Source organism: Ruegeria halocynthiae, assembly GCF_900106805.1.
In the GTDB taxonomy this organism is placed as follows: domain Bacteria; phylum Pseudomonadota; class Alphaproteobacteria; order Rhodobacterales; family Rhodobacteraceae; genus Ruegeria; species Ruegeria halocynthiae.
Map to the genome: position 1 here is coordinate 1 of NZ_FNNP01000005.1, position 57671 is coordinate 57671.

Genomic DNA, 57671 nt, shown 5'->3' on the forward strand with positions numbered 1-57671 from the left:
GCCCACCGTCTCTCCGATGCGTCCAACCGTCTCTCCGGCCCGTCTCCACCGCCTCTCCGGTGCGTCACAAGCGCCTCAGCAGCGCCGGTGAAGGGGTATTTACGGATTAGACCAAAAACCTGCAACCCCCATTTTCAAAAAACTTCACATTTCCCGATGGAAACTTACTAAACTTAATGAAAACAACATATTAGATTTAGAAATACCGCTGCGAACACGTCAGCCAGCTGTGTGAGGCAAGAGTTTGGATGGCCTTTCAGCGGAATCGTACCCAATGCTTGGTAGGCGCTCCGGAGTCGGGTGAATGAAAACGCCGCCCAAGTCCTCTCGGGCGGCGCAATTCGCTGGGATGGTCGCGAGGTTACTTCAAATCAAATCGATCCGCGTTCATCACCTTGTTCCAGGCCGAGACAAAGTCACAGACAAATTTGCCTCCCGCATCGTCCTGGCCATAGACCTCGGCCAGCGCCCGCAGTTGCGAATTCGACCCAAAGACCAGATCCGCGCGGGTACCTGTCCACTTCACACCGCCGCTGGCACGATCACGACCCTCGTAGACGCCATCATCGGAGGGCTTCCACTCGGTTCCCATATCCAGCAGATTCACAAAGAAGTCGGTGCTGAGCGTACCAACCCGGTCGGTGAACACACCATGAGAGGTGCCACCGAAGTTTGTACCCAGCACACGCATCCCGCCAACAAGCGCCGTCATTTCCGGTGCGGACAATGACAGCAGTTGCGCTTTGTCCACCAACATGGCCTCGGCCGGAACCGAGTATTCCTTGCGCAGGTAGTTACGGAAACCGTCGGCGATGGGCTCCATCACGGCTATGGACTCGATATCCGTTTGTTCTTGTGAGGCATCGGTGCGGCCTGGTGTGAAGGGTACATCGACATCATGACCCGCAGCCTTTGCAGCCTGTTCAATGGCCGCGGCGCCGCCCAGAACAATGACATCGGCCAGCGAAACCTTTTTGCGGTCGGACTGCGCGTCATTGAATGATGCCTGAACACCTTCCAACGCGCCCAGCGCCTTGGACAGTTTCAGAGGTTCGTTGACGTCCCAGTCTTTTTGCGGGGCCAGACGCACACGCGCACCATTGGCACCGCCGCGCATGTCCGATCCTCGAAACGTCGAGGCAGAGGCCCATGCGGTTGAAACGAGTTCGGATACCGACAGACCAGTCCCGAGAATCTTGACCTTCAGATCCGCCACGTCCGCGTCGTCAATCAATTCGTGATCAACGGCTGGTACGTTATCCTGCCACAACAACTCTTCCGTAGGGACGTCAGCGCCCAGATAGCGCGCGCGTGGACCCATGTCGCGGTGGGTCAGCTTGAACCATGCGCGGGCGAAGGCATCGGCGAACTCCGCCGGGTTTTCGTGGAAACGCTTGGAGATTGGGCCATAGATCGGGTCCATGCGCATCGCCATGTCGGCGGTGGTCATCATGGTCTTGACCTTCTTGGACGGATCATGCGCCGCGGGGGCCATGTCTTCGTCTTTCACGCCGACCGGCTCCCAAATCCATGCGCCCGAGGGGCTTTTGGTCAGGTTCCAGTCATACCCGAACAGAAGGTCGAAATAACCGTTGTCCCATTTGATTGGGTTCGCTGTCCACGCGCCCTCGATTCCCGAGGTCGTGGTGTCATCACCCTTGCCCGAGCCGAACTTGTTGATCCAGCCAAAGCCCAACTCCTCGATCGGAGCGGCTTCTGGCTCAGGTCCAACCAGATCGGGATCACCTGCACCATGGGCCTTACCAAACGTGTGACCGCCAGCGACCAAGGCTACGGTTTCTTCATCGTTCATTGCCATCCGGCCAAAGGTGTCGCGGATATCCCGGCCAGAGGCCAAAATATCGGGCTGACCGTCGGGGCCTTCGGGATTCACATAGATCAGGCCCATCTGAACGGCCGCCAACGGGTTCTCAAGATCACGCTCGCCCGAATAGCGGCTGTGCGGATTCTCAGTCGGGGCCAGCCAGTCGGTTTCGGCGCCCCAATAAATGTCTTCTTCAGGCGCCCAGATATCTTCGCGGCCACCAGAGAACCCGAACGTCTTACCGCCCATGGATTCAATGGCGCAATTGCCTGCCAGAATGTAAAGGTCAGCCCACGAGATCTGATTACCGTATTTCTGTTTAATCGGCCACAGCAGGCGGCGTGCCTTGTCCAGGTTGCCATTGTCCGGCCAGCTGTTCAGAGGCGCGAAGCGCTGATTGCCGGTCGAAGCGCCACCGCGACCATCTGCTGTCCTGTAAGTACCAGATGAGTGCCACGCCATACGGATGAACAAACCGCCATAGTGGCCGTAGTCTGCAGGCCACCAATCCTGCGAGTCAGTCATCAGCGCATATAGGTCATCTTTCAACGCCTTAAGGTCGAGCTTTTGGAATTCTTCGGCGTAGTTGAATGTCTCTCCCATCGGGTTAGAGGCCGGCCCATGCTGGTGCAGGATCGACAGATTCAGCCGGTTCGGCCACCAATCGCGGTTGGTCCGCGGCTCAGCGCCATGCATTACCGGGCATTTGCCCGTATTGGGGGTGTCACTTCCATCCATTTTTATCTCCGATCCTGGCTATAGTTTTGTGTCGCGCGGTTAAGTTTGATCCGAAAAACAGACCCCCAGAGTGTCACTGCGCCCAGCATGACACCGGACGCCGCAATTTGATGCGCAGCTGCGTCCGGGCCTCATGGTGGAAATTTGCACTAACGACTCATTCTTTCTGTCTGACCATAGATTTAGCAAATCGAAGTCATTTATATAAGTTTTGTTTTTTGATTAAACTGATAACTATAAACTATCACAATGTGTGCTGGATGCGGTTCGTCGGTTGGGTCCCTATCGATATAGCCGCAGCGTCATGATTGCGTTTTCACCGCCGGCGCACAGACTGGCACGCGGATACGACAGGAGGGGACGGCAGTGAAGTTCGACTATGTGATCGTAGGCGGTGGTTCGGCTGGCGCGGTTCTGGCCAATCGGCTTAGCACAAATCCTGCAACCAAAGTATGCCTTCTGGAAGCAGGCGGGCGCGGCAACAGTTTGCTTGTCCGTATGCCAGCCGCAGTTGTCGCCATGTTGCCAGGGCGGCCTCGGATCAACAACTGGGCCTTTGATACCGTCCCACAACCCGGTTTGAACGGGCGCAAGGGCTACCAGCCGCGCGGCAAAGCGCTTGGCGGATCAAGTGCGATAAATGCAATGCTGTACGTCCGGGGGCAGCGTCAGGACTATGATGGCTGGGCCGACCTTGGATGTGAGGGGTGGGATTGGGACAGCGTGCTGCCCTATTTCAAACGTTCGGAAAACAATGAACGCGGAGCCGATGATCTGCATGGCGATTCCGGCCCGCTTCAGGTGTCCAATCAGAAAGAAGAGCGCCCAATCACCCGCGCATTCGTCGAGGCCGCCACCCAGATGCAGCACCGCTGGACCGAGGATTTCAACCGCGGGGACAATGAGGGGGCTGGCCTCTATCAGGTCACACAATTCCACGACCCGGCCCGCAATGGGGAACGGTGTTCGGCAGCGGCGGCATATCTGTTTCCGGTCATGGGCAGGCCAAACCTTACGGTTATCACCGGCGCCCATGTTCAACACCTGACCTTTAATGGATTGCGCGCAACCGGTGTGATCTATCGCAAGGGCAATGAATCCGGCATCACCATCTCAGCCGACCGCGAGGTTCTGCTGTGCGCCGGGGCGCTGAAATCTCCGCATCTTCTGATGCTGTCTGGCATCGGCGATGGCGCGGTTTTGGCAAAACATGGCATCAAGGTTCGGCATGACCTGCCGGGAGTGGGGCAAAATCTTCAGGACCACCTGGATTTCACGCTCGCCTATAAAACCAAAAACACCGACACTTTCGGGATCGGTGCGATTGGGACGGCCAAACTGATGCATCATTTGTGGCGCTGGAGAAAATCAGGCGCGTCGATGGCGGCAACTCCTTTTGCTGAAGGGGCGGCCTTTCTGAAAACCGCGCCAGACCTTGAAAGGCCGGATATCCAACTGCACTTTGCCATCGCATTGGTCGATGATCACGCGCGCAAGCTGCATATGGGATACGGCTATAGCTGCCATATCTGCAAACTGCGCCCGGACAGCCGGGGATCGGTTTCGCTGAACAGCGCCGACCCGATGGCCTCGCCCGCGATCGATCCTGGATTTCTGTCTGACCCGCGCGATCTGGACACGATGATTAAAGGCGCCCGGATGACGCGGGACATCATGCAGGCTCCGGCATTGAGCAAATACAAGAGTAAAGAGCTGTTTGGCACTGACTCCGCCCAAAGCGATGCGGATTGGGAGGGCCATATCCGCGCCCGCGCGGACACGATCTATCACCCCGTGGGCACCTGCAGGATGGGTAACGATCCCATGTCGGTTGTCGGCCCGGACTTGCGCGTTCGGGGAATCGACGGGCTGCGCGTGGTCGATGCCTCGATCATGCCGACACTGATATCGGGAAATACCAATGCGCCAACCATGATGATTGCCGAAAAAGCATCAGATCTGATACGCGCATCTGTCTGATCCGTTGGCGCAGGTTCAGTGACCGCTGACTTTCTTGTAAAGCGCCGACTTATACCCAAAGGGGATGCCCAGAACCCCTACCAGCCATCCGGCGGTGCGGGCGATTTGAATCAATCGACGATCCGGTTGAAACGGGAACAACAGGATTGCCCCCAGCAGCCCCAGCAGGCGCAACGGGGTGCTCAGAAAACCCAAGACAGCCTTGGTCGGCTTTTGATCCAGCTTGCGGCGCATATGGGTGTTTGACTGATCCCGCCCTCTTGCGGCCTGATACCAGAAAGACAAGCGCTCGGGCGGAATAGTCTCGTACACGAAGGCGTCAGGCACCCAACCCACAGGCAGCCCGGCGGCAACGGTCTCGGCGTAGAATTTCGCATCCGTCCCGCCAGTCATCCGCATCGCTTCATCAAACCAGAGGCCAGATTCACTGAACAGGCGTGTTTCACCCAGCCAGTTGTTGGTCACGATGGTCACGCCGCCCGTATTGTTCAGCGTGGCCCTCTTCGCAGCCGCGTTTTCTTTGTCGAGATAACGGTTGCTGATGTTGCGCAGCATCAGCCGCTGCAGCACGGTTTCCGAACCCGTTGGCGCCGCCGCGCGGAGCGGAGCCCCCAGCAACACTGCCGAACTATTGCGATAGCCAGCAACCAACCGCTCGAGCCAGTCGACCGCCACCACTTCGTCATCATCTACAAAGCACAGCAGATCGGAACCATCCTGCACCGCTTCGCGCGCTGCACGGTTGCGCCCGAAGGGGATACCAAGCTCGGTCTCAAGGGCATAATCCAAACCGGCGCCGTTGGGCAGAACCTCACCCGCTGCGCGAACCGTATCTTCACTGAGCGCCGCGTTGTCGTTTTCCACCACCAGACAACGTACCGAGCAACCAGGCGGCAGCTTCATCTCGCCCCAGCTGTGGATCAACGCAGCCAGCATTTCGGGGCGTTGCCGGGTCAGGGTCGAAACGGTGATCTTCAACGGGACAGAGCGATCCTTCATCGAACCCCCATACAACCCGCATCGGTTTCTTGACAAGGCACAGCCGTCACAAGGTGCTGTTCTGATGCTGCATCAGCGCCTCAAGCCCAACGCGGTAATTCGGATAAAGCAAGGAGACACCCAGCTCATCCTTGATCCGGTCATTTCGAACCCGCTTGTTTTCGTTGTAAAAACTGCGCGCCATCGGGGTCAGGTCGGCTTCATCGAATTGAACCGCAGGAGGCAGCGGCAGGCCCTGCAACTCGGCCGCATAGCCGATCACATCCTGTGGCGGCACAGGCTCGTCATCGCAGACATTGTATATTGCGCCCGGATTGGGACTGGCCATCGAAGCCGTCAGCACCTGTGCAATGTCATCGACATGAATGCGTGAAAACACCTGCCCCGGCTTGATGATCCGCCGCAAACCACCGCGTTTGAGCTTCGAGAACGGCCCGCGCCCCGGCCCGTAAATACCCGCCAAACGGAATATATGCAGGGGCAGGCCCGTAATCCCGCCCCATTGGTTTTCGGCGCGAACGCGCCACCGACCTCGTTCGGCGGTCGGTGCGGGCGGCGTGGTCTCATCCACCCAGCCTCCCTGGTGATCGCCATAAACTGCCGTGGTCGACAGATACCCAACCCATTTGAACTGCCCGGCACGCGCAGCAATCTCGTCCTTCATCGCTGCTAGCACAGGATCACCCTCGGCCGTGGGCGCGATCGAGATCAGAAGATGTGTAATTCCATCCAGATCCGGTCGCTCTCCCGGCCAGACACAGGGTTCAGCGCCCGAGGCGCGAATGGTCTTAAGCTGTTTGGGGTCGCGGGTGGTTCCGATGATCCGCCAGGCCGCAGGATCAAGTCGCTTCGCTGTTGCTCGGGCGGAGTAGCCGTGGCCGAAGGAAAAGAGTGTCTGTGTCATAACTCCTTTGATGATCCGCCCGGTCCGGGGATGCAAGCGCCGGATGGACGCACTTGATTCGAATCCCCTGATACGCATTCATTGATACATGAATAAAAAAACACCCGACTTGCACGCCGCCTATTCCCTGAAATCGCCCGAGGAGAACAAGCGTCTCTATGGAGAATGGGCTGGGGATTATGACGACAATTTTGCTGCGCTGGAGGATTATCAACTCCACATCCATACGGCACGCGCCTTCGTGGGTGCCGGCGGGCAAGGCCCGGTGTTGGATGTAGGCGCGGGCACAGGATTATGCGGAGCGATTCTGGCCGGGCTGGGCATGGGCCCGATCGACGCCACTGATATCAGCGCCGAAATGCTGGATCAGGCGATGCGCAAGGACATCTACCGCGACGCGATCGAGGCCGATCTGAATCAGGGTCTGCCTGTCCCGCGCGACTGCTATGCTGGCGTCGTTTCATCAGGAACCTTCACCCATGGCCATCTGGGGCCTGAAGTTATACCAGCACTTTTGCGCGTTGCGCGGCCCGGCGCGCAATTCGCCCTGTCGATTAACGCAAAGCACTTTGAGGCATTGGGATTCTCCGACGCTTTCCTCCACCTCGAAACGGCGCAGATTTGCAATCTTTCATTTGCTGAGGTCCTGATATATGGCGAATTGGCCGCTGGCCCCAACAAAGATGATGTCGCATTGATCGCGCTGTTCGAAAAGAGATAACTAAGGCCCTAATTAGGATGGGTCTGAATAATTTGGGAACTAAGCCGTACCAAACACCTAGGTATACATCTGTTTTTTGTAGGCCCGCGTCCGCGTTGTCGCCTCAGCTGAACCATCGTGATAGGTGCCGAACCACTTGTCGAAGGGGATTTCGGAAGTTCCGTAGTTGCACTCGAAGTACCGGTGATGCAGCTGATGAAAGAAATCTCCTGCCCGTGCGGCGTCTGTCTCGCCAGCCTTCAACTTTTCGAATCCCGAATGGGACAGCACCGGGCTGATCTGTTGGAAGTAGGCGTGAAACAGCAGATGCAGGGGATGCGAGGGCACGATCAGGTGGATGAAGTAGGTTGTGAAATAGAGTGTGTTTTCATACCAGTGGTTCGATATTCCCGACCACGGCCCGATATTGACGTTGCGGTGATGCACGGCATGGACGTGCTTATAGAGCTTCGGGTGATGCTCCAACCGGTGCACCCAGTAGAAATGAAACCCTGACCACATCGGGATAAGCATCAACCAGATCACGAACCAGACCGGTGCAGCGGCCCAGGTAATCACGGGTGCGTAGCCGTTCGCCATCGCCCAATAGATCAACCATTGATAAATGGTTGCCACGGTCATTGCACTGCCCAGCGTCCACCAGATGTTGTCCAGAACCTGGTTTCGAAAAGTAAACGTACCGTTGCCGCGTGTCAGATCGCGACGGTCGAACTTTTTGTACATGCCTTGACCCTTGCGCATGTAAAGCCACCAGTGCAGACCGCCCGCCACCAAGATCTGAGGCACCATGTTCAACAACCAGATGCGGAACATCCAACCGGGCGCAAAGGTCTGCATAGTCTCTAATGCAGGAAAAAACGTCATATAAGCGACCACGGCCAGCACCATGCAGAGTGTCAGCGACGTGAGAGGCAACCAGGCGCCTTTGTACCAGTGCAAGACTGCAGCAGGGCGAGGCGGCCAGTTGAACAGCGGGTTCAGACCAACAGGGCCTTTTGGGCGATAGTTCCAGCGGGCGGCCTCTGCGTCATGAACATCGGTCATGGCTGACACTCCTTAGCAGACAATCAGGTTGCGTAGTCCGAACCGTCGGCATCCAGCACAGTTTTGATCTCACGTAGATGCGCGTCGGCCTGACCAGGGTAATCATCCAATTCCTGCGCGGTTTTCTCGGCAATTTCGTCAGATAGAACGCGCAAAGGTTGTCCGGTTTGAAGCGCACGAATGTAAGTTTCTGCGGCGCGTTCAAAATAATAGAGTCTATTAAAGGCATCTGCAGGGCTGCTACCGATCACCAGGACCCCGTGATTGCCCATGATCATAACCTTTTTCTTCGGGTCCGAGAGCATTGAGGCACACCGTTCGCCTTCGCTTTCAAACGCCAGACCACCGAATTCCTCGTCGATCACATAACGGTTAAAAAAGGTTGCGGTGTTCTGATCGATCGGAGGCAGGTTACTGTCCGCAAGGGACGCCAGAACCGTGGCAAAGATCGAATGTACATGCATAACACAGCGCGCATGTCGGCAATGACGGTGGATTGAGCCATGCAACCCCCAAGCCGTGGGGTCAGGTGCGCCGGGCAGGTCCATGACTTCTGCATCATTAGCATCCAGCAACAGCAGATTGGACGCGGTGACACGTGAGAAATGCATCTGGTTGGCATTCATCAGGAATTGCGTGCCGTCCTGATTGACAGCGAGGCTGAAGTGGTTCGCCACCCCTTCATGCATGTTCAGCCGCTCGGTCCAACGGAAGGCCGCAGCCATATCCACACGCTCGGACCAGTGATCGATATTGGGGCGCAGGTCGGTAACACTCATGCCGGCTCCTTCGTTGGGGGATCGAGTCTTTGAGTGAAATCGTGCCCGCGCCGTAAAAATTTGACCAACGAAAAAAACAGGCATAATTCATTAGTCAAACTAATGGTAGAGTTATGCATAATCAGAAACCACTTCCACCGCTGGGTTGGCTGCGCACCTTCGAGGCCGCAGCCCGCCACCTGTCGTTCACAGGCGCAGCGCGTGATCTGAATATGACCCAAAGCGCCGTCAGCCAGCAGGTTAAATCGCTGGAAGGCTATCTGGGCCAACCTCTGTTCCTGCGTCGTCCGCGTGCGCTGGAACTGACCGAAGCGGGCATTACCTATCTGCCAGTCGTGCGCGAGGCGTTCCGGACACTGGTCCGGGGCACTCAGGCCGTCACGGGTGCGCAGCAAAACGCGGTTCAGGTGCAGTGCAACATCACTTTTGCCGTCAATTGGCTGGCGCCGCGTTTGCCACGGTTTCGTGAGCTTTACCCGAATGTGCATCTGAACATCTTCACCGAACTATGGGAGCCTCGCGAAATGGCCGAGGGTGCGGCCGTCGAAGTTCGGTATTCTCTGCGCCCGGCCGATACTGTGCGCACTGAGTTATTGCGAACGGATCACTACTATCCGGTCTGCACGCCCGGCTTCCAGGTGACCCTGGAGACGCTGCAACAGCAGCCCCTATTCGATTGTTCGAATTTGCTATCGAATTGGCAAAACTGGATCACAGATCAGGGTCTAAATTGGGAAAAACCGCAGGTTACCTATTCGACGACCTATCTGGTCAGCCTGTCCGTCGCGATGGCCGGGGGCGGGTTGTGTCTGGCTCATGACGTGATTGCAAAGCGCCTGATTGACGAAGGTCGCCTGATCGCGCCATTCAACTATCGCGCCGCCATGCCCGAGGCCTATTACCTGCTGCTGTCCCCCCAGGCAGAGGAAACGCCCGGTGCGGTCGCATTTGTCGATTGGCTGCGCGCAGAGATCGAAGCCGAAACCAATACTTGAGCTCAATAGCTCCCGCCCATGGTCATTTCGCCAAAGGGCATCTCCTCTGGTTGGGCCGGGCAGCGCTATCGCGCTGCAGTCAGCCAAAATCAGTCGGATTCGCGTGGACGGCTGGGCACCCAAGCATATCCGTTTTCGCACAATATATATGCCTCACGCAGGCCATGTGGTTTGTCACCGGGGGGTTGCAGTATGGTTACGCCAGCATTTATCGCCCGCCTGACTGCAACATCGGGATCCGTCTCGTACAGGCGAATCTCGGCCCCTGCGCCCCGAAGCGGCGATTCCGGCAATAATCCCAGCAACGGGTTTGAATGGTATGTGCCATCCGCGTGCAACTGAAACACTTGCCCTGCATATGTGACAATCGCGAAATCTGCCGTCACCTGATAGCAGGACATGTCAAAAACAGTCTCTAAAAAGGCACATTCAGCCTTTACATCCCGAACCAGAAGATTCAGCCCTATCCCGCGCAGGCTCCGGCCGAAACCATCGGCGTCTATCGTATCATAATCCATGTCGCCAGATTGATCCGCGCCTGCCCAACAAGGCAAGCCCTTGCAGTGCACAATTTATTGAGGCCGGACAGGTGTAATGGCGGCCACTATTCCAAAGCTTCAGCCTGCGATTTCCGGTGACGGCTTCCTGATACTCGGAACACAGGGGTTGAACCTTTCTGCGCATTGGGAAAAGTTGGGCCATGGAACACACCCCTTTCCCAAGCTGGCCCGAATCCGCCCCCCAACTGATCGCTGTGGCTGCAGGCCGTGCCCCGGCCGATATGGTGATCCGCGGTGGCACTTGGGTAAATGTACACAGCCGAGAAACTTTACCCGATCACGATGTTGCCATTGCTGCCGGACGTGTGGCCTTTGTGGGAACTGATGCGTCCCACTGCGTCGGTCCCGAGACAGAGATCATCGAGGCGCAAGGCCGCTTTATGATCCCCGGATTATGCGATGCGCATATGCATATCGAATCGGGAATGCTGACACCTGCCGAATTTGCCCGCGCTGTCATTCCGCATGGCACCACATCAATGTTCACCGATCCGCATGAGATTGCCAACGTGATGGGTTTGGAAGGCGTGCGCCTGATGCATGATGAGGCACTTTTGCAGCCGGTGAATATCTTCACCCAGATGCCATCCTGCGCACCCTCGGCGCCGGGGTTGGAGACCACAGGCTACGAGATCACTGCCGAAGACGTATCCGAGGCGATGTCATGGCCCGGCATTATCGGGTTAGGAGAGATGATGAACTTTCCCGGCGTAATTCATGGCGACCCCAAAATGCTGGCAGAAATCGCCGCCACTCAACAGGCGGGTAAAACAGTGGGCGGACATTACGCATCGCCTGATCTGGGGCCCGCATTCGCCGCATATGTCGCGGGCGGTCCAGCGGATGATCACGAAGGCACCTGCGAGGCCGACTCCGTTGCCCGGGTGCGGCAGGGGATGCGGTCGATGATGCGGTTGGGGTCGGCGTGGTACGATGTGGAAAGCCAGATCACCGCTGTCACAGAAAAGGGGCTGGACCCGAGGAACTTCATTCTGTGCACGGATGACTGCCATTCGGGAACTCTGGTCAATGACGGGCACATGAACCGCGTGGTGCGCCATGCGATTGCTTGTGGATGCGCCCCTCTGGTTGCGTTGCAAATGGCGACGATCAATACAGCGACACATTTTGGGCTTGAGCGCGAGATCGGCTCGATCACCCCGGGGCGGCGCGCTGATATTGTTCTGAGTTCAGACCTGACCAAACTGCCCATCGAAACCGTCATTGCGCGCGGTCAGGTCGTGGCCGAAAACGGGGTAGTAATGGTCGACTGCCCGCACCTGAACTGGCCCGCGAAAGCGCGGAATACCGTTCATCTGGGGCATGAACTGACCGCGACTGATTTCGAGATCGCAGCCCCTGCCGGAGCAAATCGTATCAGGGCGAACGTCATTGGCGTGGTCGAAAATCAGGCTCCGACGCAGGCATTGAAGTCCGAGTTGCCGATCATCGAAGGGCTGGTCGAAGGCGAAGGAGATGTTTGCCAGATCGCGCTGGTTGAACGGCACCGCGCCACAGGCGGTGTGACGAACGCCTTTGTCTCGGGCTTCGGATATCAGGGTAGAATGGCGATCGCCTCAACCGTGGCGCATGACAGTCATCACATGATCGTGGTGGGCACCGACCGCGCACAGATGGCGATGGCCGCAAACCGGCTGGCCGAGGTGGGTGGCGGCATCACCATCTTCCGGGAGGGCGAAGAACTGGCGCTGGTGGAACTGCCCATTGCTGGCCTAATGTCGGACAGCCCGGCCACCGAAGTCGCCGCCAAGGCCGAGCAGATGGTCGCGGCCATGCAGGCCTGCGGCTGCCAGCTCAACAACGCATATATGCAGCATTCTCTGCTGGCATTGGTCGTGATCCCCGAGTTGCGGATATCCGATCTGGGGCTGGTGGACGTGCGTACATTCGAAAAAATCGACCTTCTGGAACCCCTTGCATGACAACAATCAGAACTCCTGACGTTCCCAAACCAGAGAAATTTACCGACCCGCTTGCGGCCGTCGCACGTTTGGAAGCGCTCTATGAACAGGCAACGAGTTTCCTGTGTAACCACTTTGCCAGCGCATTGAAGAACGGCACCCCCACCGAAAGATACCGCGCGTTCTACCCGGAAATTCGGATTAGGACATCCTCTTACGCGCAGGTCGACAGCCGGCTGAGCTTTGGCCATGTGTCCGAACCGGGCACCCATGCAACTACGGTCACGCGGCCCGATCTGTTCCGATCCTACCTGACCCAGCAGATCGCGCTGTTGATCAAGAACCACGACCAACCGGTGACCATCGGTGCTTCGGAAACGCCGATCCCGGTGCACTTTGCCGTGGCCAACAACCCGGATCTGGTTGTTCCGCATCAGGGCGCCGCCGGATTTACACTGCGCGATGCGTTTGATGTGCCGGATCTGAATACCACCAACGACGACATCGTTAACGGGGTTTACGAACCTGAGAACGATGCCGAGCCCCTTGCTTTGTTCACCGCCCAGCGCGTGGATTACTCACTGGCGCGACTGTCGCATTACACCGCAACGGACCCAAGCCATTTCCAGAACCACGTTCTGTTCACCAACTATCAGTTCTATGTCTCGGAATTCGAGAACTACGCACGGGCTCAGCTCGCCGATGCCGACAGCGGCTATACCAGCTTTGTCTCGACCGGAAATGTCGAGATTACAGATCCCGACGCCGCGCTGGAGCAACCCCTGAAGCTGCCGCAGATGCCGACTTATCACCTGAAACGCGCGGATGGATCGGGGATCACGCTGGTCAATATCGGAGTTGGGCCGTCAAATGCCAAAACGGCCACCGACCATATCGCCGTTTTGCGCCCGCACGCCTGGTTGATGGTCGGCCACTGCGCCGGACTGCGCAACACGCAAGCGCTGGGGGATTTCGTTCTGGCCCATGCCTATCTGCGCGAGGATAAGGTGCTTGATGACGACCTGCCGGTTTGGGTGCCGATCCCGCCCCTGGCCGAGGTTCAGGTGGCGCTGGAACGTGCCGTGGCCGAGGTGACGGAACTGGAAGGGTTCGAGTTGAAGCGGATCATGCGTACGGGCACGGTCGCCTCGGTCGACAACCGCAACTGGGAACTGCGCGATCAGTCCGGGCCGGTGCAACGGCTCAGCCAGTCACGTGCGATTGCACTGGATATGGAAAGCGCGACGATTGCGGCAAACGGCTACAGATTCCGTGTTCCTTACGGCACATTGCTCTGTGTTTCAGACAAACCTTTACACGGTGAATTAAAGCTTCCTGGCATGGCTTCGGCGTTCTATACCACTCAGGTCCGCCGTCATCTGGCGATTGGAATCCGGGCGATGGAACATCTTCGGGGTATGCCGCTGGAGCGTTTGCACAGCCGGAAATTGCGTTCTTTCGACGAAACCGCCTTTCTCTGAAGCAAAAAAGCAACGAATTCCCCCTATTTTTGGGGTTTTTGGTGCTACTATTCGTTGTGTTCGGACACAATATCCCGTTACAGTTACGCGGTGAGGCCCTATAGATCGGGCACGTTAAGGAGACCAAGAAATGGCAAAGCCTATGACAAAGACTCAGCTGGTGGCTGCTCTCGCTGAGGAAATGGGAACTGACAAGAAATCCGCAAACGCCGCGTTGGAGGCCATGACTGGCCTGATCACACGCGAAGTTTCGGCAGGTGGCGCCGTCACCCTGCCCGGCGTTGGCAAAATCTACTGCCGCGAGCGCCCCGAGCGCATGGTGCGCAACCCCGCCACCGGCGAGCAATTCAAGAAAGAGGCCGACAAGGTGGTCAAGATGACCATCGCAAAGGCGCTGAAAGATAGCGTCAACGGCTAATAACCGAACACGGATCTTAAAATCGAAAGGGTCGCCATCCGGCGGCCCTTTTCTTTTCTAGACGTTTAGCACTGCGACATTTTTTACACTCATGTTCGTGGACTCTCGTCATAGTTGTGTCATATTTCCAATACACTCGTAATGTGAGTATATTGAAGAAGGATCCTCGATTTATGACGCGTTATCAAACTACTGAATTTGATACAGAAAACCAGTTTGACTGGGCAAGCATTCAATACACTATCGAAGATGATGTCATCGTCGCAACGCGGACCATGTTTGATGCGGGGTACGAGGTCTTCGGGACCTACGAAGACGGCATATTGCGCCGGGAATTTAATGCCGGAACCGAAGAGGCGTTGGGCTTTGATAACCGGGTCATCGAATATGATACCGACGGCAAAATGACCGAACGCGGCACGGTTTATCCCGACAATCTCCGCATCACAGAAACATTCCAAAGCGGCGTTCCGAGTGAGACGCTCATCCAGGATGGGTTCTTTGGAGATGGAGTAAAGCCCTGGAACCAGATCGTGCTGAACTATGATGCGGCGGGCAACATCATAGGGCGCACGATAACTTACGATGACGCTCCACAGACGGTCGAGGCATTTGCTCCTGGTCACTTCAAGACGATTCAAGATTTCCTTCAGACCAAATCCTGGGACACGATTGATACGTTCTTCGACATAAACGGGAACAGAACCGGGCGGACAACCGCGTATGACAATGGGATCGTCAAGCAGGAAACATGGACTGGCGGGCAACGCAGCAGCATAACCCAGACAGACGATAATGACGCGAAATCGTGGGAGTCCATTAGCACGACCTTTGACGACAACGGGAAGACATCCGAAAAGACAACGACATACGACAATGGCATCGTGAAACACGAGAGCTGGTCTGATGGAAAACGTGTCAGCATTTCTCAAACGGATGAGCAGAACGCGAAATCGTGGGATTCGATTACGACCACATATCTGGACGGGGAAATCTCTGAACGCCGTGTTGAGAAAGACAATGGTGACGTAAACGTCACGCTCTATTCGGACGGAAATCGGTCTCAGACGATGCAATTGGATGGGGATGACAGCACATCTTGGGTTTTGAAAGTCGTCAGCTATCCCGATGCAGGCGGGAAAGAGATCGCGTTGTTTGAAGCGGTCGAAGACACTCCGGAAACGTTCTTCCAATACTTCCCTGAATTGACCCCGCCCGTTGCGCTTGAGGAATTTGTGCTCGATTTTGATGATGGCACACGCATCAAAGACAGTGATCAGGTTCTGGATGGAACGTTCATCGCAAGTGTCAGCAAAGGGCAGAGAGACATCGATGGTGCACTTGCACCCAACGAATATGGTGGCTCGACGCCGGATACCGACCTTGAGGCGTTCAACGCTTGGGGCGCTACTGTTGGTTTTACCAAAAGCGATGGCGACGAGTTCAACTTTGACAGCGTTTCCTTGGCCAACGCTTCGAAAGCGGACACTACACATATCCCAGAGTCCAACTGGGCCAACCAGGTCACGATCAATGCCTATAACGATGATGTGCTGATCCATTCCGCAGAAGTCGATCTGACCTTCGACCATGTTACCCACGAATTTGACTGGCGAGATATCGACCATCTCGAGTTCGTCGCATCAGGCGGTGAGATCACCAACGACCATGTTGAAAACGCGGGTTGGTTCTCGATGGACGATCTCAGCCTTTTTGCCTGATTATCGGGACTGACAGTAACCAAGGGATGAGCAAGGCTTTTTCGCAAAAGCTTTGCTTATTCTGCTCATCCATTGAATCCAATTCCCGGTTGAACCGGATGTTTAACACTTTGGGTGCTTGCAGCTGTCGATAAAATCATGAAAAGTCACCCGGATTTCCCGAGGAGGCTGTATTGGATCTGCGTGCCATAGTTATGGGGCTTTTCTTTGCCCTGATCTGGTCATCGGCCTTCACCTCGGCTCGAATCATCGTCTCCGATGCATCACCTTTGTTTTCGCTGGCGCTGCGTTTTTTGATCTCTGGTCTTCTGGGTGTGGCCATCGCACGTGTGATGGGGCAGAGCTGGCATCTGACGCGCGCGCAATGGCGCGCCACCATTCTATTCGGAATTTGCCAGAATGCCCTTTATTTGGGTCTGAATTTCTATGCCATGCAGACGGTCGAGGCCTCTTTGGCAGCGATTGTCGCCTCAACCATGCCATTGCTGGTTGCCTTGGCCGGCTGGCTGCTTCTGGATGAGCGACTGCGCCCGCTGGGTATCATCGGCCTGCTTGCGGGTTTTGCCGGTGTGGCCTTGATCATGAGCAGCCGGATCAGTGCCGGTGTCGACCTGTTTGGCGTGTTGCTCTGCGGGATCGGCGCTCTTGCACTGACCTTCGCCACCCTTGCTGTGCGCGGCGCAACCTCGGGCGGGAACTTCATGATGGTGGTCGGGCTGCAAATGCTGATCGGTTCTGCGGTGCTGTTCCTTGCTGCTCCGATGTTCGAGACAATCTATATCCACCCCACTCTGCCCTTCATGCTTGCATTCGCCTACACCACTTTGTTCCCAGGCTTGCTGGCAACACTCATCTGGTTCCTTCTGCTGGACCGCATAGGCCCGATCCGCGCGGCAACCTTTCACTTTCTCAATCCGGTATTCGGCGTGACCATAGCCGCCATTATGCTGGGCGAAAAACTGGGTCCACTGGATGCGGTGGGCGTGCTGATCACGACGTTGGGAATTCTGGCGGTACAATTGTCGCGGCAGCCTGCAACCAAACCAGCCTGAGCTACCGCACGTCTGCGCGAGCCGACGTTACAAGCCTTTGCTTTCGCCCGCAGAACCCCATCTATTGGATCAAACCACAAAGAATCGGAGGTGTCATGACCCGTTATTCCAAAACACCCGAGGCCATTGCCGCCCTGTCACCGGATGAATATCACGTCACCCAACGCAGCGGGACCGAGCGTCCGGGCACCGGCAAGCACCTGAACAATAAACAGCCGGGCATCTATGTCGATATCGTCTCGGGTGAGCCGCTGTTTGCTTCGACCCACAAATACGAATCCGGTTGCGGCTGGCCCAGCTTCACCAAGCCCATTGTCCACGAACATGTGGAAGAGATCGAAGATCGCACCCTGGGCATGATCCGAACTGAGGTGCGTTCGAAACATGGGGACAGCCATCTTGGCCATGTCTTCCCAGATGGCCCTCGTGAGCACGGTGGGCTACGCTATTGCATCAATTCCGCCTCACTTCGGTTCATCCATCGCGACGAGATGGAAGCCGAAGGTTATGGCGACTATCTGATCCATGTGGAGGATATCTGATGACCGATGAACGCGCCGTTCTGGCCGGGGGCTGTTTCTGGGGTATGCAGGACCTGATCCGCAAACTGCCCGGGGTTTCAAGCACCCGTGTTGGGTATACCGGTGGCGACGTGCCCAACGCGACCTACCGCAACCACGGCACCCATGCCGAGGGGATCGAGATCTGGTTCGACCCGGCCAGGATCACCTTTCGCGATCTGCTGGAATTCTTCTTTCAGATCCACGACCCCACCACCCCGAACCGTCAGGGTAACGACCGCGGGATGAGCTATCGTTCGGCGATCTACTACGTAAGCGCGGCCCAGAAACAGGTGGCCGAAGACACAATTGCGGATGTGAATGCCAGCAGTATCTGGCCCGGCAAAGTGGTAACCGAGGTCGAACCCGTCGGAGATTTCTGGGAAGCCGAGCCCGAACACCAGGATTACCTGGAGCGTATACCCAACGGATATACCTGCCACTTCCCGCGCCCGAACTGGGTGCTGCCAAAGCGATCCAGCGCGGCAGAGTAAGTGTTCCGGTAGCCCCTCGGGGCTACCCCGCTGCCACCCGAGGTCTGCCACTTGCCTCAACCGTGATCAACGCCTCGACAAACACTTCCTGCGCCTCAATTCTGGCGGTGCGGACGTCACGATCGACGGTTACTCGGATATCTTCTGCACCAGCTTCGCGCACGGCTCGCTCAGCCTCGCCACGCAACACATCTTCAAGCAGCTGTAAGGCAGCGTTTGAGTCCGCGAAATCCTGTGGCCCTTCTTCCAGATGCACCCGAAACCGACCCTCGGTCGGGGAGGTAACAGAACCCGTTCGCCGCAGCGTCAAGCGCCCGACAACGGCGCCAATGGCATTGGCAACCCCTGCGTGTTGCGGCAGAATCATGTTGCAATGCAGCCGCTCTCCGACGGCCGGATAATAGCTGGGGGCCGAGGCACCCAGACCCACCACATCCACATTCAGCGCCGCATCCAGTGCCACTAGACCGCGATGCTTTGCCAGCCCGCGTTGTGTGAGAACATGCCGCGCCAGATCTTTGACAGGCAACCCAAACCCATCACTCTCTTCGGAGAAAGCAGTCTCTAACAAGGACAAAGTGGTCTGTTCAGTCAGTTGATCGACAATGACCTGAGCCAGCGCCTCGGGCGATTGTGCCAACCGATCACCCGACCCAACCCGCTTGCGCGCAACCAGTTCCATTGCCTTATGCGCGGCAGCGCTGTCCCAATCCTCAAGCCGTCCCAGAACATGGCTGGCATCCGAGGGCGTCACACCCGAGACCTGCACGATCCCGCGATCCACCAGACGGCTCAACGCCCCATGTTCCATCCGGGTTTGAAGCAGCTTGTCGAGAGGCACAACGCCGTCCCCCAACCGCTCCAACAACACAGTGTCACGTGGCCCCACGCCGTCGGCAGGGATACCCGTCACCCGACGGGCAAAACGGGTGTCATGCTCACCCACTGTCGTGGCCCGCAACTGCGCATCCAACGCGGCGTGTACCACGTCCGGGGCCTCGGCCGCGATCAGCGACACCGGTAGCACCCGGCGCGGTCCAAGGTAGACCCCACCACTCAGACCTTCAGTGACGACATGCACCTGACTGTCGCCGCCCAGACCGTGTGTCCGCATCGCCACCGCCTCGACCATGGTTCGGAAACCGCCCACCTGGGCACCATCGGGATCAATCGTCGGTTTTCCATCCCGGATCAGCGCCACATCGGTAGTTGTGCCCCCAATGTCCGATACAAGCGCATTCTCAGCCCTGGTCAACCAGCGCGCCCCGACGATCGAGGCCGCAGGCCCGCTGAGGATTGTCTCAATCGGTCGTTCCCGCGCCTGCTCGGAACTCATCAGCGCGCCATCTCCACGCACCACCATCATCGGCGCGGTTATGCCTTGTGCATACAACTGATCCTGCGCCCGCCCGATCAACCGGTCGATCATCCCGATCAACCGTGCGTTCAACACCGCCGTCACAGCGCGCTTTGGCCCATTCAGCTTGGCCGAAAGGTGATGAGAACACGTCACCGGAACCCCGGTCCGCTCGGCAATCACACGGGCCACTTCCAACTCATGCGCCGGGTTTCTGGTGGCAAACTGTGCAGCGACCGCATAGCCAGAAATTCCTGTATGTGAGTCTAAAAAGGCTTCGAGCGTCGCAATATCCAGATCGGATGCCTGACCACCGGCGTGATTATGCCCCCCCGCCAGCACCAAGGCGGGATCACCTTTCAAAGCGTCCCGTAAGCCGTGTTTCTCCAGATCACTTTCCCGAAACCCGACATAGATCAGCGCCACGCGCCCACCCTGCCCCTCGACCAGCGCATTGGTGGCCAGCGTAGTCGACAATGACGCCATACCGATCTGATCGGCTGAGACCTCAGCCGCCTCAAGCACTGCAGAGACCGCCCGACCAACACCCATCGCCAAATCTGCACGTGTGGTCAGCGATTTGGCCGATGCGACAACCTCACGCTCATCCCGGATCAGCACCGCATCTGTATATGTTCCGCCCGTATCCACCCCCAAAGCCAGCGCCATCGGGTCCTCCATCTGTTCGCCAGAATCGGGTGTAGCGTTTTCCTGCGGCGCGTCCAGCCTGTTTACGACAACCGAGATGCCGCCCAGCGCGCGGCATCGGCCACGGTCGGGTCGGGATCACCCGTCAATTCCTGTACCACCGGCAGCAACGCCAGTTCTGCCGCGTTCCCAATCGCATAAAGCACGTTCCGCACAAACCGATCCCGCCCGATCCGCTTGATCGGTGAGCCCGAAAACATTGCCCTGAAAGCGGTGTCATCCAACATCGCCAGCTCTGCCAGCGCAGGCGCCTTCAACTCCTCCCGCGCTGCATATCTAAGGTCGCTGGCAGCGACAGCAAACTTGTTCCACGGACAGGCTGCAAGACAATCATCGCAGCCATAAATCCGGTTCCCCAATAGCGACCGCAATTCCTCAGCTACCGGGCCATTGTGCTCGATCGTCAGATACGAGATGCAGCGCCGCGCATCCAACTGATACGGCGCAGGGAAGGCGTCCGTTGGACACGCAGTCAAACAAGCCCGGCACGATCCACAATGATCTACCTCTGCGCCGTCAACCGGCAAATCCAGTGTCGTGAAAACAGACCCTAAAAAGGCCCAATTGCCCCAGTCTTGGCTGACCAGATTGGTATGCTTGCCTTGCCAACCCAAGCCCGCAGCCTGTCCTAGCGCCTTTTCAGGAACAGGCGCGGTATCGACAAACACCTTTACCTCACCACCACCTTCAGCAATCAACCACCGCGCCAACCGCTTCAGGCGCTTCTTGACCAGATCATGATAATCCTTGTTCTGCGCATAAACCGAAATCGCACCCAACTGCGGGTGCTGCAAGATCTCTATCGGGTTATGCTCAGGCTTATAGCTTTCGGCCAACATGATCACAGAACGTGCATCGGGCCACAACACAGACGGATCACCTCGCCAATGGCTTCGCTCGGCCATCCATCCCATCTGCCCGTGATACCCGGCTTGCAGAAACGCGTCTAACCGCGCAGGCACTTGCGGCACATCCCACGGATGGCAAATCCGGCATGAAACAAATCCCTCAGATAGGGCCTGTTCGACCAATTTCGCCTTCAGATCTGATCCGCTCTTCATCTGGCAATAAATACCTTCGGGGGTGAATTGGCCCAACGGGCCAAGAGGGGGCAGACAGCCCCCTTTACCAGCACCCTATCAAAAATCCAGATCGGTGTAATGCGGCGGGGGGCGGAATCCCGGAACCTGATCTGCCAGAATCGACCGAAACGCTGGGCGGGACTTGATCTTCGCATACCAGTCCTTCACCGCCGGATTGCGGTTCCAATCCACATCCGAGATGTAATCCAGCGCAGACAGATGCGCTGCAGCCGCAAAATCCGCCAAGGTCATCTGATCCCCGGCCAGCCAGCGCCGATGGTCCAGCAGCCAGGCCATGTAGTCCAGATGATACTTGATTGCCCGAGCGCCTTCCTTGACGTTCTTACTGTCGGGATATCCCTGACCTGACATCTTCTTGTTCACACGCTCATAGAGCAGTTTCGCCGAGACCTCGTGATGAAACTTGTCGTCGAACCATCCCACGAGGCGCCTGACTTCGTACCGCGCCTCTGGTTTCCTTGGCATCAAGGACGGCTCGGGTCGGGTTTCTTCAATGTATTCGCAGATCGCCGCGCTTTCAGCCATGATCTGGCCATCCAGCCGCAAAACAGGCACCTTGCCGGCCGGGTTGCGACGCAGAAAATCCGGGTCCTGTTCCCAGTATCGTTCCTCGACCAATTCAACTTCGATCTTCTTTTCGGCCAGAGACAGCCGAACCTTGCGGCAGTAGGGTGAGAGGGGAACGTGAAACAGACGCGCCATGGACTTCCAATCGAACCAGAGAATACTCTTCAGCTTTAGCCTCTGAGAGGCTTGGATTTCAATCCTCGAAACAGTCAGCGCGTCCATCTGCGCGGATGGTGGCCGCCCCGTCCAGGATCGAGGCCGCTCGGCGACGCGTTCGAACCGATGGATCAGTAACCGACCGGTTGCGCGGGGCAGGCAGAATCGCCGCAAGCCGCGCCGCCTGAACCGGAGACATCTTTGCCGCGTTCACCCCATAGAATTTCTGCGCAGCCGCCTCGACACCAAAAACGCCCGATCCGGTTTCAGCCACGTTCAGATAAACCTCGAGAATGCGCTGCTTGCTCCAGACGATTTCGACAACTGGTGTCATCGTGGTCTCAAGCGCCTTGCGTACCCAACTGCGGCCCTGCCATAGAAAGACGTTCTTCACCACCTGTTGAGTGATGGTCGAGGCCCCCCGGTTCCCACCATCTTCCAGCGCATCCCGAATAGCTTCGACATCAAATCCCCAATGCAAGCAGAAATTGGCATCCTCGGCTGCAACGGCCGAGCGCGCCATAACGGGTGCAATATCTTCGATCGGAACCCATTCGCGTTCGACCCGCCCTATCCGCCGCCATTCAGACCAAATCGTATGCGTGATCGGAGGGTTCACGATCGAGTAAAGCAGGACCAGCACCAGAAAGGCCGCCGCAACCCCAAGAATGCCAAGCACCGCCCATCGCCGAATCCGGGCGATGAGACTTTTTGATTTCTTCGATCTGGTCGCCTTATTTTTCTTACCGCGCGGTTTGCGCGCTGCTTTCTTTGCCATGCCTTGCTATACGATGAGCAGGTCACATTTGAAACGGATTATTTCGCCAGTATCTGGCCGTCACGCGGACGAACAACCGGGCGCGCCGTTCTAACCGCAGCAGCACCGCGCACCTTCAGCTCGGGGAACAGGGCGAGCACTTCCGCCTGCGTCCGATGCTCGGCCTGCGTCAGCGCATGACCCGGATAATAGCTTTCGCTTTTGGCACCGTTGGCGATCACAATCTCATGCCGCCGGAACAGGAGGTGGATATACTCAACCTCTCCTCCCTCGACGCGCGTCACTGACTCTCCGTTCACAAGGCAATGCGCCGCAATCAACACTTCTTCATGGCCAAACAGGTAGGGCGCGCGCCAATCATCAATCAGCATTCGATGCTGCGGCGAAACAAGTAAAGGCTGCGTAAGTCCAAACACACCGGCCTCGAACCGGATCGGAGCAAGCTTCCCTTCTGCTGCTACGGTGGTCCGGCCGACCCAAATCACCGGTTTCGCGCCGCTATCCGCCGTTGTAACAAGATCACCGGGGGTCAGATCCTCGACCCGGCGCGGCCCGTCCGGAGTGTCAATCAGCGTACCGGGCGTAAAACAAGGCGGACCAAGGTCAGCCGGGACATCCAGCGGACCTTGGGTGTTCACAAATGTCGTTGATACCAGTGTGCCTTCCTGCAGAACCTGCCCGTCGGTCGGGGTAAACACCCGGGTGACGCCATCGGAAAGATAGAAGGTGATACCCTCATAGGTCACATTGCCAACGCCGGGAACATTGATTGTTACCGTATCTCCCGGCCATGAACTCGCTACTGTTTGCCCATCAACCGTATCACCGCCGAAATCCTCGATCTCACCGTTGTCGTCCTGATCAACCAGATCAAACCTATCAATGGTTATCGAAGTCCCCGAAGGCGGCGGATTAGCCGGGTCGAAGGAATAGAACTGGTCTGTATAGGTCGTGGGCACATCAAAACTCCACTTCACTCACATCACTGGGACAGCATCATGCCTGAATTTCCCAAACAAACTATCACCAAAACTAGGCGTTTGAGGCAGGATTGCGCAAGGACAGGAAACAATAAGCTCAGACAAAAGAAAAGCCGGCGTGTTGGAAACAACACGCCGGCCTGACGATTTTCTTTGTTTCAGACCCTATTCGGCAGGCACTGCCGCTGCTTCGGTTGTCAACGGATGGCTGAGCTTGTTCAGCATCTCCTTGGGGCAGATTTGCAGGAAATGGGCTTTTTCCACATCCCAATGCTGCAGGATATCCACCGCCTTGCGGCTGTTGGTCTCCTCGACATGGCGCTGGATCAGAGCTTTCAGTTGACTTTCCCAATGGCCCACCGTCACCGGACAGGTGACCAGTGTTTCCTTATTCATCAACTGCTCGGCCTTACCTTCAGGGTCATACAGATAGGCCATGCCGCCGGTCATGCCCGCACCAAAGTTGGCACCAATATCACCCAGAATCACCGCGACACCGCCGGTCATGTACTCACACCCGTTCGATCCGCAGCCTTCGATAACCACGCTGGCACCCGAGTTGCGCACGGCGAACCGTTCACCGGCACGGCCTGCGGCAAACAGGTGGCCATCGGTGGCGCCGTACAGAACGGTGTTGCCGATGATTGTATTGTCATCCGCCTTCAGCGGGCTGACCTGCGGCGGTCGCACGACGATCATCCCGCCTGACAGACCTTTGCCAACATAGTCATTGGCATCGCCCGACACTTCCAGCTTGAGCCCCGGAGCAGCAAAGGCCCCCAGCGACTGACCGGCAGAGCCCTGCAATTTCACATGCAGATGGTCATCCTGGAAGGTGTTCCGCATCCCGAAATTCTGCACGATATGGCTCGAGACCCGGGTGCCCACGGTCCGATGCGTGTTCTGGATTGCATAAGACAGCTGCATCTTCTCGCCATCCTTTAAGAACCTTGCAGCATCGCGCACGATTTCCGCATCCAGCGTATCCGGCACCGAATTGCGATCCTTGTCGCGGTTGTAAACGATGTCATGTGCACCATCGACGGTAATCAGCAGCGGGTTGAGGTCCAGATCATCCAGATGCGCAGAACCCCGACTGACTTGAGCCAGCAAGTCCGCTCGACCGATGATCTCATCCACAGAACGCGCACCAAGGCTGGCCAGCAACTCACGTACTTCCTGCGCGTAGAAGGTGATCAGGTTCACCACCTTGTCGGCGCTGCCGGTGAATTTGGCGCGCAAATCTTCGTCCTGCGTGCAGACACCAACCGGGCAGGTGTTCGACTGGCATTGACGCACCATGATACAGCCCATCGCGATCAGTGCGGCGGTGCCGATGCCGTATTCCTCGGCCCCCATCATCGCGGCCATGACGATATCGCGACCGGTGCGCAGTCCACCATCGGTGCGCAAGGTCACGCGATCCCTCAGGTTGTTCATTGCCAGAACCTGATGCGCCTCGGTCAGGCCCATCTCCCACGGCAGTCCGGCGTACTTGATGCTGGTCGCGGGCGAAGCGCCCGTACCGCCATTATGGCCCGAAATCAGGATCACGTCCGCCTTGGCCTTGGCCACACCGGCAGCAATCGTACCCACGCCCGAGGACGCCACCAGCTTCACCGTCACCTTGCAGCGCGGGTTGATCTGTTTCAGGTCATAGATCAGCTGTGCCAGATCCTCGATCGAGTAGATATCGTGATGCGGCGGCGGCGAGATCAGCGTCACGCCTTTGGTCGAGTGCCGCAGACGCGCGATCAGATCGGTCACCTTCATGCCCGGCAACTGACCACCCTCACCGGGTTTCGCTCCCTGTGCGACTTTGATCTCAAGCTCTTCGCACTGGTTCAGATACTCGGCAGTCACACCGAACCGCCCCGAGGCCACCTGCTTGATCTTGGCCGATGGGTTGTCGCCATTGGGTTCCGGCACGAAATGCGCCGGGTCTTCGCCGCCTTCGCCGCTGTCGGATTTCGCGCCGATGCGGTTCATCGCCACGTTCAGTGTTTTATGCGCTTCGGGGCTTAGCGCCCCAAGCGACATGCCCGGGGTCACAAACCGTTTGCGGATCGAGGTGATCGATTCGACTTCTTCAATCGGGATCGGATTGCCCAGAGGCTTGAAGTCCATCAGGTCACGAAGGTGGATCGGTGGGTTCGACTGCATCTTGGCCGAATACTGCTTCCACAGCTCGTATGAGGCTCTGTTACAGGCCATTTGCATCATGTGCATCGAGGTCGCTTCCCACGCGTGGGTCTCACCCGACCTACGGGATTTGTAAAACCCACCGATAGGCAGCACGTCCAGACCACTATCCCAACCTTTGGCGTGAATCTCTTCAGCCTTTGACTGAATGCCGGTGACACCGATGCCTGAAATCCGGCTGGTCATACCTGGGAAATACTCAGCAACCATGGCGCGGCTGAGGCCAACAGCCTCAAAGTTCAGCCCGCCACGATAGGATGAGATCACTGATATCCCCATCTTGGCCATGATCTTCAGCAAGCCTTGGTCGATCGCTTCGCGATAGCGCGCGACATTCTCGGTCAGGGTTCCGTCCAGCAATCCGCGATCAATGCGGTCCGCCAGCGAATCTTCGGCCAGATAGGCGTTCACAACGGTCGCACCACACCCGATCAGAACCGCAAAGTAATGCGGATCCATACACTCAGCCGAACGGACATTCAGCGAGCAGAAGGTACGTAGCCCCTGACGCGTCAGATGCGAATGTACTGCGCTGGTTGCCAAGATCATCGGCATCGCCACCCGACCCTGACCTGAGTTCATGTCGGACAGGACCAAATGCCCGGCCCCTGAGCGTACGGCCTCCTCTGCTTCGGCTCTGATACGGGCCAAAGCGATCCCCAATGCGCCCACACCGGGTTCAAAACAACAATCGATCTCGGCCTGAGGCGCATTGAAGCTGTTGACCAATATATCCCACTGGGCATTGCCGACAAACGGGCTGTCCATAACGATAATTTCAGTCTGACTGCTATCCTCGTCCAGAACGTTCTTGAGGTTCCCGAACCGGGTTTTCAAAGACATCACACGATATTCGCGCAAGCTGTCGATCGGAGGGTTGGTCACCTGACTGAAGTTCTGCCGGAAGAAATGGCTGAGCGGGCGGTATTGTGTGGATAGAACGGCCGAGGGTGTGTCATCCCCCATTGAGGCCAGCGCCTCTTTTCCGTCTTCCGCCATTGGCGCCAGGATCTGTTCCAGATCTTCGACCGAATACCCCGCCGCAATCTGCCGCTTGCGCAGTTCCTCACCCGAGAATTTTGGCACTTCGGTCACACCCGCGAACGTTGTGTCCAGATCATTGATCTTGCCGACCCACTCACCAAAGGGCAGCGCCCGCGCCAATTTGTTCTTGATCTGCTTGTCGCGGAACAGTTTGCCTTTTTTCATATCGACTGCCAGCATCTGGCCAGGCCCCAGAGCGCCCTTTTCGGTCACGCTGGCCTCATCAATCGGAACCATCCCGGCCTCAGAGCCCGCGATGACCAGACCATCGCCCGTCACGACATAGCGCATCGGGCGCAAACCGTTGCGGTCAAGACCGGCACAGACCCAGCGACCATCGGTCATTGCCAGCGCGGCAGGACCGTCCCACGGCTCCATCACTGAGTTGCAATAGGAATACATGTCGCGCCACGCCTGCGGCAGTTCGACTGCCTGCTTGGACCAGCTTTCCGGAACCAGCATGGTTTTTGCCATCGGCGCCGACCGGCCCGCGCGCACCAGAACCTCAAATACCGAGTCTAATGCGGCAGAATCTGACGAACCGCCTGCGATGATCGGTTTGATATCCTCGGCATAATCGCCAAAGGTGCCACTGGCCATGCGGATCTCATGGCTTTTCATCCAATTCACGTTACCTTTCAGCGTGTTGATCTCACCATTATGGGCCAACATGCGGAACGGCTGCGCCAGCCACCATTGCGGGAAGGTGTTGGTGGAATACCTCTGGTGATAGATCGCAAAGGCGGATTCGAACCTTTCGTCCATCAGGTCGGGATAGAACACCGCCACCTGCTCGGCCAGCATCATGCCCTTGTAGATGATCGAGCGGCAGGACAGCGACGCCAGATACAACCCCGAGATCCCGGCAGCAGCGGCGGCTTTTTCAATGCGACGACGGATGACGTAAAGCTCGCGCTCGAAGGTTTCCTCATCCACACCCTTAGAGTTCGAAATCAAGATTTGCTCGATCTCGGGCCGGGTCGCGTTTGCTTTGTCGCCCAGACATGTCACATCCACGGGAACATGGCGCCAGCCATAGATATAGTAGCCCATGCGCAGGACTTCGGTTTCCACGATGGTCCGGCAACTTTCCTGTGCGCCGAAATCGGTACGGGGCAGGAACACCTGACCAACCGCAATCAGCTCGCCCATATTGGGCTCGTGCCCGGTGCGGCGTATCTGGTCATAGAAAAATGGCACCGGAATCTGGACGTGTATGCCCGCACCATCACCGGTCTTGCCATCGGCATCCACAGCGCCGCGGTGCCAGATCGCCTTAAGCGCATCAATCCCCGCGTCCACGACTTTGCGGCTTTTCTTACCATCGACAGAAACAACCAACCCCACGCCGCAGGAAGAATGCTCTTCGTCCTCTGAATAGAGACCGTTTTCAGCCATCCACTGACGTTTGGTTTCCTCGGCCCTCACCCAATCGGCGTTATATTTGGTCATTGGTTTTCTCCTTCTTCGGGCAAGGCGTACATTGCTTCGACTTGTGCCTTGGTCATCTGCCTACGCTCGCCTGCGAACGCATAGCCCTCAGGCTTCTTGTCGATATAGAGTTCAAGTTTCAGAGCGTGACCTGTGTCTTCAAACAGGCCCGCCGCCATCTGTGTCTGGCCGTGCATCTCGCCCGGCAGCGTGATGCGATACCACAGAGCCGAGCCGCAATCGGCACAGAAAGCGCGTTCGGCCCAGTCGGATGAGGTGAAGATTTTCACCGGCCCCAGTGCGGCATATCCGGGCTCGGCCTGAAATGTCACCAACATCGAACTGGTCCAGCGGCGGCATTGATCACAATGACATGCGCCCAGCGCATCCTGTGCCGGAGTAGCGGTTATCGTAACCGCACCACACATGCATTGACCTTGCAATTCGGGCATCCTGAACCTCCTGTTGCTGGGTGGCCTGTTATTCGGCTGCAACCGCAGCCTTGGCGTTGAAACGAGTGATGATGGCATCGGCACAATCACGCCCGTCCCGGATCGCCCACACGACCAATGACGCACCGCGCACGATGTCCCCGATTGCATAAACGCCATCCATTTCAGTCTCACCGGTCTCAAAGGCGGCCTTGACGGTGCCCCAGCGGGTCACCGGCAGGTCGGACTGGCCGAACAGTGTGGGCAGATCTTCAGGCTCAAAGCCCAGTGCCTTGATCACCAGATCGGCCTCTTCCACGTAATCTGCGTCTTCGATCACCTCGGGTGCCTGGCGGCCTGTGGCATCGGGCGGCCCTAGGCGCATCTTCTGCACCATAACTCCGGATACTTTGTCAGCACCGGTGAACCCTTTGGGCGCGCTGAGCCATTCGAAAATAACGCCCTCTTCCTCGGCGTTCTGGGTTTCGCGCTGCGAACCCGGCATGTTTGCCCGGTCGCGGCGGTACAGGCATTTGACCGAGGTTGCCCCCTGACGGATTGAGGTGCGCACGCAGTCCATCGCCGTATCACCACCGCCAATCACCACCACCTTCTTGCCGGCGGCATTGAGGCGGCCATTGTCAAAATCCTCAACAACATCCCCAAAGCTCTTGCGGTTCGAGGCAGTCAGGAAGTCGATCGCCTTTTCGATACCGTCCAGTCCGCTGCCCGGCATCAACAGATCACGCGACTTGTAGACCCCTGTCGCAATGATCACGGCATCATGCTTGGCGCGAATTTCATCGAACTTTGCGGCGTCCACATCACAATTCAGCACAAATTCAACGCCACCATCAGCCAGCAGGTCGTTGCGGCGCTGCACGATGTCCTTTTCCAGCTTGAAGCCCGGAATGCCATACATCAGCAAACCACCGGCGCGATCGTGGCGGTCATAAACCGTGACCTGAATACCGGCCTGCCGCATCATGTCGGCAGCAGCCAGACCACCCGGACCTCCGCCAATGATACCAACGCTTTCGCTGCGCTCTGATGCGGGCGCTGGCGGCTTTACCCAGCCTTTGTCCCAAGCAGTATCGGTGATGTACTTCTCGATCGTGCCGATGGTCACCGTCCCGTGGCCCGATTGTTCAATCACGCAGTTGCCTTCGCACAGACGATCCTGCGGGCAAATCCGGCCACAAATTTCAGGGAAGGTATTGGTCGCCTGGCTGGTCTCGTAGGCCTCTTCCAGCCGTCCGGTTGCGGTCAGGTGCAACCAATCGGGAATATTGTTGTGCAAAGGACAATGCGACTGGCAATACGGTACGCCGCACTGACTACAGCGGCTTGCCTGCTCGGCTGCTTTTTCAGCTGCGAACTCAGCATAGATTTCATCAAAGTCTTCTTTGCGGTCATGTGCGGCACGCTTATCAGGCATGACGCGATCGATCTGTACAAATTTCAGCATCGGTTGCTTGGCCACGGGTCAGACTCCATGAATTGGCTTGCTCGGGTCTCTTTAAGAGATGTCATGCAGGATGAAAAGTCAACTACGCTGACCTATTTTAGAATAAATTGGCTGCCTGAGAGGTTATTGGCGAATTTCTTCTGATATTTAGTTCCGATTCGGACCTATCTGCGCACTTCCCTTTCCTGCGACGCGCTTATACCCATTGATAATAATAAAACGACCATAACACTGGCAGAGCAGATGAGCCTTATTCACTTGATTCTTGTGGCGATTGTGCAAGGCATAACCGAGTTTTTGCCCGTCTCGTCCTCGGGTCACCTCATCCTGCTACCCGGCCTGACCGGTGCAAACGATCAAGGGCTGGCAATCGATGTTGCGGTGCATGTGGGAACCCTTGGCGCGGTTGTTCTGTATTTCCAGTCCGATGTGAAGCAGGCGCTGTCAGGGGTGCCACATGTGATACGCGGCCGAATCGATACCCCACAGGCGCGTCTGGCGCTGGGCTTGATAATCGCAACCATTCCAACAGTGATTGTCGGCGCAATCCTGTACCTGACCGGGCTCGACCAATCTTTACGCTCGGTTGCGGTAATTGGCTGGGCGATGCTGGGCTTTGGCCTGTTGCTGTATTGGATTGATCAGACCGGACCGCAAACCAAACAGGTCTCCGATTGGTGCCTGCGCGATGCGATGATCATGGGATTGTGGCAGATGCTGGCATTGATCCCGGGAACCTCCCGATCCGGCATCACAATCACGGGCGCCCGAAAGCTTGGCTATACAAGGGAAGACGGTGCCCGGATTGCGATGCTGATGTCCATCCCGACGATTCTGGCCTCGGGTGTCCTGCTTTCGATTGACGTCATCCGCGACGCGGACGCGCAACTGGCGAAAGACGGCGCCATTGCCGCAGCATTCGCTTTTGTTTCGGCGCTGTTGGCGCTGAACCTGATGATGCGACTGTTGCGTAGTGTCAGTTTCACGCCTTACGTGATCTATCGAGTCATTGTCGGAGCGATCCTGCTGCTGATCGCCTACACCTGATCAGATCCGCAGATTACTTGCCGAATTCTGAATGTCGTCATATTGCCCTGAGGGGCGGAATTTCCACAAATATTCAGGCAGAACCGATTCCAGCGTCGCAGGCTCGATCCCCAGATCTGCAAAGCCCTTGGCGTCTTTTTCCACCACATTGTCGCGGCGCAGATTCTTGAGCTGGTCGCGGGTCAGGATATTGTTCGGAAACAACTGGAAACTGACGAATTTTGCAACATCCAGCACACCTGCCATGATCTTGGCAGCCCAAAACGGCATTCCGATAATGATTCGACGGCGATGGATCACGTCCAGCATTTGCTGCATCAGGGACCGGAAACTCTTGGTCTCGGGCCCACCAAGTTCATAGACACCTGACGGCGCCGCACCCAGAACGCCCTTTACGGCCGCATGCGCTACATCATCGACAAAGACCGGTTGAAACTTCGTATCCGCACCGACGAGCGGCAGGAACGGGCTTATCCGAGTCATACCGGCAAAGCGGTTGAAAAACTGGTCTTCCGTTCCGAAAATGATCGAAGGGCGCAAGATGACCGCATTTGGCATATGCTGTAATACGCCTGCCTCGCCCTGCGCTTTGGTACGTGCGTATTCACTGTCTGCCTCCAAGTCCGCACCGATGGCCGAGATGTGGACCATGCGGTCAACACCGTGCGCCGCCGCCAGCCGCGCAATCCGTTCGGCGCCATCGGCCTGAACCGCGTCAAATGCGTTCTTGCCCAGCTCATTCAGTACGCCCACGCAATTCACTACGGCATCGGCCCCATGCATTACCGCCGCGACCGACGCATCGTCACGAATATTGCACAGGATGGGTTCAACCTGCCCGACGACGCCATATGGCCGGACAAACATCGCCTCGTTTGGCCGCCGCACGGCGACGCGTACACGCCAGCCTTCGGCAGCCATCCGCCGCGCGATATAACGGCCGACAAAGCCCGATCCACCGTAAATCGTGACCAGTTTGGACATGATGGCGCTCCTGCTGATGGTTCTCATCTGATTTATCGCCCAAGCGCCCGGCGAACAAGGCGCAATAACGCCGCGCATCCGTGAATTTCCAGCATGCAGTTACAAAGCCGGGGAAGGCATCAAAAAACTTTCAAAATCTCCCCGATTCCTGTTGACGCCCCGTGCCAGTCGGCTTAAACGCCCCTCCACGACACCTGCCCAGGTGGCGGAATTGGTAGACGCGCTAGCTTCAGGTGCTAGTGTCCGTATGGACGTGGAGGTTCGAGTCCTCTCCTGGGCACCAATGAATTCCCCATACTATATATTAAATCAATCGCTTAGCGGGAATCTCTTGCCTGGAAAGATCACGCTATGTCTATAGTCATCTTTGAGGCAGAAGCGATTCTGGTCATGACCCAATACATCGAACAGAAGACAGCCAACGAGTTATGGTGTTTTCGCAGGCATACCCCTCATGAAATTCAGTGGCACCACCCAAAGCTGAACTAACGAGGCGAACCATAATTTCCCCTACAACTGAAGGGCCGTATTGAAGTTGCTAAGCTGGCGCACAGGAAAGCAACAGAACAAGACGGTTCTTGCCCTATTCTCTTGTTTAACACCTAAAAACCAAATCTTGGTCGGGGAAGGAGTGATATGGTCACTTTTGAGCGCATTCGTTTGTCGCTCTGCGCGCCACATACCTTGGATACGCTCTATCTGGCGTAAAGCGGGGCGCGTCAGAATTGTGCAAGTGTCCAGCACTGATGACTTTCGCAAATAAAGAGTCCCGCCAATGTGCAAAGCCTGGGTTTTGGCCCAGAACACACTCGAGAGCGGTTCGGCGATTTATTGCACATCTCAGTCATCTTTTTTCAGGATCAGCGCCCGTCAAGCTTGTTGGTTACAAAATCAACTATTAGCAAACTGCTTAAATTCGATCGGATCTGCCCGAAAGGAACGCGCGAAATGAATGAAATGTCAAAAACCGAACGCATGACGGTTGCCCCGTCCTTGAAGGGTCCGCACGAAGGTTACATGCCGGGTTTCGGAAACGACTATGAGACCGAAGCGCTGCCTGATGCCCTGCCTCAAGGCATGAACAGCCCGCAGAAATGTAACTATGGGCTATATGGTGAGCAGCTTTCGGGCACCGCCTTCACGGCTCCCGCGCATCAGAACGAGCGTACATGGTGCTACCGCATCCGCCCGTCGGTAAAGCACTCACACCGCTACGAAAAAATCGATGTTCCGCATTGGAAATCGGCGCCCAATGTTGCCCCTGATGTCATCAGTCTGGGCCAGTACCGCTGGAGTCCGATGCCTCACACCGAAGAAACGCTTACTTGGATCACCGGTATGCACACCATGACCACTGCCGGGGATGTGAATACACAAGTCGGTATGGCCAGTCATATCTATATGGTGAACACATCGATGGAGGATGACTATTTCTTTTCGGCCGATTCCGAATTGCTGGTGGTCCCGCAGGAAGGGATTCTGCGGTTCTATACTGAGCTGGGAATCATCGACGTTGAGCCCAAGGAAATCGCTATCATTCCGCGTGGTCTGGTCTATCGCGTCGAGGTACTTGAAGGCCCCGCACGTGGATTCGTCTGCGAGAATTACGGCCAGAAATTCGAACTGCCGGGTCGTGGACCGATCGGCGCGAACTGCATGGCCAACCCGCGCGACTTCAAGGCGCCAGTGGCGGCGTTCGAAGACCGTGAGGTGCCTTCGACCGTGACCGTCAAATGGTGTGGCCAGTTCCACACCACCAAGATCGGACACAGCCCGTTGGACGTGGTGGCATGGCACGGCAACTATGCACCGGTAAAATATGACCTGCGCACCTATTGTCCGGTCGGCTCGATCCTGTTTGACCACCCCGATCCGTCGATCTTTACCGTTCTGACCGCTCCGTCTGGTCAGCCCGGCACCGCCAATATCGACTTTGTTCTGTTCCGCGAGCGCTGGATGGTGATGGAAGATACCTTCCGTCCGCCCTGGTACCACAAGAACATCATGTCCGAGCTGATGGGCAACATCTACGGCCAGTATGACGCCAAGCCGCAGGGTTTTTCTCCGGGCGGCATGAGTTTGCACAACATGATGCTGCCGCATGGTCCGGATCGCGAAGCGTTTGAAAAGGCATCGAACTCAAACCTGGGACCCGACAAGCTGGAAGACACCATGTCCTTCATGTTCGAAACCCGCTTTCCGCAACACCTGACGGTATTCGCCGCCAATGAGGCGCCGCTACAGGACGACTACATCGACTGCTGGAGTGACATTGAAAAGAAATTCGACGGCACGCCCGGGAAGAAGAAATGAGGCCGCACACCTATTGGCGATTGGGGATGAGCCGATGTTGGCGGATGTGTGCATGGTTCCTCAGTACTGCACCGCGCGGCGCTGAGGTTTGGACCTGTCTCGCTATCCGCGCCTGATCGAAATCGAATAAACCTGCCTCATGCGTCCCGCATTCGCGGATGCGACGCCTGAGGCGCAACAAGATGCAGAGTAACAGCTTATGAGCCAACTTAAGAAATCATGGGTGCAAAGCGCAAATACCGCCAACCACCCGTTTCCACTGAACAACTTGCCCTATGGCGTCTTTTCAGTCGCCGAGGAGGAACCCCGATGTGGTGTGGCCATCGGTGACATGATCCTCGATCTGGCCGCCGCCGAAGAGGTCGGCCTGATCGATCTGGCGGATGCCCCGGTATTTGACCTGCCGTTCTGGAACGACTTCATGGACCTCGGCAGCGAGGCATGGGATGCGCTGCGCGAACGCCTTACCGGTCTGCTGGTCGAAGGTGCCACCGAACAAGCCGCGGTTGAACCCCATTTGGTGCCAATGAGCTCCGTCCAGATGCACATGCCGATCGTGGTCAGCGAATACACCGACTTCTACGCAGGCCGGCACCATGCTTTCAATGTCGGCACCATGTTCCGCGGGCCGGAAAACGCGCTGCCGCCCAATTGGCTGCACATTCCGATTGGTTATAACGGCCGTGCCTCTTCAGTGATCCTGTCCGGCAGCGATGTGCGCCGCCCCTGGGGTCAGCTGAAAGGCCCGAATGACACGCTGCCGCGTTTTGCCCCCTGCGCCCGGTTCGATATCGAGCTTGAGATGGGCGCCATTGTCGGCACATCGTCAGACGGCCCGATCACCGTGCAGGAAGCCGACGACAACATATTTGGCTATGTGCTTCTGAACGATTGGTCCGCCCGTGACATCCAGGCCTGGGAATACCAGCCGCTCGGGCCGTTTCAGGCCAAGGCCACCGCGACTTCGATCAGCCCGTGGATCGTGACCAAGGCGGCGCTGGAACCGTTCCGTTGCCACACCCCCGCGCGTGAGTTCGAGCTGCTGGATCACCTTAAGGACTGCGGCCCGATGCTTTATGACATTGATCTCGAAGTCACGCTTGCGCCCGAGGGCAAAGACGCCTCGACCATCGCGCGCACGAACTACAATGAGATGTATTATTCGGCTGCGCAGCAGCTGGCGCATCACACCACGTCGGGCTGTGCGATGAATGTGGGCGACCTGCTAGGGTCGGGCACGATCTCAGGACCTCAAAAGGAAAACCGCGGCTCACTGCTGGAACTTAGCTGGGGCGCGAAAGATCCCTTCATTCTGGATACCGGAGAAACCCGTTCCTTCATCGAAGACGGCGACACCTTGACCCTCAAGGGTGCGGCGCGCGGCGACGGTTACACAATTGGGTTCGGCGACTGTGTAGGCACGGTTCTGCCCGCATTGGACAACCCCTTTAAACACTAAGGAAACTTGAAAATGGCAAAAAAATTCGCGTCCCAAGGGGACATGACCGAAAAGAAAATCACATTCGACGAAATCGGTGAGGGTCTGTATGCTTTTACCGCCGAGGGTGACCCAAACTCGGGCATTATCATTGGTGACGACAGTGTGATGATCGTCGAGGCACAGGCCACCCCGCGTCTGGCCAACAAGGTGATCGAATGCGTGCGCTCGGTGACTGACAAACCGATCAGCCACGTTGTTCTGACCCACTATCACGCCGTGCGCGTTCTGGGCGCCAGCGCCTTTGGCGCACCGCAGATCATCATGTCGGACAAAGCGCGATCGATGGTTGTTGAACGCGGTCAGGAAGACTGGGACAGTGAATTCCAGCGCTTTCCTCGTTTGTTCGAAGGCCATGAGAGCATCCCCGGTCTGACCTGGCCGACCACGACCTTCTCGGACAGCATGACCGTTTACCTGGGCAACCGCCGCGTGGACATCAAACAGATCGGTCGCGCCCATACCGCTGGGGATGCGGTGATCCATGTCCCGGACCAGAACGTCATGTTCACCGGTGACATCGTTGAAGACCATTCGGCCTGTTATTGCGGCGATGGTCACTTCAACGACTGGGGTCAGACGCTGAACAACATCAAGGCCTATGACGTGGACGCCATCGCGCCGGGCCGGGGCGATGCTTTGATCGGCAAAGAGGCTGTGAACAGGGCGATTGAAAGCACCCGTGACTTCGTGAACAGCACCTACCAGCCCGCCGCCAAGGTTGCAGCCCGCAACGGTTCCCTGAAAGAGGCATGGGACGCCGTGCGCGCAGCCTGCGATCCGAAATTCGCCGACTACGCGATCTACGAACACTGCCTGCCATTCAACGTCGCCCGCGCCTATGACGAAGCGCGCGGCATCGATACCCCAAGGATCTGGACTGCTCAGCGCGACCTGGAAATGTGGGAGGCGCTACAGGGCTGACGCAACCCGGTGAGGCGACGCCATACCCGGCGCACCGCCTCACCGGAACCAACCAATGCCTAAGCGAGCGTTCTGGCGAATTTCCAGAGCCACCCCAACGCTTGCCCCAGACACAGCTCTATTCAGGACGAGGTCAACATGCTGCAAGAAAGATACCAACTCGCATACAAACTCTATCCGTATGAACGCTCTGCGGATCAGGATCAGGACACGCCAGTGCGTCATCCGGTGGTTGTTTTGGGGGGCGGTCCGATCGGCGTGGCAACAGCGCTGGATCTTGGCCGACAGGGCATTCCGGTTCTGGTTCTGGACGACCACGAAGGTGTTGGCATGGGCAGCCGCGCCATCTGCTTTGCCAAACGCGCCCTGGAAATCGCAGACCGCTATGGCTGCGGCAAGCCGATGCTGGACAAAGGCGTTGTGTGGAACCTCGGCAAGGTGTTCCACAAGGAAGAGAAAGTATTTGAGTTCAACCTGCTGCCCGAAGAAGGCCATGAGTTCCCCGCCTTCATCAACCTGCAGCAGCCCTATTTTGAACAATTCATGATCGAACGGGTCCGCGACCTTCAAAAAGACGGCGTACCGATCGAGATTCGTGGCGGCAACCGGGTCGATAGCGTCACGGTCAAGGATGACCACATTGTGCTTGAGATCATGACACCCGAAGGCCCCTATAAGCTTGAGGCCGACTGGTTGATTGGTTGCGACGGCGCATCGTCGCCGTTGCGCAACATGCTGGGCTATGACTTTACCGGCAAGGTCTTCCAGGACAGCTTTCTGATCGCTGACATCAGGATGAAGGCAGATTTTCCGACCGAACGCTGGTTCTGGTTTGAGCCAACCCATGGCTCGGGGGCCTCGACCCTTCTGCACAAGCAACCCGATGACATCTGGCGCGTGGACTTCCAGATCGGGTGGGATGTGGACCGCAAGGAAGAGATGAAAGAGGAAAACATTCGCCGCCGTCTGGATGCCTTCCTGGGCGATAGCGTTCAGTACGATATGGTCTGGTCCTCAATCTACACCTTCCAGTGCAAACGCATGGAACAGTTTCGCCATGGCCGCGTGATCTTTGCCGGTGATGCGGCGCATCAGGTTTCGCCGTTCGGTGCGCGCGGGGCCAACTCGGGTATGCAGGACGTCGACAATCTGGGCTGGAAGCTTGGCATGGTCATCAAGGGCCAGGCGCCGGAAACCTTGCTGGACAGCTACAATACGGAGCGGATTCATGGGGCTGACGAAAATATCCTGAACTCGACACGCTCCACCGATTTCATCACACCAAAATCCGATGTGTCGAAAGTTCTGCGCAACGCAGTTCTGCAGCTGAGCAAGGACTATGAATTCGCCCGCCCGCTGGTGAATTCCGGTCGTCTCAGTCTGCCGTGCACATATGATGGCTCGCCGTTGAACTCGGCGGATGCGCTGGGCGGGCCTGCGCGTACACGCCCCGGATCGCCCTGCCCGGACGCGCCGCTGGGTGATACATTCCTGCTGCCCATGCTTGGCAATGAATTCACGTTGCTGACCATCAATGCCGATGCACCGGACACTCTGGAGGAAAGCGGTGTCCAGGTGAAGCGTGTCGCCTTGTCTGCGTCGGATGACAAGACCGGTGCACTGAAAGAACGCTATCTGGGCGACAATGACAGCGCTGTTTATCTGATCCGACCAGATCAGCACGTTGCAGCGCGCCGCCCGTCCTTTGACGAAACCCATTTCCGCGCAGCAATTCGCCGCGCAACCGGTCAGGAGTAACTCACATGGCCTTCCTCAACACCAAACCCAACATTGATCGTCCCGATGATTTTTACGCCGAACTGCTGTCGGCCCATGACGGGCTGAACAGCGATGAAAGCCAGGACTACAATACCCGGCTGTTGCTGATCCTGGCCAACCATGTCGGCGATCGGGACGTGCTGTCCCAGGCGCTGGCCGCCGCATCTCAAAAAAGGGAGTAAGCCCATGAAAATCGAACAGATTCATCACGTCGCCTATCGCTGCAAGGATGCGAAGGAAACGGTCGAATGGTACGGCAAGATGCTGAACATGGATTTCGTTCTGGCGATTGCCGAAGACCACGTGCCTTCGACACACGAACCCGATCCTTATATGCACCTGTTCCTGGATGCGGGGAACGGCAACGTCCTGGCCTTTTTTGAACTGCCCACCAAGCCGGAAATGGGCCGCGATCCCAACACTCCGATTTGGGTTCAGCATATCGCCTTCAAGGTCAAGGACCGGGAAACCCTGATTAAGTTTAAAGAGCATCTTGAAGCTAACGGGGTTGAGGTTCTGGGTGTGACGGATCACTCGATCTTTCACTCGATCTATTTCTTCGATCCGAGCGGGCATCGCATCGAACTGGCCTGCCCTGATCCCGAGGAAGAGGCGATGCTGGCGCGTATGGACGAGGTTAAGTGGCTGATGTTGGAAGACTGGTCAAAGACCAAGAAAGCCCCGAAACACGCCGACTGGCTGCACGCCAAAGAGCTTGGGAAGAACTGAAGACCCTGAGGTTCGAAAATTCGCCGAAGCCCTGACTGGCGTCGGCGGATTTTGATTGCGGGTTGCTGAAACGGCTTTCACGTTGCTCGCCGGTTTCGCCTTGTATGGTGCAGAGCCTCACCCAAGGACGGTCACAAATCAGCCCAGCAGGTGGATGGGTTTTCATAAACGACTCAGTTCCCGGATGCTGACCCGGACCGTCCACGCAATACGCCCGATTCCAGAATGATCTCGGACACCAGATGCTCACGGCGGTAAGCCATGATGTGCACACCCGAGACGCCGGCGATTTCACTCATCTGCTGGATCAGTTCGATACAGATCTTTTTTCCCTCTTCCGATGGATTCTGCGCCCTTTCCATTCGGTCAATCACCGCTTCCGGGATGTGGATACCGGGTACATTGTTGCGCATCCATCGGGCCGCGCGGGCCGAGGCCAAAGGTCCGACACCCGCGATGATGTAAACGCGTTTGTCCAGACCCAGATCTCTGATCCGGGACATGAATTTTTCAAACAAAGGCACATCGTAGATATAGTTCGTCTGAATATATTCCGCTCCGGCCTCGATCTTTTTAGCCAGCCGATCCGGCCGCCAGTCATATGGTGGGATACAGGGGTTTTCGGCCGCGCCCAGGAACAACTGCGGCGGGCGCGTAATTTTTCGCCCAGACAGAAACTTGCCCTCATCCCGCATGGTCCGGATCGTGCGGAGCAGCGTGAGAGAGTCAAAGTCAAACACCGGCTTTGCCCCGGGCTGATCGCCGACCCCGACGCCATCTCCGGTCAGGCAAAGCACATTGCTGACGCCAAGCGCGGCGGCGCCCAGCACATCACCCTGAATGGCGATCCTGTTCCGATCGCGGCATGAGATCTGATAGACCGGAGAATATCCCGCGCGGGTCAGCAACGCACAGATGCCAATGGATGACATATGGCAATTCGCACCCGACGCATCCGTCGCGTTGATGGCATCCGCAACCTCGCCGAGCGGCTGGGCGGCCTGAAACACATCGTCCGGGTCCGCACTGTCGGGCGGGTTCAGTTCGGCGGTCACGGCGAAACGACCGGATTTCAGGACGCGTTCCAGTCGGCTGTGCGACACACACCCATCCGGTGTGGGGATATGACCGGTTGGTGCAATCTGAGTCGTATCAAATGTGCTCATGTGCCGGAACTCCGATCAACGGCTTTTTCGGGCTCTTCGGCAAGTGGCGCAGATGCCGGTTCGATCGACCGGGCCCCACTGAACGCTTCGGCCAAGGTTGTTCGCGCATTGTCTTTCACTTCACGACGCTGCGCAGCGAGCTCGCGGCTGACACGCAGCCAGGAAGATGACCCTGATAACCCGTGTTCTACGGGTGGCAGAACTTCCTTGATCCGGTCCGATCCCTCACGCATCCGGCTTGCACCATCCCACGCAAGAGCCCAGACACATTTCATCTCTGGCTTCACTTCGCAGAATTCGCCCGGCCTCACACCGCCACACGGTCCGTTGCGCAATTGTTTCGGACAATTCATCGGGCAGGACATACCCGTTGATGACAACACGCATTGGCCGCACATCTTGCAGTCGAACAGCAGCGATTTGACACCCCGTTCAACCAAGGCAACCGGTCGTTCAACCCGATTATACCCGACCCATCGAAAAAACGGATCAAGTGAAACCATCACGGACTCGACCCGTTTGTATATCCACTCAAATGTACGCGCGTGACGGACGGAATACAGTCGCAATCGATACATGAGTGTTATCCTTTTTGGCGTTCAAAGCTTGAGGATTGTAAGATTAGGTCAGGGACACCGAATTTCTGAAAGAGTTGGACCCAGCATACACCGTCACGTGGAATTCAAACCAGCAGGTTCAAAAAAGATAGATGTGGAAGAGAGGTACAATCTTCTCCATCTAACGCCAATCGCGGCTACTCCTGATCAAGACGGTACATTTCGGCGCGAAGCTCCTCACGAGTTACCCCCTTCACAATGTAACGTTCTTGAAGCGCCAAAAACTCTTTTTCGGGTTTACCCCCTCAAAACCAAGAACATGATCTACCATCACTTATTGTTTACCTCACATTGTGGAGAAAACGGTGACGCAAAGTGCTTAGAGAACTTCACTAAACAGAACTTGTCAGTGGTAAAAAGTATTTAATAATAATAATTTACACATGTCACACACAAAGAAAATGGCGACCCCGGCAGGAAACGTACGCATCCCGCCTCGAACCTATATTAAGTTATTGTAAAATTGCAGAAACACCGACGTCTTGCGTAGTGTAAATCCAGCGTAGTGAAAAATACACCACGCCTAATTTCCTACTAAGTGTTCCGCTGTCTCGAATGAACGTGACCTGATCTTCGGGTCGTAGGCCATCGGGTCTGACTTATTAAGTTGGTTCCAATCCTTAACCTCCACGCAAAGCAAGTCACCCTTTGTGGCGACGTGCTGCCTCAGCGATTGCACCAGAATACCGTGTTACCCATCGGTTTAGTGTGGAGTGGTCCACTGAAACACGGCGCTCTGACATGATTTCTTCCAGATCCCGGTATGACACACCGTATCGGACGTAGAAAAAACACCGCGAACAGGATCACATCCTTCCGATATTGCACGCCTTTGAAGGAAATCATGAACTGACTTTCGACTGATTATACCGAAAGTCATTCACCCGCAGCATCCGACCTCGTCAACAGCCAAATGTTTGCAACAGATTCTTTTATTTAAACAAAGAAAGTGTTTGTTAGAGATGCACCTGACTGGGTTCGGGTTCCTCACAACTTGGAAGATGTAGCCAGGAAAGCAAAGAACGGTGCAAACCGGACCTTCACCCAACCGTCAAGATGCTACGCCCGCGGCCCTCAAAACTACCAATCGCTGCACGTGCTCACTCTCGTTACGAATGAAGGACATGCAGGGGGCAGGTCACTGTGCCTAAAGCATTTCGAGATTAGTTTGAGGCATAGCCGGCGGCCTTGAAGTAGTTCCAACACTCATCGGTTTCATAGAGATCACAGATTTCGCCGATTGCGGCGAAAACTGTCGTAAAGGAACGGGCTCCTATCCGCCTGAGATGCGCCTTGAGCTTTGAGAAGGCCTGTTCGATAGGATTCAAATCGGGCGAATATGGGGGCAAGTAGAGGAACCAGCAACCGTGATCACGGAGGGCTTGTGCGGCCTCCTTGTTGCGGTGGGTTGCCAGGTTGTCGAGGATGACCGCCGTGCAGGGTGCGATCTCGGGGATCAGCACTTCACGGACATACGCCGCGAATGCGGCTCCATCCATCGCGCCCTTGATCACCCATGGTGCGATCAGGGTGTCACAAGTCAACCCTGCGATCAGGGTCTGCGTGCCCCAACTGCCGAACGGGGCGTCCATGGTTAACCTTTCGCCTTGTGGTGCCCAATCGCGCAGCCGGGTGAGGTTCGTCTTGACCGCCGTTTCGTCCAAAAACACAACGCGGTCAGGCATTCGGGCGATGGCAGGCGAACGATGCGCCGCCCAATCATCGCGCTGCCGTCTTACCTTTGCACGTCGTCGCTCGGTGGCCACCAACGACCTTTTTTGTGCGTAAAGCCGAGGCGCTTGAGAAGGCTTGCAATCGCTGAATGGTGGACGGTGGCACCTTCGGCTTCGGCAAACGCGTTGCGCAGTTCAAAGAGCGTGATGTCTGGGTCCTGCATCACCAATTCGCGGAAAAAGCCAACATGAGCGGCCAGTTTGCCAGTACCCGGAGGTCGCCCCATAAGCGCAACGGGGGCGGAACCACTGCTCCGAATTTGCCGTGCCCACCGCCCACCCGTTGCAGCGGATACCTGTAATCGGCGCGAAGCCTCTCGCCCAGTTAGCCCTTCACCGATCAGGCGCGCAAATCGCTCTCGAAGTTCCATTGGCAACGGTGCTGGCATAATCCGATCCTCCCAATCAGGGTGAATCACAAATCAGGCCTCAGGGGAATCCCAACGACTCAAACTTTCCTCGAAACACTTTAGTCAGTTCGAGGATGGCGAAGCAAAGGGTTATGATACCATCTATCTAAGCTAAATGACCTTACCACCCTTCGTGCCGTACTTCAGCCCCCCACCCGTCCCGATCCAGCTTCAACCAATATCGCGTGTATCGGAGTTCACCCGTTCGGCTCAGAGCGCCCTTCTCGACCAGATCCTGGAGATTCCGCGTCGCCGTGGCCCGGGACGTTCCCGTGATCGAGATATGGTTCTCGGCGCTCAATCCGCCTTTGAATCCATTCGGCCCAGCGTTGAACAACCGGGCGATTACCTTGCCTTGGCGGGCGTTGAACTGATCGCGATGCCGGTCATAGAAATGCGTCTTGGATATGAAGAAACCAAATCTCGTCCTGTCTCCCCAAATTTACGTAGCATTGAAAGTCCGCGACAGCATTGCCTTTGGGGACAGCTCTCCCTTTTCGATCTTATCCAGTAGTGAAATCAGGTATCGTTTAAGAACCATTTATTGTTCATCTGTTAAGGCGAACATGATAGCCGAAGCTATGGAGGAGAGAAGCGTCAACGTAAGATTAAGTGTTATTCTTGAGCCCAGCTTGGATTAATAACTTTGTTTAGACGTTCAACGCCTTCATCAAATTTTGTATTTTCATCAAAAGCAGGAAGACCCATTCGTTTCACCATGGAGGGGCGTACAAATATCTTTAAGTTGCCGAAGCCACTTTTAAACCACTCATTCTGAAGATGCCCAAATAGCTGCGCATCTTCCCACCAAGTCTTTGTACTTAGCTCCAACAATATGACATCAACTCGCTCTGCCTCTAACAAGGCATTGAACTCATCGGCGCTGCCGCTAGTCAGAATTTTGCTTCCCTGCTCCGAGAACAGATAGAAACTGTCGACAGGACAGCGATACAACGCGCCATTCCTATCGATGGCGATCTTGCGTGCGCCCCGAGCCTTTAAGTGAAGGCATAGACTGTGTTGTAGTTTGGCCCTGGCGCTTTCTCTCTCGTTAATCTGGCTTTGCAGCCGGATGTTTGTAGCTAAGTTCAAAGAGCCGACAAAAAGAGCTGTGATCAAAAGCACAATACGCTGCAGGTAAAGGGGTGTTTTTAGCGTCTTCAAGGAGAAAGTGATCAGCTTGAGGCTGAAAAAGACCAAACAAACCACCAGCAACGCAATGGGAAATCCGTAGCGCAGATTGGCAACTACCGCCGCGCTTAGAGTGATTCCGTCCATCTGAACCGGAAAGAGATAGATAGCTGACATTATCACACAAATTATGAATGCGGTGCATAGCCATGCCTGCCCATCTCCAATTGAGATCAAATTCCGCTTATTCCAGAACCTAAACCAGATTAGAAGCGATGCAGCGATGGCTATCGCATAAACCCAATAACCGACACCTCTTTGAATCAGTGTCACATATGACAACTCGAACAAACTAGGCTCATTCATGAAGGACCGGTTCGTCTCAAACCTCCCTTTGAGAACTGGATCGACATAGTAGGGATAAGCAAAGCCAAGATTGCCGGATTCCGTACGGCTGTATTTCAAATAGTTCTGAATCGCAAAATAGAACACCAGACAACTCGCCACCCAAAGCTCGGCTATTCGAAAAACGGCCCATTTGTGCCTGTACAACAATATCAAACCAATCGCGGACCAGGCAGCACACATATAGATTGCCCCAAGTGTGTGTCCTTGCAAGCTCCCGAGCACCGCAAACAGTGTAACCATGGTGTTAGAAATTGACTGTTTGCACATATAAGAGCAATTGATAGGTTGCGATTGTAGCAACAGCCCAAAAGCTACAAATAACGGCGCGACCACATAGCTATCTCTGCTAAGAGCTCTTAGCTGATACTCCCAACCGGAATGAGAAACGATAAGCGATAGTGCCAAAAAAAACCAAAGAGGCGTAAGCTTGGATTGGCTGGTCACAAAATAAAGAATGCCCGCCACCGCAGCTAAATGGTTGACCCCGATAAGTAAGCGCGGCACCTGGTCGTCGCCAAATCCGGGCGTGGCCGAAGTTAAGAATCCCCAAGTAAGATAAAGGCTGTACGAAATGTCATGGGGATGTTTGGTTCCGGTCAGGTTAAAATACTCCTGAAGGCTTAATCCATCTCTTAGTGATTGGGCAATTCTCGCGGCCTCAAGAAAATATACCGAAATGTCGTTGTCGATATGAAGACGGACGGATTGTGCATACGCCGCGAAAGCGAAATAGCCCGCCAGTAGCCCCAGCGTAACCGGAAGTATGTGAGAGAACTTAAGCGCTACAGAATTCCTTATTTTGCGCCAATTTGAGGAAACATGAAATACGGCAACCACTAGAACGAGAGCAGATATGAGTATAACTGGAAGCGTCGCCATCCAAGGCAGCAGAGGTGCGGGAATTGGCGCATGCACGAGTATTCGACTATATGCGGTAAACAGAGCGGGAAGGAGTGCAAATCCTAGAAGCCAGCTGTTCGAGTTGTTTAACCAGCGGCAAAATGCTACCGGCGCAGCAACGAGCGCGAAAGCAACAGTAATGATAGACAGCATTTGCACTCAGTTTTTCCCGATAAGGTCTTTCGGCATTACTAACAAGGGCAGAACCAAAGCTAAATCGGCGATCAACCACAAAAACCGATGAGTTACTGTGATCTCGACAATATGACGGACAGATAGATCAGAGTTTTCAGGTAGCAGCATGCCAACAACGATTTCCCGGACTCCGATACCGGAAGGCGCAAAAATAGCCAATTGCCCAACCGCAAACGCCAGATTGAACTGACCTGCGGACCAAAGCCAATTTGAGGCTACCGGCAATGCAATAATGGCAAAGCTTAGTCCGAAGAAAACACAACCAACTGCCGCCACCAAAAATGCGCCAACACGATTTGCCCAGCAACCATTGGGTAGGCAAATTTTGAGACTTGCTATGCTGGCGATAAGACCGAGAGTAAGCAGTGCCTGAAAAACCCAGTCGATGCGCAGGGTCAAACTTAGCGATAGAACTCCGGTCAAACCAAATAGTAGTATGAGGATATAAGTTTCCGACAAGAGTATTTTACTTCCCTTGCGTAGATCAATGTTGTTGTGCTTATAGATGGCCAAGCGTCCGGCAATGCCCCAAATGCCACCCGGCAGATATTTGGCAATATCAGCAAGTGAATAGGCGCGCCAGCAAAACAGAGCAGACCTGTTTTCACCATAGCCTTTCAGAGAGAAGTGAACTAGCGCTACCATCAATATCTTGCCCACGACAATCAAAGCTATAGCAGGGAGTGCAGTAGACCATTCAAGTCGAGAGATTGATCGATGCAGCGTCTCCGGTTCTTTGATCAAAATGTAGGTTACAAAACCGATAACAAGCAGCACCCAGAACCGCGTAATGAGCGCATTGTTAATCTTCAATGTTCCCTACTTTCCTTGTTTGGGTAAACCGATCTTTGAAAATGGTCCTAGGCTTGATCTAGGCTTTTCGAAGGCGGTTAATGATCAGTTTAGCTGCGTTGGTCAAGCGATCTCGTCCTTCCGCGATCAGAAAGTTAGGCGTATTATATGCCCACCGTTCTGGATGTGTTGAGACGATAAGCAATTGGTTATTCTTCGCAACCCATTGTCCAAAACTTACCGTTTCGGGCGTTTCAGGTTTCGTTGTCGCAACACCGACACGATCTCGCAAATTCAAGACTTCAGGTGCTCTCCAGCTGCCACCGGTGTCGGTCAAGTACACAAGTTCAGTCTTTGCAAAACTAAGTACTGCGTCAGATACGAGGTTATAGTCCCTTAGGTTAGTTCCTACCAATAGATCTTGATTGTGATAGGGGCTTAGAGGTGCGCCGTGCATCGCAACGCTTTGGCAGGGAGCGATCCCGCGAAATCTTTCGAGATTTTCCGCGAACGATTCAAGAGCTGCCTTTCGGTCACCTCTGCTGCGAGAAAGGCATTCATAGTGGTAACCAACTTCGTGGTTCAGCTCTGAAATCGCAAGAACATAGCGTTCCGGAAAAAGTCCGCGCTTGTTGCAGCGAAAGTAATAGGTCGCCTTGATATTGTTGTTCGCTTCCAGCCTCGCCATGTGAAGTGCGTTTTCAGGACTGCGATCCACATCATGACGCATAACATTCGCATTACAAAGTAAGCCGTCATTTGCTTGCAAGCTTTTGGTAGCTCCAGTGATGGTGAGCCAGTCTCTGCCCGGAATCGTCGCGAGCTTGTCAATGAGTCTCTTGTAGTCAGATAGGTGGAATGCCATTGACGACGCCTTCACTTATTCTTCAAAAGTTTTTTAGTGCGGGACGCGATGAGGCGCGGAGAAAAAGTCAGAAACAGGTATTCCCCTATTTGAATTGGTACGTAGAATGGTCGCAAGAACGTCCATTTGCGAATTTTAATCTTGTATAGGTCCACAAAAGCATAAACATGCTGATGCCAAGACCGAGCGCCCTTTACATCATCATATAGCTTTAACTCTGGTGCCACTATCCCGAGGCGGCGAGCCATATTTCTGGTAACGTCTGCATGACGTCGATTTTCGAGCGTATAACCTTGGGACGCTACAAGTTCATCCCGGCTTAGCTGTTCGCTACATATAATACCGTCCGCAACAGCGTTCTGCAGCAACTGCTCGCCCGTATCAGTACGGGCGATAACGGCTGAATAACCAGCGCTTTCCTTTTCCTTAAAGCGGGTCAAATGTGGATCACCCACAGCAAGATCGGCGAAGTCCGATATTTGGTCAGGACAAATTCTGCAACGTGGCAACATCCAGTAGCCCTGAAAAGAGACCATGTAGCGCAGGATATTCCAGCGGCTATTGCCGCGAATCCGAGGTATCCGCTGAATCTCGGAAGAGTTTTTCTGCTTCAAGGCAATTTGGCCTGGCCATACCCCATCCCGATAGTCGATTTCCTCGACATTTTCTGCCTCCACGCCAAAATTGGAGAGGTAGTGACCAATACCAGAATAACGGTTTATTCCACCACAGAACAATCCGATTATCGCTACGCATCTCTGGGCAATGTCGTCACGATACGCCATCACGCTTCGCATTGCGGACACTTCACAGGGCAGGCCAACAAAAGCAAATCGCTCGTTGCTCTCCGCCAGTTCTTCAAGTGCCGCCCCAAAGTTTACCGGATGGTAATGGGAGCCTGCAGAGTTTCTCAGATCATCGGAATATCGAGCGATTTGACCTTTGCCATTATGCGGATCAAGTCCTGCTGTGCAATAAGCAAAATCAATGATATCTTCGTTCAACCAATGCTGAAGAAGAGCTGTGGTTACACCTCCCGACGCGGCAAATTTCCGCACAGTTTCGTCTGTTGCGTAACCAGCCTGGATGGATTTTGTTACACCAACGAAGCCATCTTCTGGCTGCTCTCCAAAGACGTCTTGCGAAAGCGCTTTCATATCGACCTTGGCGCCCGGACAAACACGCTGCTCTAGACTGGCGGCGTCTGAGCTTGCAATAGTTGGGACCCAGGTTTCCTCATCCTTAGACCAAACAAGGTCAACTTTTGAAGTCGCTTCAGCAAAGGAGAGTGGAATAGAGCACATGCCGCAGCCAATGCAGCGGCCGGATGAAACAACCTCATCCAGTTCATTAACAGCAATTGTAGAGGACGAAGCAGTCATAGTTTTTCAGCTTTCAATATGGAAGCAATGCTAACTGCTGATCGATCATAGCAGTCCTGCGCAACTTCAGACATCATTAGCTTGAGATCATCCTGTCTGTCCAACAAACCTAGTAGGTGTTCACAAAGTGAATCGGTCGAAAGTTCAGAATAGTCTAAGCTCATTTGCCCAGCTTTGAAGGGCGCTGCCGCTTCCTGGTACTTGTGACTCCAGCCAACAATGACGACCGGTACGGCTTGGGAAAGGGCAGCAATCATGGAATGAAACCGACATGCAATAAATGCATCTGCTTGGGCAACCAGTGCGCGGGCCCAGCGTGGATCGCCCTGTGCATCTAGCACCGCAATATTCAGACTGTGGTTTGCTGCGACGTGATCTTTGATCGCAGTTACGATCTTTAAATCGTCATTCTTAGCGATTCCAGTGTCAGTAGAATGCGGTAGAAGCGTGCAATGAATGCCTCTGTCATGTAGGGTTTTGACCACTTCGCTCAAAATTTCAACCAGATCTTTGCCGACGCTCTCGCAGTACTTTTGCACCACCGCGCTAGGTGAAATCATCACCATCCTTTCACCTTTGTCTCGGCGCAAATGTCGGGCAATTTCTTGCCTTGCACGGAGCTTCAAATCCGGTTGGACATCTAATGCGAAGCTGGTATCTGGAACGTACTCACATTTCTGAAGGCCGAGTTGGTGCAGATGTGCGAGCGAAATTTCACCCCTAGCTATAACTTTGGTGCACTTTCTGAGCACCCATTTTGCAGCAAAACGATTAACGGGATTATTGAATGGCCCCATAGCCTGAGAAAGTTTGTGGACAGGCTTGCCGAAGAAAAGGCCCGGCAAGGTTACTGCAACATTGTAGGCCAAAAGCGGGAATCCGCGCCCGTCAATGAAGGCAACCCCAGACAGATCAGCCACTGCATCAATATCGGAGAAGTGTTTTAGCACTGGAACTTGCTTTGCAATTTCTTTAACCAGCCGGAAACGACGAAACGGCCAAAAAAGCAAGCAGAAAGGTGCAGCAACTAGCATCAATGTACGATAATCCGCCGCAACAATTTCTGCCTTATCGACGGTATGCGCTACAGCGGCATCCTTGGTTGGGAGAATGGATGCAAGTTGAAATCTTGTAAGGTGTGGCAACAACACATCCTGCACAGCACACAACATGGCTGTGCCCCCGAGGTTTCCGGTTCGGGTAACGCCGGTCACAATCAGTTTCATCTGACTTCTAGGTCCTTTTCTTGCAAAGAGTAACCGTCGCAATGTCACCGGTGTTAAGTGTGACGTTCCAATTGGGCACCAGTTTGGTAACGATTGGTTCTAGGAAATGTAACCGAAAACTCCGTACTGCTTTGATGGCGATGAAGTTTAGGCTTACCTTCTTGCTCTCTGTACGTATGTCTTGCAACTCAAAGCCAGCACGCTCGATCAATTGTCGAATGCTCTGGCGAGTGAAAAAATGTAGATTTACAGGTGGAATCATTAGAGCCCAGCGAGCGCCCATTAATCGAGCAATTTTAGCGTCAATCATGGGTAAAGTCATGACCAGAGAACCGTCATCTTGAAGCAGTGTGAAGCATTTCTCCAACACCTCCGCAGGCTGATGCAAGCTTGCGAGAACATCCCAAAGAGTAATCAAGTCATAGGAAGCACCCTGAAAGTCGGTTGCGACGAAATCGCCCTCAAAAATGGTGAAACCAGCATCCCTTGCTTTACTTGCCGCAACAGTTGAAAATTCAACACCATCGATGGCGAAGCCTTTTTTCCGGGCAGCTCGAAGAAATGCACCATTTCCTGCGCCGATGTCGAGCACCCGCCCACTACAAGTTCGTGAAAGATTTTCCGCCCGCTCCCTGGCATTGCGGTTTATAGGCGATGTTGCGCTTTCAATTGCCTGTTGATCGCTGGCGAAAAAGCCATCGGTATAGATCTGAGATAGATATTCAAGATCTGATCTGCCGATTGCAACGCCATGACCGCATTGATCGCAAATCTTGATATCATAGCACTCACGATGATCCAGATATGGCGTAACAACCCGCATCCGCTCCTGCAATTTCCCGCTCACGCATGAGGGGCACTGATCAGGATTTAGGGTGTATGTAGAGCCAGTCATTATATCGATAGTCCATTTCAAAGCTATTTAGCCACAATTGAATGCTGACAATTGTCGTCATTCCGAAAAATATCGATGCAGTTTGCGAGATGCTTCCGACAACGAATAGCTTCACAATAATATAAGCCATTAAAAATAGGCTCAAAATCGACGCGAAAATCGCGAGTGCATAAAACAAAACTATAGGGTGACCGTGCCGAAAAGCATATTTATTTAAAACACGGAAAAAAAACAACCTAATCAAGAGTAATACGATGGGAAGTATTACCTTGTGTGATTTCATTTTAGACTGCCACTCGGAACCGTATACAGCAGTGATAGGCACGTCGCAAACACGCATATCTGCCGTGTTTAATCGAACTAAATAGTCATTTGGGCAACCGTAGCGCGGATAGCATTTACCCCAATCGACCGCTAAAAGTGCCCGGCGATTTATCGCTGTATAACCGCCTTGGGTGTCGCTGACGTGCCAATAACCAGAAACGATTTTTGTCAGAATAGATAAGACCAGATTGCCAAACAGGCGGTGCCTTGGAATTTTGGATAACTCCTCACGACCACGGAGGAAGCGGTTCCCCTTCGAATAATCTGCCCGGTCATCCACGATTGGACGAATGATGTCGGGAAAGTCGATGGGGTCCATTTGGCCGTCACCTGCCATCACAACCGCTATGTCCTCACCGTTTTTTATGACTTCTTGATAACCCCGTACAATTGCTGCGCCCACTCCGGAGTTCTTCTCCAAGTCAATCAGTACGACACGGCTATCCAAAGAGGATTTTTGTTGAACTACCTCAGCAGTATTGTCAGTGCTTTGATCATTAACGACATAAACCATGTCAACTTCAGTTGGCATTGAGTCAATGACTCCCTCAATGCGACCAGCTTCATTGTAGGCTGGCACGACAACCGCAATCTTCTGGTTTTCAATCATATCGAGTAGCTTCCATAACAGTTTCCATAGCGAGTGACCTACATCCGCGCCACCTATATCGCCTAGAGATTTGGATGCCAATCAGTCTTCTTAAACTGGATCGCAATTGTTGGCGGCTTATCGTCATATTTGATTCAATTTTCTAATATCAGCGCCAACGGGACAGTTTAAGTTGATTGATAAGAGAGCGTTGGGGCTCATCGTATGCTCTGTTGAGGAAGGGGTTTTGCTCAATTGATGGAGGGGTGGCGCCGGGTAGCTCCTTAAACGGAGCGCTAACGCCATTGCCAAATCTGCGAAGGATGGAAGGATGGAAGGTCAGAAATAATGCAGAACGGGCGCGTTTGTCGTTGGATGGAGATGAGAGTGGTCCAAGCTGACGCGTTGGGAAACTACGACCACCCCGCAACGCATCAAGGCGATCTAAGTAGATCTAAGGCTGCCAACTTTGCTACAATGTCGTCGCGCTGCCCAATTTCAACTATGGTTTTCGCAAGCCAGACAAGTTCAGTAGCTGTTCGAGCATATGCGCCGGTCGTGCTGAAACTTCCCAAAATGCCTCTTGACCGTGTCGAAGATGAACGTGGTGTTACCCCAGATTATCTGGACATGCCCGATGGCAAAGTAAGCGAAACAGTCATGGGCCAGCATACATTCCGCATGAAGGGCGTTGTTCCATTTGACTTACTGCAGGTCTTCGAAGCGGAACAAACGAAAGGAAATGAGGCGCCCTGATGAACAACGAGCAGCTTGTCTCCAAGGTCTGGAACTACGCGCACGTGCTGCGTGATCAGGGCGTTTCCTACGGCGACTATGTTGAGCAGATCACTTACCTCCTGTTCCTTAAGATGGACCAAGAACGGGTTGATCTTTTGGGGGAACCCTCGTCGGTGCCCGTGGAGTGGAACTGGTCACACCTCGCGGGAAAGTCCGGTGATGAGTTAGTGAGCTTCAATACCGGCACACGCTCGAAGAACTTGCCAAGCAGAGTGGCCTTATAGGCACGATCTTCCGCAAGTCCCAGAACAAAAACTCAGCCACCCCGCCAAGATGACCCGTGTGGTGTCCCTCATCGACAGGGAAGGGCCGTGGATAGACATCGGCGTAGATGTGAAGGGTGAGATTTACGAGGGTCTGTTGGAGCGCAATGCATCCGAGGTGAAATCCAGTGCTGGCCAATACTTCACCCCTAGACCTGTCATCGAAACCATTGAGAAATGCGTGGACCCCAAAATAGGCGAAACCGTCAGTGACCCTATGGACGTACGTCTGGATAGAGAGACCATAGAACTTACCTGTGTATCTACTGGCCGCTTGAGAAATGTTCTTCCGCCCCGACTTTCTGGGCTGTTCACGAAGCAACTTAGGGTCGCACAGAATGTTCCTGAGACCAGCATCTACAAGCACGTAAGACAGGATGTGTCGCATGACGCCAAGACGCTCTGAAGGAGCGACGGAATAGACCATTTGCTCCAAGTCTCTCGCACGCTCGTAATGCGTCCTAGACCGCCCCTTGTTCTCTAAAGCACGGTCGCCTCTGGCTGTGTTCTTACTGCCTGCCTTCTTGCATTTGACTGAGCAATACTTCTGGTTAGACCTTCTAGCTTCAAACCTATGGCTGCATCTAGCGCACGCCTTAAGGTTAACTCCGACCTAGTAGCGAGCGTTCTGTACGGCTAAAGTGGGGGTGAATTGGTTTCTGCTTGTATGAGCGATGACTGTTGCTCACTGGCCGCTTACTTTCTGCATGTATGGGGGTGAACTGCTTTCAGCACCTCAAGCCGTCTCTTTGGCCAGTCTGTAAACCGTGGCTCTGCTGACCTCGAAGTCCCTTGCGATCTGGGTCGGCTTCTCGCCTTTCTGGAACGCTTCACGAATAGCCGCTGCCTTAGTCTCGTCCATGGCTGGGCGTCCTTTGAATTTCCCTTCTGCCTTGGCCTTAGCAATCCCTTCACGCTGCCTCTCAAGCATCACCTCACGTTCAAACTGAGCAACAGCCCCGAGGATAGTCTCAAGCATCTGTGCGGTGGCGCTGTCGTTCATCATGGGCATGTTCATGATGTGCAGTTGAACGCCCTTGCATGAAAGCCGCTTGCGAATATCGATGAGGTCAGGGACCGAGCGCGCCAGACGGTCCAGCTTAGTGACCACCAGAATGTCCCCTTCACGGGCAAAGTCTATGGCGGTCTCTAGTTGGTCTCTCTGCTTCACACTACTGACCTGCTCAGCAAACACCTTCTCACAACCATGGTCTTTAAGCTCGCGCTGCTGCGCTTCAAAGCCTGCGATCTGGTCTGCTGTCGACGTCCGCGCGTATCCGATTAGCATGTGCCTGTCTCCGAGAGTGTATCGTTAACCTTATAGAGTTAAGTAAGAATGTGTGCTTTAAGTGTCAACCCCACTTAAATGAGACAGTATCTGAGGGGTTGGCACCCGTCTTGTTACACTCCGGTCAAATGAGACCCATGCGTTCAGGATGCCTTTGGGCACCTTCTGTGGTGGGTGAACGTCAGGGCATAACGTCCAACATCAACGAACACCTCACCGGGTCCCTCACGGGTCACCTTAAAAGGAACTGAACGGGTCTCACGCTCAACGAGCAAGTCAAAAGGGCCAAAGCGAAAGTCAAAGATGATCATGGGTCAATACCTCATTAAATGATGTGCATCAGGAGCGATGCGCGCTTAACTTGGCTCAGCGTCAAAGGACAGTCAACCTATTGTTTTTATTGCATTAACGGGAATTTCCCGTAGGTGGAGAGAGTTGGTCCTGAGGTGGCCCCACCGGGGGGTCTGCGCGGCACTATGTATAATCTCTGGTACTCAGATTTTTTTGCCGAAATATTTTGCCTTTTATCGTTTGGGGCTTTCGTTCATGGTTTTTGTAGAGCCCTTCGGGTCCAGATAGACAGTAGGAAAGCATGGAATGGATACTGGACAGCGGGTAGTAGAAGCGATGGCCGCAGGAATTGAGGGCGACATCGCAAAAGGCATGTCATTCATCTGTCCGGCAATCGAAGCAACGGTGCGAAAAACCCTGAAGAAGTCGAAAGTGAGTGCGTCGGAGTACAAAGACTTCGTGCGGGAAAATTACTGGGTTATCGAGCCTTTCATCGGTTCTGGTATGAACTTCGAAGAAACGGTTTTCCCTGAAATAACACTAAAGACCGACAATGGACGAATAATACCAAAGCCTGACTTTGCGGACTTGGTATACAATGTCTTTCGGTGTTCATTGATGCACGGGCACGAAATAAGCGAAGAGTTCACTTTCACAAAAAGCGAAACCCAAGGGTCGAGCGTTTGGGCCATTTCCCTTGAGGACGGTCACATCCACATGCCTGACAAGGTGCTCTGGGCGCTGGTAGCATGTGTCGTGTTCAATAAAGTCAATCACGACATTGTAACGAAGACCAGTCTGCATCTTTCATGGGGTGGCGCACCTGTCGAGAGGGACCCTCCATACCGATTTGAATTGGATGTCTTTTGGGGCGGTGAGAGTGTTGTCCGACGCTTTCTGTCGAAAAGGGAGATACTACGTGTCGCGATGAAATTGGCGAAATAAGTTAGATGCTACACCCAGCACCACCGCTGCGACTGCTCGGCGGTGTATCCTAGAGCCCCTTAAGGTACCCGTCGCTTTTCATCCTATCCACAATCCGGCGCTGTACCTCCCGCAATTCATCGCGACCCAGCCCGTGATTATATATCTCGCTGGACCTACGCTCATCCTTAGCCCAACCCCCTAGCTGTTCCGCATCGCTGTCCGACACACCTGCCCTGTGTGCGAATGTCCGCCATGTGTGTCTCAGCGAATGAAAGTCCAGCAATATGTCACCCTCGGGCTTGCCTATGACCTCGTCCCTGAGGCGACTGTATGCCTGACTGGCTTGCTTACTGTTGCCTGTCCGTTTGTCCAAGCTAAACGCGCCCAACAAGCGCCCATTGGTCCCCGCGTCCGCACAAAGTTGGCTTACCATCGGTTGCAGTTCGGTCGGAATTGGTATCCAGCGTGTGGCATTGTTTGTCTTACCGACGACAATTTTGAACCCGCCTCTATCCTCGTCCACATCCTGAACATTCAATCGCACCAGTTCAGAAATACGCGCACCCAGCAACAATCCTAATCTAACCATCGCGCCAACTGGTGTTTGCTCTGAGCGCGCCGCAAAGAGGGCTCTGGTCTGGTCTGGAGCATACATTGCCCGCTTGCGTGTCGGCGTAGCTGCTTCCCTTGTCAGACTATCATCCAACGTGAACGGCGTCGCTTTCTTATGGGTCGTTTTCTTCCTTGAAACACACCACTTCCAGAACGTCCGGAGTTGGGTCATGTACTTCTGGATGGTAGCGCCCGCAAGTGGTCGCGCGGTCCGCTCACTTACAAGGTCACCGAGAAACTCACGGAAGGTCTCTGCGTCCACTTCTCCAACGTCATCGACATAGTGGTTTTCGATAGGCTGGCCTAAGTAGTCCACTAAGTACCTAACTGCCGTCCTGAAATCATTGATTGTAGACCCGCGTAGTGGCTCGTAGCCCGCAGCATTCCCCGGCGCTCTGGCTTCAATATACGCCTCAACCATCTCAGCCAGTGGTTTGGATTTGGCCATACCCCGTTTCCCAAACGCATCTCGCACTGCGCTGGGCGCTCTCCCGACCTCATCATAGAACACACCACGCGCCAATATCGCAGCCTCTGGGTCTGGGTCCGCCATTGCCTCCGCCCATCGGTCTGCAGCAGCAAGGCTGTAACGGTTCCTGCCCAGCGCCTGCAGTTCTAGCTCTCGAACCTTGCTCAATTCCACATCGCGCAACTTACGTGCCGTCGCTTTGTGCTTAACGCCTCCAAGGCTTCTGATGATGTTTCGACCAAAGGTTTTGCCTGTCTCGGGGTCGGTGGTTCCCTTTAGAACTTTGGGCGTAGACATGCGAAACCGCCACGCTGTACCGGGTCCACGTGGCTGCTCAAGGTTCCTATCATTACTCATGGTCTGCTCATTCGTAGTGTAAAATCGTGGTGTAACTCTACCACACCCGTAACACCACGCTTGATATATCGTCAATAAAATAAGGGTTTGGGAAAATTGGCGACCCCGGCAGGATTCGAACCTGCAACCTGCCCCTTAGGAGGGGGCTGCTCTATCCAGTTGAGCCACGGGGCCGCGTTCCGCTTTCTGTAGCGGGCTTTTTTCGGGTTGTCATGAGTTTTGCGTAACAGTTGAACAGATTGCCCTGTTCACGCTACCATCGGTCAAACAAACAATGCAGGTACTCCGGTGACAACAGAAACAAAACGTCCGCTTACCCTTCGTGATGTCTCGGAAGCGTC

The 57671-nt window shown here is 55.1% G+C and carries 50 protein-coding genes, 2 tRNA genes and 2 pseudogenes (1 of these 54 running past the window's edge); 23 read left to right on the plus strand and 31 right to left on the minus strand.

Going from position 1 to position 57671, the window contains the following annotated elements; genetic code table 11:
* Positions 1–361: 361 nt before the first annotated feature.
* A complete protein-coding gene (gene katG / locus BLU89_RS13630; RefSeq protein WP_074737400.1) occupies positions 362–2563 on the minus strand; it encodes a catalase/peroxidase HPI in 2202 nt (733 codons plus the stop codon).
* A 366-nt stretch (positions 2564–2929) separates the two neighbouring features.
* On the opposite strand from katG, the gene BLU89_RS13635 reads away from it, so the two are divergent.
* A complete protein-coding gene (locus BLU89_RS13635; RefSeq protein ID WP_074737401.1) occupies positions 2930–4543 on the plus strand; it encodes a GMC family oxidoreductase in 1614 nt (537 codons plus the stop codon).
* Positions 4544–4558: 15 nt separating this feature from the next.
* Here BLU89_RS13635 and BLU89_RS13640 read toward each other — a convergent pair whose 3' ends face one another.
* Both BLU89_RS13640 and BLU89_RS13645 read right to left on the minus strand, forming a co-directional pair.
* Positions 4559–5542 (minus strand): glycosyltransferase family 2 protein, encoded by a 984-nt coding sequence (locus tag BLU89_RS13640; protein ID WP_074737402.1) that lies wholly within the window; start codon positions 5540–5542, stop codon positions 4559–4561.
* Positions 5543–5588: 46 nt separating this feature from the next.
* Positions 5589–6446 (minus strand): SDR family oxidoreductase, encoded by an 858-nt coding sequence (locus BLU89_RS13645; RefSeq protein WP_074737403.1) that lies wholly within the window; start codon positions 6444–6446, stop codon positions 5589–5591.
* Positions 6447–6534: 88 nt separating this feature from the next.
* Here BLU89_RS13645 and BLU89_RS13650 point away from each other — a divergent pair, with 88 nt between their 5' ends.
* The gene (locus BLU89_RS13650; protein WP_074737404.1) at positions 6535–7167 is read left to right on the plus strand and encodes a class I SAM-dependent DNA methyltransferase; all 633 of its coding nucleotides are present in this window, start codon (positions 6535–6537) and stop codon (positions 7165–7167) included.
* 57 nt (positions 7168–7224) lie between these two features.
* Here the strand turns inward: BLU89_RS13650 and BLU89_RS13655 are convergent, their stop codons facing one another.
* Together BLU89_RS13655 and BLU89_RS13660 are read right to left on the minus strand one after the other, a co-directional pair.
* Positions 7225–8211, minus strand: a complete 987-nt coding sequence (locus BLU89_RS13655) for a sterol desaturase family protein (protein WP_074737405.1) — start codon at positions 8209–8211, stop codon at positions 7225–7227.
* 23 nt (positions 8212–8234) lie between these two features.
* The gene (locus BLU89_RS13660) at positions 8235–8990 is read right to left on the minus strand and encodes a class II aldolase and adducin N-terminal domain-containing protein (RefSeq protein WP_074737406.1); all 756 of its coding nucleotides are present in this window, start codon (positions 8988–8990) and stop codon (positions 8235–8237) included.
* A gap of 113 nt (positions 8991–9103) precedes the next feature.
* Here BLU89_RS13660 and BLU89_RS13665 point away from each other — a divergent pair, with 113 nt between their 5' ends.
* On the plus strand, positions 9104–9985 hold the full coding sequence (locus BLU89_RS13665; protein WP_074737407.1) for a LysR family transcriptional regulator: 882 nt from the start codon (positions 9104–9106) through the stop codon (positions 9983–9985).
* An 89-nt stretch (positions 9986–10074) separates the two neighbouring features.
* On the opposite strand, the gene BLU89_RS13670 is transcribed toward BLU89_RS13665, so the two are convergent.
* Positions 10075–10503, minus strand: coding sequence for a VOC family protein (locus tag BLU89_RS13670; protein WP_074737408.1), 429 nt, complete (start codon positions 10501–10503; stop codon positions 10075–10077).
* A 182-nt stretch (positions 10504–10685) separates the two neighbouring features.
* Between BLU89_RS13670 and ade the strand changes: the two genes are divergently transcribed.
* The 7 genes from ade to msrA all read left to right on the plus strand — a co-directional run bounded on the left by ade (position 10686) and on the right by msrA (position 18193).
* The gene (ade, locus tag BLU89_RS13675; RefSeq protein ID WP_074737409.1) at positions 10686–12488 is read left to right on the plus strand and encodes an adenine deaminase; all 1803 of its coding nucleotides are present in this window, start codon (positions 10686–10688) and stop codon (positions 12486–12488) included.
* Positions 12485–13948, plus strand: coding sequence for an AMP nucleosidase (locus BLU89_RS13680; RefSeq protein WP_074737410.1), 1464 nt, complete (start codon positions 12485–12487; stop codon positions 13946–13948). Before ade ends, BLU89_RS13680 begins: the two co-directional genes overlap by 4 nt.
* Before the next feature lie 130 nt (positions 13949–14078).
* Positions 14079–14366 (plus strand): HU family DNA-binding protein, encoded by a 288-nt coding sequence (locus BLU89_RS13685; protein WP_010442901.1) that lies wholly within the window; start codon positions 14079–14081, stop codon positions 14364–14366.
* A gap of 173 nt (positions 14367–14539) precedes the next feature.
* Positions 14540–16087, plus strand: coding sequence for a hypothetical protein (locus BLU89_RS13690; RefSeq protein ID WP_074737411.1), 1548 nt, complete (start codon positions 14540–14542; stop codon positions 16085–16087).
* A gap of 173 nt (positions 16088–16260) precedes the next feature.
* Positions 16261–17139 carry a DMT family transporter gene (locus BLU89_RS13695; RefSeq protein WP_074737412.1) on the plus strand — a complete coding sequence of 293 codons (879 nt, stop codon included), beginning with the start codon at positions 16261–16263 and terminating at the stop codon, positions 17137–17139.
* Between the two features lie 95 nt (positions 17140–17234).
* Positions 17235–17681, plus strand: a complete 447-nt coding sequence (gene msrB, locus BLU89_RS13700) for a peptide-methionine (R)-S-oxide reductase MsrB (RefSeq protein ID WP_074737413.1) — start codon at positions 17235–17237, stop codon at positions 17679–17681.
* Positions 17681–18193, plus strand: a complete 513-nt coding sequence (msrA, locus tag BLU89_RS13705; RefSeq protein ID WP_074737414.1) for a peptide-methionine (S)-S-oxide reductase MsrA — start codon at positions 17681–17683, stop codon at positions 18191–18193. The genes msrB and msrA overlap by 1 nt, the downstream gene beginning before the upstream one ends.
* A 22-nt stretch (positions 18194–18215) precedes the next feature.
* Here the strand turns inward: msrA and BLU89_RS13710 are convergent, their stop codons facing one another.
* From BLU89_RS13710 to BLU89_RS13745, 8 genes are all read right to left on the minus strand, one after another.
* The gene (locus BLU89_RS13710; protein ID WP_074737589.1) at positions 18216–20219 is read right to left on the minus strand and encodes a hydantoinase/oxoprolinase family protein; all 2004 of its coding nucleotides are present in this window, start codon (positions 20217–20219) and stop codon (positions 18216–18218) included.
* 62 nt (positions 20220–20281) lie between these two features.
* A complete protein-coding gene (queG, locus tag BLU89_RS13715) occupies positions 20282–21319 on the minus strand; it encodes a tRNA epoxyqueuosine(34) reductase QueG (RefSeq protein ID WP_074737415.1) in 1038 nt (345 codons plus the stop codon).
* Between the two features lie 78 nt (positions 21320–21397).
* Positions 21398–22063: an FtsZ-binding protein FzlA gene (fzlA, locus tag BLU89_RS13720; RefSeq protein ID WP_074737416.1), complete on the minus strand. Its 666-nt coding sequence runs from the start codon at positions 22061–22063 to the stop codon at positions 21398–21400.
* A 58-nt stretch (positions 22064–22121) separates the two neighbouring features.
* On the minus strand, positions 22122–22862 hold the full coding sequence (mtgA, locus tag BLU89_RS13725) for a monofunctional biosynthetic peptidoglycan transglycosylase (RefSeq protein WP_074737417.1): 741 nt from the start codon (positions 22860–22862) through the stop codon (positions 22122–22124).
* 38 nt (positions 22863–22900) lie between these two features.
* Complete coding sequence (locus BLU89_RS13730; RefSeq protein ID WP_074737590.1) at positions 22901–23821, minus strand: Hint domain-containing protein; 921 nt, start codon at positions 23819–23821, stop codon at positions 22901–22903.
* A gap of 186 nt (positions 23822–24007) precedes the next feature.
* A complete protein-coding gene (gltB, locus tag BLU89_RS13735) occupies positions 24008–28540 on the minus strand; it encodes a glutamate synthase large subunit (protein ID WP_074737418.1) in 4533 nt (1510 codons plus the stop codon).
* Positions 28537–28971: a GFA family protein gene (locus tag BLU89_RS13740; RefSeq protein ID WP_074737419.1), complete on the minus strand. Its 435-nt coding sequence runs from the start codon at positions 28969–28971 to the stop codon at positions 28537–28539. The genes gltB and BLU89_RS13740 overlap by 4 nt, the downstream gene beginning before the upstream one ends.
* Before the next feature lie 28 nt (positions 28972–28999).
* Entirely contained in the window at positions 29000–30433 is a 1434-nt protein-coding gene (locus tag BLU89_RS13745) for an NAD(P)-dependent oxidoreductase (RefSeq protein WP_074737420.1), read from the minus strand.
* Positions 30434–30661: 228 nt separating this feature from the next.
* Between BLU89_RS13745 and BLU89_RS13750 the strand changes: the two genes are divergently transcribed.
* Positions 30662–31465: an undecaprenyl-diphosphate phosphatase gene (locus BLU89_RS13750; RefSeq protein WP_074737421.1), complete on the plus strand. Its 804-nt coding sequence runs from the start codon at positions 30662–30664 to the stop codon at positions 31463–31465.
* On the opposite strand, the gene BLU89_RS13755 is transcribed toward BLU89_RS13750, so the two are convergent.
* The gene (locus BLU89_RS13755) at positions 31466–32449 is read right to left on the minus strand and encodes a complex I NDUFA9 subunit family protein (protein WP_074737591.1); all 984 of its coding nucleotides are present in this window, start codon (positions 32447–32449) and stop codon (positions 31466–31468) included.
* Positions 32450–32645: 196 nt separating this feature from the next.
* Between BLU89_RS13755 and BLU89_RS13760 the strand changes: the two genes are divergently transcribed.
* The 7 genes from BLU89_RS13760 (at position 32646) to BLU89_RS13790 (ending at position 39692) form a co-directional block, all read left to right on the plus strand.
* Positions 32646–32732, plus strand: a tRNA-Leu gene (locus BLU89_RS13760).
* A 674-nt stretch (positions 32733–33406) separates the two neighbouring features.
* Positions 33407–34762, plus strand: a complete 1356-nt coding sequence (hmgA, locus tag BLU89_RS13765) for a homogentisate 1,2-dioxygenase (protein ID WP_245709762.1) — start codon at positions 33407–33409, stop codon at positions 34760–34762.
* Between the two features lie 199 nt (positions 34763–34961).
* Positions 34962–36221: a fumarylacetoacetase gene (fahA, locus tag BLU89_RS13770; protein WP_074737422.1), complete on the plus strand. Its 1260-nt coding sequence runs from the start codon at positions 34962–34964 to the stop codon at positions 36219–36221.
* A gap of 12 nt (positions 36222–36233) precedes the next feature.
* Positions 36234–37184 carry an MBL fold metallo-hydrolase gene (locus BLU89_RS13775; RefSeq protein ID WP_074737423.1) on the plus strand — a complete coding sequence of 317 codons (951 nt, stop codon included), beginning with the start codon at positions 36234–36236 and terminating at the stop codon, positions 37182–37184.
* 138 nt (positions 37185–37322) lie between these two features.
* The gene (locus BLU89_RS13780) at positions 37323–38942 is read left to right on the plus strand and encodes an FAD-dependent oxidoreductase (RefSeq protein WP_074737424.1); all 1620 of its coding nucleotides are present in this window, start codon (positions 37323–37325) and stop codon (positions 38940–38942) included.
* A 5-nt stretch (positions 38943–38947) separates the two neighbouring features.
* Entirely contained in the window at positions 38948–39145 is a 198-nt protein-coding gene (locus tag BLU89_RS13785; RefSeq protein ID WP_074737425.1) for a DUF2783 domain-containing protein, read from the plus strand.
* Between the two features lie 4 nt (positions 39146–39149).
* Positions 39150–39692, plus strand: a complete 543-nt coding sequence (locus BLU89_RS13790) for a VOC family protein (protein ID WP_074737426.1) — start codon at positions 39150–39152, stop codon at positions 39690–39692.
* A 173-nt stretch (positions 39693–39865) separates the two neighbouring features.
* Here the strand turns inward: BLU89_RS13790 and BLU89_RS13795 are convergent, their stop codons facing one another.
* From BLU89_RS13795 to BLU89_RS13855, 13 genes and pseudogenes are all read right to left on the minus strand, one after another.
* Entirely contained in the window at positions 39866–40858 is a 993-nt protein-coding gene (locus BLU89_RS13795; RefSeq protein ID WP_074737427.1) for a methylenetetrahydrofolate reductase, read from the minus strand.
* Complete coding sequence (locus BLU89_RS13800) at positions 40855–41436, minus strand: methylenetetrahydrofolate reductase C-terminal domain-containing protein (RefSeq protein ID WP_074737428.1); 582 nt, start codon at positions 41434–41436, stop codon at positions 40855–40857. Before BLU89_RS13800 ends, BLU89_RS13795 begins: the two co-directional genes overlap by 4 nt.
* Before the next feature lie 686 nt (positions 41437–42122).
* Positions 42123–42321: pseudogene (locus BLU89_RS13805) on the minus strand (IS6 family transposase); the annotation flags it as partial.
* 317 nt (positions 42322–42638) lie between these two features.
* The gene (locus BLU89_RS13810; RefSeq protein WP_176797708.1) at positions 42639–43241 is read right to left on the minus strand and encodes an IS630 family transposase; all 603 of its coding nucleotides are present in this window, start codon (positions 43239–43241) and stop codon (positions 42639–42641) included.
* The gene (locus BLU89_RS13815; RefSeq protein WP_074737430.1) at positions 43211–43597 is read right to left on the minus strand and encodes a helix-turn-helix domain-containing protein; all 387 of its coding nucleotides are present in this window, start codon (positions 43595–43597) and stop codon (positions 43211–43213) included. Before BLU89_RS13815 ends, BLU89_RS13810 begins: the two co-directional genes overlap by 31 nt.
* 142 nt (positions 43598–43739) lie before the next feature.
* Positions 43740–44042, minus strand: a pseudogene (locus BLU89_RS21750) (DUF4172 domain-containing protein); the annotation flags it as partial.
* Between the two features lie 191 nt (positions 44043–44233).
* On the minus strand, positions 44234–46216 hold the full coding sequence (locus BLU89_RS13825; protein ID WP_074737431.1) for a hypothetical protein: 1983 nt from the start codon (positions 46214–46216) through the stop codon (positions 44234–44236).
* On the minus strand, positions 46217–47065 hold the full coding sequence (locus tag BLU89_RS13830; RefSeq protein ID WP_074737432.1) for a hypothetical protein: 849 nt from the start codon (positions 47063–47065) through the stop codon (positions 46217–46219). It lies immediately after the preceding gene.
* Positions 47066–47123: 58 nt separating this feature from the next.
* Positions 47124–47909, minus strand: a complete 786-nt coding sequence (locus tag BLU89_RS13835) for a hypothetical protein (RefSeq protein WP_143030585.1) — start codon at positions 47907–47909, stop codon at positions 47124–47126.
* A gap of 11 nt (positions 47910–47920) precedes the next feature.
* Entirely contained in the window at positions 47921–49291 is a 1371-nt protein-coding gene (locus BLU89_RS13840) for a Coenzyme F420 hydrogenase/dehydrogenase, beta subunit C-terminal domain (RefSeq protein ID WP_074737434.1), read from the minus strand.
* A complete protein-coding gene (locus tag BLU89_RS13845) occupies positions 49288–50517 on the minus strand; it encodes a polysaccharide pyruvyl transferase family protein (protein ID WP_074737435.1) in 1230 nt (409 codons plus the stop codon). Before BLU89_RS13845 ends, BLU89_RS13840 begins: the two co-directional genes overlap by 4 nt.
* Positions 50518–50524: 7 nt before the next feature.
* Positions 50525–51364: a class I SAM-dependent methyltransferase gene (locus tag BLU89_RS13850; protein WP_176797709.1), complete on the minus strand. Its 840-nt coding sequence runs from the start codon at positions 51362–51364 to the stop codon at positions 50525–50527.
* A 16-nt stretch (positions 51365–51380) separates the two neighbouring features.
* On the minus strand, positions 51381–52427 hold the full coding sequence (locus BLU89_RS13855) for a glycosyltransferase family 2 protein (RefSeq protein WP_143030586.1): 1047 nt from the start codon (positions 52425–52427) through the stop codon (positions 51381–51383).
* 285 nt (positions 52428–52712) lie between these two features.
* Here BLU89_RS13855 and BLU89_RS21340 point away from each other — a divergent pair, with 285 nt between their 5' ends.
* The 3 genes from BLU89_RS21340 to BLU89_RS21630 all read left to right on the plus strand — a co-directional run bounded on the left by BLU89_RS21340 (position 52713) and on the right by BLU89_RS21630 (position 53792).
* Positions 52713–53081 (plus strand): hypothetical protein, encoded by a 369-nt coding sequence (locus tag BLU89_RS21340; protein WP_143030587.1) that lies wholly within the window; start codon positions 52713–52715, stop codon positions 53079–53081.
* On the plus strand, positions 53081–53347 hold the full coding sequence (locus tag BLU89_RS21625; RefSeq protein WP_218129426.1) for a type I restriction-modification system subunit M N-terminal domain-containing protein: 267 nt from the start codon (positions 53081–53083) through the stop codon (positions 53345–53347). Before BLU89_RS21340 ends, BLU89_RS21625 begins: the two co-directional genes overlap by 1 nt.
* A 61-nt stretch (positions 53348–53408) precedes the next feature.
* On the plus strand, positions 53409–53792 hold the full coding sequence (locus BLU89_RS21630; protein ID WP_218129427.1) for an N-6 DNA methylase: 384 nt from the start codon (positions 53409–53411) through the stop codon (positions 53790–53792).
* A gap of 330 nt (positions 53793–54122) precedes the next feature.
* On the opposite strand, the gene BLU89_RS13870 is transcribed toward BLU89_RS21630, so the two are convergent.
* Positions 54123–54674 carry a recombinase family protein gene (locus BLU89_RS13870; protein ID WP_074737439.1) on the minus strand — a complete coding sequence of 184 codons (552 nt, stop codon included), beginning with the start codon at positions 54672–54674 and terminating at the stop codon, positions 54123–54125.
* A gap of 597 nt (positions 54675–55271) precedes the next feature.
* On the opposite strand from BLU89_RS13870, the gene BLU89_RS13875 reads away from it, so the two are divergent.
* Positions 55272–55910 carry a hypothetical protein gene (locus tag BLU89_RS13875; RefSeq protein WP_074737440.1) on the plus strand — a complete coding sequence of 213 codons (639 nt, stop codon included), beginning with the start codon at positions 55272–55274 and terminating at the stop codon, positions 55908–55910.
* Between the two features lie 49 nt (positions 55911–55959).
* On the opposite strand, the gene BLU89_RS13880 is transcribed toward BLU89_RS13875, so the two are convergent.
* Both BLU89_RS13880 and BLU89_RS13885 read right to left on the minus strand, forming a co-directional pair.
* Complete coding sequence (locus BLU89_RS13880; protein WP_074737441.1) at positions 55960–57330, minus strand: tyrosine-type recombinase/integrase; 1371 nt, start codon at positions 57328–57330, stop codon at positions 55960–55962.
* Positions 57331–57427: 97 nt separating this feature from the next.
* Positions 57428–57504 (minus strand) — tRNA-Arg (locus BLU89_RS13885).
* 114 nt (positions 57505–57618) lie between these two features.
* Here BLU89_RS13885 and BLU89_RS13890 point away from each other — a divergent pair.
* On the plus strand, positions 57619–57671 hold the beginning of the coding sequence (locus BLU89_RS13890) for a LacI family DNA-binding transcriptional regulator (RefSeq protein WP_074737442.1). The gene runs 973 nt beyond the window's last position; the window shows 53 of its 1026 coding nt (coding positions 1–53); the start codon lies at positions 57619–57621; its stop codon lies beyond the right edge, outside the window.

Bases quoted from the DNA above. Each gene is read 5' to 3' on its own strand.
- msrB (WP_074737413.1), top strand. From the start codon at position 17,235: ATGACCCGTTATTCCAAAACACCCGAGGCCATTGCCGCCCTGTCACCG.
- BLU89_RS21625 (WP_218129426.1), top strand. From the start codon at position 53,081: ATGAACAACGAGCAGCTTGTCTCCAAGGTCTGGAACTACGCGCACGTG.
- queG (WP_074737415.1), bottom strand. From the start codon at position 21,319: ATGAAGAGCGGATCAGATCTGAAGGCGAAATTGGTCGAACAGGCCCTA.
- msrA (WP_074737414.1), top strand. From the start codon at position 17,681: ATGACCGATGAACGCGCCGTTCTGGCCGGGGGCTGTTTCTGGGGTATG.
- BLU89_RS13680 (WP_074737410.1), top strand. From the start codon at position 12,485: ATGACAACAATCAGAACTCCTGACGTTCCCAAACCAGAGAAATTTACC.
- BLU89_RS13710 (WP_074737589.1), bottom strand. From the start codon at position 20,219: ATGGCGCTGGCTTTGGGGGTGGATACGGGCGGAACATATACAGATGCG.
- BLU89_RS13685 (WP_010442901.1), top strand. From the start codon at position 14,079: ATGGCAAAGCCTATGACAAAGACTCAGCTGGTGGCTGCTCTCGCTGAG.
- BLU89_RS13660 (WP_074737406.1), bottom strand. From the start codon at position 8,990: ATGAGTGTTACCGACCTGCGCCCCAATATCGATCACTGGTCCGAGCGT.
- BLU89_RS13800 (WP_074737428.1), bottom strand. From the start codon at position 41,436: ATGTATCGATTGCGACTGTATTCCGTCCGTCACGCGCGTACATTTGAG.
- BLU89_RS13645 (WP_074737403.1), bottom strand. From the start codon at position 6,446: ATGACACAGACACTCTTTTCCTTCGGCCACGGCTACTCCGCCCGAGCA.
- BLU89_RS13790 (WP_074737426.1), top strand. From the start codon at position 39,150: ATGAAAATCGAACAGATTCATCACGTCGCCTATCGCTGCAAGGATGCG.
- BLU89_RS13815 (WP_074737430.1), bottom strand. From the start codon at position 43,597: ATGCCAGCACCGTTGCCAATGGAACTTCGAGAGCGATTTGCGCGCCTG.
- BLU89_RS13875 (WP_074737440.1), top strand. From the start codon at position 55,272: ATGGATACTGGACAGCGGGTAGTAGAAGCGATGGCCGCAGGAATTGAG.
- BLU89_RS13670 (WP_074737408.1), bottom strand. From the start codon at position 10,503: ATGGATTATGATACGATAGACGCCGATGGTTTCGGCCGGAGCCTGCGC.
- BLU89_RS13650 (WP_074737404.1), top strand. From the start codon at position 6,535: ATGAATAAAAAAACACCCGACTTGCACGCCGCCTATTCCCTGAAATCG.
- BLU89_RS13640 (WP_074737402.1), bottom strand. From the start codon at position 5,542: ATGAAGGATCGCTCTGTCCCGTTGAAGATCACCGTTTCGACCCTGACC.
- BLU89_RS13780 (WP_074737424.1), top strand. From the start codon at position 37,323: ATGCTGCAAGAAAGATACCAACTCGCATACAAACTCTATCCGTATGAA.
- gltB (WP_074737418.1), bottom strand. From the start codon at position 28,540: ATGACCAAATATAACGCCGATTGGGTGAGGGCCGAGGAAACCAAACGT.
- BLU89_RS13665 (WP_074737407.1), top strand. From the start codon at position 9,104: ATGCATAATCAGAAACCACTTCCACCGCTGGGTTGGCTGCGCACCTTC.
- hmgA (WP_245709762.1), top strand. From the start codon at position 33,407: ATGTCAAAAACCGAACGCATGACGGTTGCCCCGTCCTTGAAGGGTCCG.
- BLU89_RS13690 (WP_074737411.1), top strand. From the start codon at position 14,540: ATGACGCGTTATCAAACTACTGAATTTGATACAGAAAACCAGTTTGAC.
- BLU89_RS13870 (WP_074737439.1), bottom strand. From the start codon at position 54,674: ATGCTAATCGGATACGCGCGGACGTCGACAGCAGACCAGATCGCAGGC.
- BLU89_RS13655 (WP_074737405.1), bottom strand. From the start codon at position 8,211: ATGACCGATGTTCATGACGCAGAGGCCGCCCGCTGGAACTATCGCCCA.
- fzlA (WP_074737416.1), bottom strand. From the start codon at position 22,063: ATGGCGCGTCTGTTTCACGTTCCCCTCTCACCCTACTGCCGCAAGGTT.
- BLU89_RS13880 (WP_074737441.1), bottom strand. From the start codon at position 57,330: ATGAGTAATGATAGGAACCTTGAGCAGCCACGTGGACCCGGTACAGCG.
- katG (WP_074737400.1), bottom strand. From the start codon at position 2,563: ATGGATGGAAGTGACACCCCCAATACGGGCAAATGCCCGGTAATGCAT.
- BLU89_RS13755 (WP_074737591.1), bottom strand. From the start codon at position 32,449: ATGTCCAAACTGGTCACGATTTACGGTGGATCGGGCTTTGTCGGCCGT.
- BLU89_RS13795 (WP_074737427.1), bottom strand. From the start codon at position 40,858: ATGAGCACATTTGATACGACTCAGATTGCACCAACCGGTCATATCCCC.
- BLU89_RS13740 (WP_074737419.1), bottom strand. From the start codon at position 28,971: ATGCCCGAATTGCAAGGTCAATGCATGTGTGGTGCGGTTACGATAACC.
- BLU89_RS13845 (WP_074737435.1), bottom strand. From the start codon at position 50,517: ATGAAACTGATTGTGACCGGCGTTACCCGAACCGGAAACCTCGGGGGC.
- BLU89_RS13775 (WP_074737423.1), top strand. From the start codon at position 36,234: ATGGCAAAAAAATTCGCGTCCCAAGGGGACATGACCGAAAAGAAAATC.
- BLU89_RS13835 (WP_143030585.1), bottom strand. From the start codon at position 47,909: ATGGCATTCCACCTATCTGACTACAAGAGACTCATTGACAAGCTCGCG.
- BLU89_RS13750 (WP_074737421.1), top strand. From the start codon at position 30,662: ATGAGCCTTATTCACTTGATTCTTGTGGCGATTGTGCAAGGCATAACC.
- BLU89_RS13785 (WP_074737425.1), top strand. From the start codon at position 38,948: ATGGCCTTCCTCAACACCAAACCCAACATTGATCGTCCCGATGATTTT.
- BLU89_RS13840 (WP_074737434.1), bottom strand. From the start codon at position 49,291: ATGACTGCTTCGTCCTCTACAATTGCTGTTAATGAACTGGATGAGGTT.
- mtgA (WP_074737417.1), bottom strand. From the start codon at position 22,862: ATGGCAAAGAAAGCAGCGCGCAAACCGCGCGGTAAGAAAAATAAGGCG.
- fahA (WP_074737422.1), top strand. From the start codon at position 34,962: ATGAGCCAACTTAAGAAATCATGGGTGCAAAGCGCAAATACCGCCAAC.
- ade (WP_074737409.1), top strand. From the start codon at position 10,686: ATGGAACACACCCCTTTCCCAAGCTGGCCCGAATCCGCCCCCCAACTG.